The 54075-nt window shown below is 71.6% G+C and carries 58 protein-coding genes (2 of these 58 only partly in view); 26 read left to right on the forward strand and 32 right to left on the reverse strand.

All coding sequences use genetic code 11. The features are described 5' to 3' along the window. Both QCN29_RS18275 and QCN29_RS18280 read right to left on the reverse strand, forming a co-directional pair. Window positions 1-675 carry the 5' portion of a hemolysin family protein gene (locus QCN29_RS18275; protein ID WP_240136376.1) on the reverse strand. 339 nt of this gene lie to the left of the window's left edge, so the window shows 675 of its 1014 coding nt (coding positions 1-675); the start codon lies at window positions 673-675; the stop codon falls past the left edge of the window. Next, window positions 672-2060 (reverse strand): hemolysin family protein, encoded by a 1389-nt coding sequence (locus QCN29_RS18280; RefSeq protein WP_279929321.1) that lies wholly within the window; start codon window positions 2058-2060, stop codon window positions 672-674. Before QCN29_RS18280 ends, QCN29_RS18275 begins: the two co-directional genes overlap by 4 nt. 122 nt (window positions 2061-2182) lie before the next feature. Here QCN29_RS18280 and QCN29_RS18285 point away from each other — a divergent pair, with 122 nt between their 5' ends. Together QCN29_RS18285 and QCN29_RS18290 are read left to right on the forward strand one after the other, a co-directional pair. After that, window positions 2183-2440 (forward strand): toxin-antitoxin system HicB family antitoxin, encoded by a 258-nt coding sequence (locus QCN29_RS18285; protein ID WP_279929324.1) that lies wholly within the window; start codon window positions 2183-2185, stop codon window positions 2438-2440. Then, window positions 2437-2808, forward strand: coding sequence for a fic family toxin-antitoxin system, toxin component (locus QCN29_RS18290; protein WP_240136319.1), 372 nt, complete (start codon window positions 2437-2439; stop codon window positions 2806-2808). Before QCN29_RS18285 ends, QCN29_RS18290 begins: the two co-directional genes overlap by 4 nt. A gap of 161 nt (window positions 2809-2969) precedes the next feature. On the opposite strand, the gene QCN29_RS18295 is transcribed toward QCN29_RS18290, so the two are convergent. The 5 genes from QCN29_RS18295 to bioB all read right to left on the reverse strand — a co-directional run bounded on the left by QCN29_RS18295 (window position 2970) and on the right by bioB (window position 7431). Continuing rightward, window positions 2970-3653 (reverse strand): class I SAM-dependent methyltransferase, encoded by a 684-nt coding sequence (locus tag QCN29_RS18295; RefSeq protein WP_279929325.1) that lies wholly within the window; start codon window positions 3651-3653, stop codon window positions 2970-2972. A gap of 62 nt (window positions 3654-3715) precedes the next feature. Further along, window positions 3716-4072: a VOC family protein gene (locus QCN29_RS18300; RefSeq protein WP_240136321.1), complete on the reverse strand. Its 357-nt coding sequence runs from the start codon at window positions 4070-4072 to the stop codon at window positions 3716-3718. A gap of 4 nt (window positions 4073-4076) precedes the next feature. Continuing rightward, window positions 4077-4796: a dethiobiotin synthase gene (gene bioD, locus QCN29_RS18305; RefSeq protein WP_279929327.1), complete on the reverse strand. Its 720-nt coding sequence runs from the start codon at window positions 4794-4796 to the stop codon at window positions 4077-4079. Between the two features lie 198 nt (window positions 4797-4994). Then, window positions 4995-6287 carry an adenosylmethionine--8-amino-7-oxononanoate transaminase gene (locus QCN29_RS18310; protein WP_279929328.1) on the reverse strand — a complete coding sequence of 431 codons (1293 nt, stop codon included), beginning with the start codon at window positions 6285-6287 and terminating at the stop codon, window positions 4995-4997. Continuing rightward, window positions 6280-7431 carry a biotin synthase BioB gene (gene bioB, locus QCN29_RS18315; protein WP_279929329.1) on the reverse strand — a complete coding sequence of 384 codons (1152 nt, stop codon included), beginning with the start codon at window positions 7429-7431 and terminating at the stop codon, window positions 6280-6282. The genes QCN29_RS18310 and bioB overlap by 8 nt, the downstream gene beginning before the upstream one ends. A gap of 145 nt (window positions 7432-7576) precedes the next feature. Between bioB and QCN29_RS18320 the strand changes: the two genes are divergently transcribed. Then, window positions 7577-8722 (forward strand): 8-amino-7-oxononanoate synthase, encoded by a 1146-nt coding sequence (locus tag QCN29_RS18320; protein ID WP_279929330.1) that lies wholly within the window; start codon window positions 7577-7579, stop codon window positions 8720-8722. On the opposite strand, the gene QCN29_RS18325 is transcribed toward QCN29_RS18320, so the two are convergent. Together QCN29_RS18325 and QCN29_RS18330 are read right to left on the reverse strand one after the other, a co-directional pair. Next, window positions 8715-8930: a DUF397 domain-containing protein gene (locus QCN29_RS18325; protein ID WP_240136326.1), complete on the reverse strand. Its 216-nt coding sequence runs from the start codon at window positions 8928-8930 to the stop codon at window positions 8715-8717. The two genes, QCN29_RS18320 and QCN29_RS18325, sit on opposite strands and share 8 nt — an antisense overlap. Before the next feature lie 103 nt (window positions 8931-9033). Beyond that, a complete protein-coding gene (locus QCN29_RS18330) occupies window positions 9034-9894 on the reverse strand; it encodes a helix-turn-helix domain-containing protein (RefSeq protein WP_279929331.1) in 861 nt (286 codons plus the stop codon). 270 nt (window positions 9895-10164) lie between these two features. On the opposite strand from QCN29_RS18330, the gene QCN29_RS18335 reads away from it, so the two are divergent. Next, window positions 10165-10605, forward strand: coding sequence for an ATP-binding protein (locus tag QCN29_RS18335; RefSeq protein WP_240136328.1), 441 nt, complete (start codon window positions 10165-10167; stop codon window positions 10603-10605). Between the two features lie 159 nt (window positions 10606-10764). Here QCN29_RS18335 and QCN29_RS18340 read toward each other — a convergent pair whose 3' ends face one another. The 3 genes from QCN29_RS18340 to QCN29_RS18350 form a co-directional block, all read right to left on the reverse strand. Continuing rightward, window positions 10765-11244 (reverse strand): C40 family peptidase, encoded by a 480-nt coding sequence (locus QCN29_RS18340; protein WP_398859430.1) that lies wholly within the window; start codon window positions 11242-11244, stop codon window positions 10765-10767. A 559-nt stretch (window positions 11245-11803) separates the two neighbouring features. Next, window positions 11804-12112 carry a hypothetical protein gene (locus QCN29_RS18345; protein WP_279929332.1) on the reverse strand — a complete coding sequence of 103 codons (309 nt, stop codon included), beginning with the start codon at window positions 12110-12112 and terminating at the stop codon, window positions 11804-11806. 7 nt (window positions 12113-12119) lie between these two features. Then, entirely contained in the window at window positions 12120-12752 is a 633-nt protein-coding gene (locus QCN29_RS18350) for a ClpP family protease (protein ID WP_279929333.1), read from the reverse strand. A gap of 82 nt (window positions 12753-12834) precedes the next feature. On the opposite strand from QCN29_RS18350, the gene QCN29_RS18355 reads away from it, so the two are divergent. From QCN29_RS18355 to QCN29_RS18385, 7 genes are all read left to right on the forward strand, one after another. Next, on the forward strand, window positions 12835-13116 hold the full coding sequence (locus QCN29_RS18355; RefSeq protein WP_240136331.1) for a type II toxin-antitoxin system Phd/YefM family antitoxin: 282 nt from the start codon (window positions 12835-12837) through the stop codon (window positions 13114-13116). A gap of 201 nt (window positions 13117-13317) precedes the next feature. After that, the gene (locus QCN29_RS18360) at window positions 13318-13620 is read left to right on the forward strand and encodes an urease subunit gamma (protein WP_240136332.1); all 303 of its coding nucleotides are present in this window, start codon (window positions 13318-13320) and stop codon (window positions 13618-13620) included. Window positions 13621-13632: 12 nt separating this feature from the next. Further along, window positions 13633-13944: an urease subunit beta gene (locus tag QCN29_RS18365; protein WP_279929335.1), complete on the forward strand. Its 312-nt coding sequence runs from the start codon at window positions 13633-13635 to the stop codon at window positions 13942-13944. After that, window positions 13937-15658: an urease subunit alpha gene (locus QCN29_RS18370; RefSeq protein ID WP_279929336.1), complete on the forward strand. Its 1722-nt coding sequence runs from the start codon at window positions 13937-13939 to the stop codon at window positions 15656-15658. The genes QCN29_RS18365 and QCN29_RS18370 overlap by 8 nt, the downstream gene beginning before the upstream one ends. A 13-nt stretch (window positions 15659-15671) precedes the next feature. Next, window positions 15672-16334, forward strand: coding sequence for an urease accessory protein UreF (locus QCN29_RS18375; RefSeq protein ID WP_279929338.1), 663 nt, complete (start codon window positions 15672-15674; stop codon window positions 16332-16334). 31 nt (window positions 16335-16365) lie between these two features. Then, window positions 16366-17043 (forward strand): urease accessory protein UreG, encoded by a 678-nt coding sequence (gene ureG, locus QCN29_RS18380; protein ID WP_279929339.1) that lies wholly within the window; start codon window positions 16366-16368, stop codon window positions 17041-17043. Further along, entirely contained in the window at window positions 17040-17795 is a 756-nt protein-coding gene (locus tag QCN29_RS18385) for an urease accessory protein UreD (protein ID WP_279929340.1), read from the forward strand. Before ureG ends, QCN29_RS18385 begins: the two co-directional genes overlap by 4 nt. A gap of 21 nt (window positions 17796-17816) precedes the next feature. Here QCN29_RS18385 and QCN29_RS18390 read toward each other — a convergent pair whose 3' ends face one another. After that, the gene (locus QCN29_RS18390) at window positions 17817-18524 is read right to left on the reverse strand and encodes a lysophospholipid acyltransferase family protein (protein ID WP_279929342.1); all 708 of its coding nucleotides are present in this window, start codon (window positions 18522-18524) and stop codon (window positions 17817-17819) included. 322 nt (window positions 18525-18846) lie between these two features. Here QCN29_RS18390 and QCN29_RS18395 point away from each other — a divergent pair, with 322 nt between their 5' ends. Both QCN29_RS18395 and QCN29_RS18400 read left to right on the forward strand, forming a co-directional pair. Continuing rightward, entirely contained in the window at window positions 18847-20055 is a 1209-nt protein-coding gene (locus QCN29_RS18395; protein ID WP_279929399.1) for an FUSC family protein, read from the forward strand. A gap of 76 nt (window positions 20056-20131) precedes the next feature. Next, window positions 20132-20512, forward strand: coding sequence for a DUF2795 domain-containing protein (locus QCN29_RS18400; protein ID WP_240136339.1), 381 nt, complete (start codon window positions 20132-20134; stop codon window positions 20510-20512). Between the two features lie 216 nt (window positions 20513-20728). Here QCN29_RS18400 and QCN29_RS18405 read toward each other — a convergent pair whose 3' ends face one another. Then, window positions 20729-21124: a hypothetical protein gene (locus QCN29_RS18405; RefSeq protein ID WP_279929343.1), complete on the reverse strand. Its 396-nt coding sequence runs from the start codon at window positions 21122-21124 to the stop codon at window positions 20729-20731. A gap of 176 nt (window positions 21125-21300) precedes the next feature. Between QCN29_RS18405 and QCN29_RS18410 the strand changes: the two genes are divergently transcribed. The 3 genes from QCN29_RS18410 to QCN29_RS18420 all read left to right on the forward strand — a co-directional run bounded on the left by QCN29_RS18410 (window position 21301) and on the right by QCN29_RS18420 (window position 26081). After that, the gene (locus QCN29_RS18410) at window positions 21301-22650 is read left to right on the forward strand and encodes an NAD(P)/FAD-dependent oxidoreductase (RefSeq protein ID WP_279929345.1); all 1350 of its coding nucleotides are present in this window, start codon (window positions 21301-21303) and stop codon (window positions 22648-22650) included. Between the two features lie 56 nt (window positions 22651-22706). Next, window positions 22707-24587 (forward strand): transketolase, encoded by a 1881-nt coding sequence (locus QCN29_RS18415; protein WP_279929346.1) that lies wholly within the window; start codon window positions 22707-22709, stop codon window positions 24585-24587. Window positions 24588-24680: 93 nt separating this feature from the next. Further along, window positions 24681-26081, forward strand: coding sequence for an NADP-dependent succinic semialdehyde dehydrogenase (locus QCN29_RS18420; RefSeq protein WP_279929348.1), 1401 nt, complete (start codon window positions 24681-24683; stop codon window positions 26079-26081). Between the two features lie 47 nt (window positions 26082-26128). Here QCN29_RS18420 and QCN29_RS18425 read toward each other — a convergent pair whose 3' ends face one another. Together QCN29_RS18425 and QCN29_RS18430 are read right to left on the reverse strand one after the other, a co-directional pair. Beyond that, window positions 26129-27055, reverse strand: a complete 927-nt coding sequence (locus QCN29_RS18425; RefSeq protein ID WP_279929349.1) for a SigB/SigF/SigG family RNA polymerase sigma factor — start codon at window positions 27053-27055, stop codon at window positions 26129-26131. 138 nt (window positions 27056-27193) lie between these two features. After that, window positions 27194-27415: a DUF6381 family protein gene (locus QCN29_RS18430; protein WP_240136345.1), complete on the reverse strand. Its 222-nt coding sequence runs from the start codon at window positions 27413-27415 to the stop codon at window positions 27194-27196. A gap of 211 nt (window positions 27416-27626) precedes the next feature. On the opposite strand from QCN29_RS18430, the gene QCN29_RS18435 reads away from it, so the two are divergent. Then, window positions 27627-27836: a hypothetical protein gene (locus QCN29_RS18435; RefSeq protein WP_279929353.1), complete on the forward strand. Its 210-nt coding sequence runs from the start codon at window positions 27627-27629 to the stop codon at window positions 27834-27836. A 99-nt stretch (window positions 27837-27935) separates the two neighbouring features. Next, window positions 27936-28160 carry a DUF5133 domain-containing protein gene (locus tag QCN29_RS18440; protein ID WP_240136347.1) on the forward strand — a complete coding sequence of 75 codons (225 nt, stop codon included), beginning with the start codon at window positions 27936-27938 and terminating at the stop codon, window positions 28158-28160. Here QCN29_RS18440 and QCN29_RS18445 read toward each other — a convergent pair. After that, window positions 28118-28603, reverse strand: a complete 486-nt coding sequence (locus QCN29_RS18445) for a DUF6479 family protein (RefSeq protein WP_279929354.1) — start codon at window positions 28601-28603, stop codon at window positions 28118-28120. The genes QCN29_RS18440 and QCN29_RS18445 overlap by 43 nt on opposite strands. Window positions 28604-28703: 100 nt before the next feature. On the opposite strand from QCN29_RS18445, the gene QCN29_RS18450 reads away from it, so the two are divergent. Continuing rightward, window positions 28704-29228, forward strand: a complete 525-nt coding sequence (locus QCN29_RS18450) for a DUF6328 family protein (RefSeq protein WP_279929356.1) — start codon at window positions 28704-28706, stop codon at window positions 29226-29228. A gap of 215 nt (window positions 29229-29443) precedes the next feature. Next, window positions 29444-29851 carry a subtilase-type protease inhibitor gene (locus QCN29_RS18455; protein WP_279929357.1) on the forward strand — a complete coding sequence of 136 codons (408 nt, stop codon included), beginning with the start codon at window positions 29444-29446 and terminating at the stop codon, window positions 29849-29851. 3 nt (window positions 29852-29854) lie between these two features. Here the strand turns inward: QCN29_RS18455 and QCN29_RS18460 are convergent, their stop codons facing one another. From QCN29_RS18460 to QCN29_RS18480, 5 genes are all read right to left on the reverse strand, one after another. Next, window positions 29855-30016 carry a hypothetical protein gene (locus tag QCN29_RS18460; protein ID WP_240136351.1) on the reverse strand — a complete coding sequence of 54 codons (162 nt, stop codon included), beginning with the start codon at window positions 30014-30016 and terminating at the stop codon, window positions 29855-29857. Between the two features lie 78 nt (window positions 30017-30094). Next, window positions 30095-31045, reverse strand: a complete 951-nt coding sequence (locus tag QCN29_RS18465) for a cytochrome c oxidase assembly protein (protein WP_279929360.1) — start codon at window positions 31043-31045, stop codon at window positions 30095-30097. A gap of 145 nt (window positions 31046-31190) precedes the next feature. Beyond that, on the reverse strand, window positions 31191-32216 hold the full coding sequence (locus QCN29_RS18470; protein ID WP_279929362.1) for a 6-phosphofructokinase: 1026 nt from the start codon (window positions 32214-32216) through the stop codon (window positions 31191-31193). Window positions 32217-32355: 139 nt separating this feature from the next. Next, window positions 32356-33084, reverse strand: coding sequence for a type 1 glutamine amidotransferase (locus QCN29_RS18475; RefSeq protein WP_279929364.1), 729 nt, complete (start codon window positions 33082-33084; stop codon window positions 32356-32358). A 28-nt stretch (window positions 33085-33112) separates the two neighbouring features. Next, window positions 33113-34351 (reverse strand): Mur ligase family protein, encoded by a 1239-nt coding sequence (locus tag QCN29_RS18480; protein ID WP_240136355.1) that lies wholly within the window; start codon window positions 34349-34351, stop codon window positions 33113-33115. A gap of 106 nt (window positions 34352-34457) precedes the next feature. Here QCN29_RS18480 and def point away from each other — a divergent pair, with 106 nt between their 5' ends. Next, window positions 34458-35009 carry a peptide deformylase gene (gene def / locus QCN29_RS18485; protein ID WP_279929365.1) on the forward strand — a complete coding sequence of 184 codons (552 nt, stop codon included), beginning with the start codon at window positions 34458-34460 and terminating at the stop codon, window positions 35007-35009. Between the two features lie 153 nt (window positions 35010-35162). Then, window positions 35163-36536 (forward strand): ABC transporter substrate-binding protein, encoded by a 1374-nt coding sequence (locus QCN29_RS18490; protein ID WP_279929366.1) that lies wholly within the window; start codon window positions 35163-35165, stop codon window positions 36534-36536. 16 nt (window positions 36537-36552) lie between these two features. Here QCN29_RS18490 and QCN29_RS18495 read toward each other — a convergent pair whose 3' ends face one another. After that, complete coding sequence (locus QCN29_RS18495) at window positions 36553-37224, reverse strand: TetR family transcriptional regulator (RefSeq protein ID WP_240136356.1); 672 nt, start codon at window positions 37222-37224, stop codon at window positions 36553-36555. Window positions 37225-37381: 157 nt separating this feature from the next. Here QCN29_RS18495 and QCN29_RS18500 point away from each other — a divergent pair, with 157 nt between their 5' ends. Beyond that, entirely contained in the window at window positions 37382-38608 is a 1227-nt protein-coding gene (locus QCN29_RS18500) for an acyl-CoA dehydrogenase family protein (protein ID WP_279929367.1), read from the forward strand. A 62-nt stretch (window positions 38609-38670) separates the two neighbouring features. On the opposite strand, the gene QCN29_RS18505 is transcribed toward QCN29_RS18500, so the two are convergent. From QCN29_RS18505 to QCN29_RS18530, 6 genes are all read right to left on the reverse strand, one after another. Continuing rightward, window positions 38671-39156: a glutathione peroxidase gene (locus QCN29_RS18505; protein ID WP_279929400.1), complete on the reverse strand. Its 486-nt coding sequence runs from the start codon at window positions 39154-39156 to the stop codon at window positions 38671-38673. Between the two features lie 55 nt (window positions 39157-39211). Beyond that, window positions 39212-42610: an SAV_2336 N-terminal domain-related protein gene (locus tag QCN29_RS18510; RefSeq protein WP_279929369.1), complete on the reverse strand. Its 3399-nt coding sequence runs from the start codon at window positions 42608-42610 to the stop codon at window positions 39212-39214. A gap of 3 nt (window positions 42611-42613) precedes the next feature. After that, window positions 42614-43579, reverse strand: a complete 966-nt coding sequence (locus QCN29_RS18515) for an AAA family ATPase (RefSeq protein WP_279929371.1) — start codon at window positions 43577-43579, stop codon at window positions 42614-42616. After that, window positions 43576-45726: a VMAP-C domain-containing protein gene (locus QCN29_RS18520; protein WP_279929373.1), complete on the reverse strand. Its 2151-nt coding sequence runs from the start codon at window positions 45724-45726 to the stop codon at window positions 43576-43578. Before QCN29_RS18520 ends, QCN29_RS18515 begins: the two co-directional genes overlap by 4 nt. 4 nt (window positions 45727-45730) lie before the next feature. Next, the gene (locus QCN29_RS18525; RefSeq protein ID WP_279929374.1) at window positions 45731-46156 is read right to left on the reverse strand and encodes a CU044_2847 family protein; all 426 of its coding nucleotides are present in this window, start codon (window positions 46154-46156) and stop codon (window positions 45731-45733) included. A 95-nt stretch (window positions 46157-46251) separates the two neighbouring features. Next, window positions 46252-48834, reverse strand: a complete 2583-nt coding sequence (locus tag QCN29_RS18530; protein ID WP_279929375.1) for a DEAD/DEAH box helicase — start codon at window positions 48832-48834, stop codon at window positions 46252-46254. A 73-nt stretch (window positions 48835-48907) separates the two neighbouring features. On the opposite strand from QCN29_RS18530, the gene QCN29_RS18535 reads away from it, so the two are divergent. Continuing rightward, window positions 48908-49699 carry a metal-dependent hydrolase gene (locus tag QCN29_RS18535; RefSeq protein ID WP_240136364.1) on the forward strand — a complete coding sequence of 264 codons (792 nt, stop codon included), beginning with the start codon at window positions 48908-48910 and terminating at the stop codon, window positions 49697-49699. 450 nt (window positions 49700-50149) lie between these two features. Here the strand turns inward: QCN29_RS18535 and QCN29_RS18540 are convergent, their stop codons facing one another. Further along, a complete protein-coding gene (locus QCN29_RS18540) occupies window positions 50150-50878 on the reverse strand; it encodes an SDR family oxidoreductase (protein ID WP_279929376.1) in 729 nt (242 codons plus the stop codon). Between the two features lie 93 nt (window positions 50879-50971). Between QCN29_RS18540 and QCN29_RS18545 the strand changes: the two genes are divergently transcribed. Together QCN29_RS18545 and QCN29_RS18550 are read left to right on the forward strand one after the other, a co-directional pair. Further along, window positions 50972-51322: a darcynin family protein gene (locus QCN29_RS18545; RefSeq protein WP_279929377.1), complete on the forward strand. Its 351-nt coding sequence runs from the start codon at window positions 50972-50974 to the stop codon at window positions 51320-51322. Beyond that, window positions 51315-51914, forward strand: coding sequence for a TetR/AcrR family transcriptional regulator (locus QCN29_RS18550; RefSeq protein WP_279929378.1), 600 nt, complete (start codon window positions 51315-51317; stop codon window positions 51912-51914). Before QCN29_RS18545 ends, QCN29_RS18550 begins: the two co-directional genes overlap by 8 nt. Before the next feature lie 317 nt (window positions 51915-52231). On the opposite strand, the gene QCN29_RS18555 is transcribed toward QCN29_RS18550, so the two are convergent. Beyond that, complete coding sequence (locus tag QCN29_RS18555; RefSeq protein ID WP_279929401.1) at window positions 52232-53671, reverse strand: Gfo/Idh/MocA family protein; 1440 nt, start codon at window positions 53669-53671, stop codon at window positions 52232-52234. Window positions 53672-53942: 271 nt separating this feature from the next. Further along, window positions 53943-54075, reverse strand: the 3' portion of a protein-coding gene (locus tag QCN29_RS18560; RefSeq protein ID WP_279929379.1) for a MarR family winged helix-turn-helix transcriptional regulator. 317 nt of this gene lie beyond the right edge of the window; 133 of the gene's 450 nt are visible here — the last part of the coding sequence; its start codon lies off the right edge, out of view; it ends in the stop codon at window positions 53943-53945.

Here is a 54075-nt window from a genome sequence, read left to right on the forward strand (position 1 = left end):
CTCCTCCATCGGCGAGGCGACCTCCCGCACCGGCCGCCGGCCCAGCTCCAGGGCGTCCCGCAGCCGTTCGGCCGCACGGTCGTCGAGCAGCCCGGCCTCACCCGCGTCCTGCACCAGCCCGACCAGCTGGTCGTCGGAGAACGCTGCCGCGACCTCGTCCCTGGGCTCCACACGCAACAGCTTCAGCAGCGCGTTGGCGAACGCGTTCACCGTGAAGATCACCGGCCGCAGCGCCCGTGCCAGGGCGACCAGCGGCGGGCCGAGCAGCAGCACCGACCGCTGGGGTTCGGCGAGCGCGATGTTCTTGGGGACCATCTCGCCGAGCAGCATGTGCAGATACGTCGCCACCGTCAGCGCGATGACGAAGGCGATGGGATGGATCAGGCCGTGCGGCACGCCCAGCGCGTCGAACAGCGGCTCCAGCAGATGGGCGATGGCGGGCTCGGCGACGATGCCGAGCACCAGGGTGCTGAGCGTGATGCCGAGCTGGGCGGCCGCCAGCAGTGCGGAGACATGCTCAAGGCCCCACAGCACACTGCGGGCCCTGCGGTCTCCGGCCTCGGCGGCCGGTTCGATCTGACTGCGCCGGACGGAGATCAGTGCGAACTCCGCTCCGACGAAGAAGGCGTTCACCACCAGGGTGAGCAGACCGATGCCGAGCTGAATGACGATCACCATGGTCCGTCCCCCCGGTCCCCGCCCCCACCGTCCCCCCGGTCCCCGCCTTCACCGGCCCCCCGATCGCCGCGGCGGTAGCCCGCCGGCGCATGCAGCAGCACGCCGGCCGCGCGGCGGCCCGAGGCGTCGGCCACCTCGAGCCGCCAGCCGGCGAGCTCGACCGCGTCGCCCTCCTCGGGGATGCGCCCCAGCATCGTGGCGATCAGCCCGGCCACCGTCTCGTACGGCCCTTCCGGCACGGACAGCCCGATCCGCTCCAGCTGGTCCATGCGCGCCGCGCCGTCCGCCGACCACAGCGCCCTGCCGTCCGCGTCCTCGCCCGCCGCCGCCAGGTCCGGCGTCTCGTGCGGATCGTGCTCGTCCCGTACCTCCCCCACGACCTCCTCGACGATGTCCTCCAGGGTCACCACCCCCGCCGTGCCGCCGTACTCGTCGACGACGACTGCGATGGAGGAGCGCCCCGAGAGCCGGTCCAGCAGCCGGTCCACCGACAGCGAGGCGGGCACGAGGACCGCCTCGCGCAGCAGCTCCGAGACCCCGTGCCGGATCCGTTCGGCGGCGGGCACCGCCAGCACATCCCGGATGTGGGCGACCCCCACGACCGTGTCGAGGCTGCCCCGGTAGACCGGGAAGCGGGACAGCCCGGTGGCGCGCGTCGCATTGGCGACGTCCTCCGCCGTGGCCGTCGCCTCAAGTGCCGTGACCTGCACCCGCGGGGTCATCACATTCTCCGCGGTCAGCTCCGGCAGGCTCAGGGTGCGGACGAACAGCTCCGCGGTGTCCGCCTCCAGCGCGCCCTGCCGGGCGGAGTGGCGGGCCAGGGCGATCAGCTCCTGCGGGCTGCGCGCAAAGGCCAGCTCCTCCGTCGGCTCCATGCCGAGTCGCCGCACGATCCGGTTCGCCTCGTTGTTGAGATGGCCGATCAGCGGGCGGAAGGCGGCGGTGAAGACCCGGTGCGGAGGCGCCACCGCCTTGGCGACCGCAAGTGGCGAGGAGATCGCCCAGTTCTTCGGGACCAGCTCGCCGACGACCATCAGGACGACCGTGGACAGCGCCGTGCCGATGACCAGTGCGAGGGAGGAGGCCACGGAGCTCGACGCGCCGAGCGCCTCGATCGGCCCCCGGATCAGCCGGGCGACCGACGGCTCGGCGAGCATGCCGACCACCAGATTGGTGACCGTGATGCCGAGCTGCGCCCCGGATAGCTGGAAGGTGAGACTCCGAACGGCTTTGAGCGCCCCGGCCGCGCCCCGCTCGCCGCGCTCGACCGCCCGCTCCAGATCGCCGCGCTCGACCGTGGTGAGGGAGAACTCCGCCGCGACGAACGCCCCGCACGCCAGCGCGAGCAGCACCGCTGTCAACAGCAGGAGCACTTCGGTCATCGGGTCACCTCCGTCCCATGGTCCGGCAGGGAAGGAGGAAATGCGCGTAGGAGGCCCGGAGCGGTCGAACTGCCATACGCGACCTCTTGCGGGTGCTAGCGTCTGCGCGCTAGCGTGTGACCGTGGCCAAGACACAGCTGAACGTGCGTGTGGACGAGACGACCGCGGCCGCCGCCCGGGAGCGGGCGACGCAGCGCGGCATCAGCGTGAACCGCTATATCGAGGAGCTCGTCCAGCAGGACGCGGGCGAGGCGGGACGTACCTTCGTCGAGGCGGCGGCTGACTTCATGAAGCAGTACGAGTCCGTCTTCGCCGAGGAGTTCGGCGGCACGGCGCGGCACGGCGGCCCCGGCGAGGGCGGCCGGCCCGGCCGGCGGTGAGCCTGCGGATCGACCTCGCCTGGCTGCTGATGATCGCCGAGCACAAGACGCCCGGCGATCCGCAGGTCGTCGACTGGGGCGCCCTTGTCGCGGCGGTCAGCCGGCACGAGGCGGAGATATTCGGCGTGCAGGTCTACGCGGACCCCTATGTGCGGGCCGCGGCCCTGCTGCAGCTCCTGCTGCATGTGCCGGCGCTGGAGCACTCGAACGCGATGTTCGCCTGCGCCGTGGCGTACGGCTATCTCGTGGCCTCCGGCCTGAAGGTCGCCACCTCCCCCGAACAGGTCAGAGACCTGGCCCGGCTGATCAAGGACGACCATGCGGACGTCCGTGCGATCGCGAAGCAGCTGCGCCGATGGACTCTGTGACGCCGCTGGACTCTGTGACGGGGCCTCGGAGCAGGGGGTCCGGGAGCAGGGAATCCGCAGCGCCCGCAGCGTGAGCCGGGAGGCAGAAGCCGGGAGCCGGGAGCCGGGAGGCAGAAGCCGGGAGCCGGGAGCCGGCGGCCAGGAGCCGCGCAGTCCCGATCTCAGTCGTCCGCGTCCGACAGGGGGCGTCGGGCCGTGCCCAGGACGCAGGGGGACGTGGGCAGGCGCGGGCCTGACTCCGGCACCCGGAACCTGCGCCAGCTCCCCAGTTCAAAGCCCGCCGCCTCGATCGCGGCGACCGAGTCCCGCGCCGTGTGACAGCCCCCGAAGAGCAGCGGCCACACCGTACGGTCCAGCGCTCGCTGGCATCCCGCCAGTCCACGCCCCGGGGCCAGGACATGCTCGAAGAACCGCAGTTCGCCGCCGGGGCGCAGCACGCGCCGGAGCTCGCCCAGTGCCCGCGGCGCGTCCCGCACCGTACACAGCACCAGTGACACCACGGCCGCGTCGAACGCCTCGCTCTTCACCGGAATCGCCTCCGCCGCACCCGGCACCACATCCACCGGCACCTCGGAGTGCACGGCCGCCTCGACCGCCAACTTCCGCAGGAAGCGCTCCGGTTCCAGCGCGACGACCTCGCTGACGGCCGCCGGGTAGTACGCGAAGTTCAGGCCGTTGCCCGCGCCGATCTCGATGACCCGGCCTGAAAGACCGGCGAGCAGCTCACGCCGGTAGGCCGCGACCCCGCCCTTCTCGTCGGCCGTCACACTCCACCTGGCGTAGAAGCGGGCGAAGACGGGATGGTGAACCGAGTCCCGGGGCACCTTCGAGCTGCGCGGCAACATCGCGGACCTCCTGGGGACGGCGGCGGGACGTCACCGCCATTCTCCCCCCGGTACGGCCGATGTCAGCCTGCTGCGACGCCGACAAAGCAGAACTCGTTCCCTTCGGGGTCCCGCATGACCTGGAAGCTGCCCTGTTCATCGGTCACGACCGTTCCCACGCGCCGTGCGCCGAGCCGCCCCGCCTCGTCCGCCGCCGTGTCGACGTCGCCCGCGTCCAGATCCAGATGGAGCCGGTTCTTGACGGACTTCGCTTCCGGGACGCGCTGGAAGGCGACGCGGGCGAAGCCGGGAGCGTCGACATACGACCAGTCGGGTCCCCGGTCGACCGGGTCGCCTCCGAGCAGGGCGGCCCAGAAGCGGACCAGACGCGCCGGCTCATGGCAGTCAAAGACGATCTCGTCGATCCGTGCGGTGCGCATCGGATCAGCGTACGGGGCCGGGCCCACCCGCGCCGGGGCCCGCCCAGTCCCCGCCGAGCTGCGGCGCGAGCCAGTGCACGGCCTGGGCGCGGAACTCTTTCGCCGGCAGGGCGCCGGCGCCCTCCGGCACCGCGCCGAGCAGCGGCACGCCGGCCGTCTGGGGCAGATCGGCGAGATTGCACCGCGATGCGAGGTCGGGCTCTGCGGGCCAGCTGCCGATCACCACGCCCAGTGGCTCCAACCGCCGTGTGCGCAGGGCCTCCGCGGTCAGCGCGGTCGCATTGAGCGTGCCGAGACCGGCGCTTGCGACGATCAGCACCGGTGCGTCGAGCAGCCCGGCCACGTCGGCGAGGGTGCCGCCGTCGTCGTCGAACCGCACCAGCAGCCCGCCCGCGCCCTCCACCAGCACCAGGTCGTACCGCTCCGCGAGTTCCGCGGCCGCGGCGGCCGCCCGCTCGGGGCGCACGGGCTCCGCACCGGCACGCCGCGCGGCGGTCGCGGGCGCCAGCGGCTCCGGAAACCGGGCGAGCTCCACGGCCGCCACATCCCCGGCGAGCCGCGCGGCCTCCTGGGCGTCGCCCGGCTCGCCCGGCGCCAGACCGGTCTGCGCGGGCTTCACCACGGCGACGCTGCGCCCCTGGGCCCACGCGAGCGCGGCGAGCCCCGCGGTGACCACGGTCTTCCCGATCTCGGTCCCGGTCCCCGTGACGACGACGATTCCCATACGCGTTTCCCTCACCTCAGTGCCCGTACGCCCCTAGTGTCCCGATTTCGAGGGTGTGTATCGCCAATCGCATGGTCGGCGGGCCGCCGACCAGCCACTCGGCGCTGGACGCACCCCACCCGGTGCGGCGGAAACACCCGCGGGCGGCGCCGCCCGGGCGGGACAACACCCGGGGTGCTCGGGGCCCCGACCCGGATGTCACCCCGCCGCGGCCGCAGCCCCCACCCCCGCCGCGATCCGGGCCACATCCTCATCACCCGTCACATACGGCGGCATCGTGTAGACCAGGTCCCGGAACGGCCGAAGCCACACCCCCTCGCCCACCGCGGCCCGAGTCGCCGCCGCCATGTCGACCTCGTGGTCCAACTGCACGACGCCGATCGCACCCAGCACACGCACATCCCGTACACCCGGAATGTCCCGCGCCGCGGCGAGCTCGTCCCGCAGCGCCGCCTCGATGCGCTTGACCTCCTGACGCCAGTCCTGGGCGAGCAGCAGATCGATCGAGGCGCAGGCGACCGCGGACGCCAGCGGGTTGCCCATGAACGTGGGGCCGTGCGCCAGCACGGGGACCTCGCCGCGCGAGATGCCCTCGGCCACCCTCGGGGTGCACAGCGTCGCCGCCATCGTCAGATAGCCGCCGGTGAGCGCCTTGCCGAGGCACAGCACATCGGGGCTGACGCCGGCGTGCTCCGCGGCGAACAGCTCGCCGGTGCGCCCGAAGCCCGTCGCGATCTCGTCGAACACGAGCAGCACGTCATGCGCGTCGCACGCCTCCCGCAGGACCCGCAGATACGCGGGGGAGCAGAACCGCATCCCGCCCGCGCCCTGCACCACCGGCTCCACGATCACCGCGGCCAGTTCCTCCGCATGGCGGGCGATCAGCGCGCGCAGCGCGTCGGCGTACCCGGGGTCGTACTCCGCCGGCGGCGCGTCCGCGAAGATCTGCTCCGGCAGCACGCCCGACCACAGGCCGTGCATCCCGCCGTCGGGGTCGCAGACCGACATCGGCTGCCAGGTGTCGCCGTGGTAGCCGCCGCGCCAGGTCAGCAACCGCCGCTTCGCCGGCCGCCGCAGCGAACGCCAGTGCTGCAGACACATCTTGACCGCGACCTCGACGGAGACCGACCCCGAGTCGCAGAGGAAGACATGCTCCAGCGGCTCCGGGGTGATCTCGACCAGCCGGGCGGCCAGCCGCACGGCCGGCTCATGGGTGAGCCCGCCGAACATCACATGGCTCATCCGCTCCAGCTGGCCGCGCGCCGCCTCGTTGAGCACCGGGTGGTTGTAGCCGTGGATCGCGGACCACCACGACGACATGCCGTCGATCAGTTCGCTTCGGCCGTGGACGGGTTCTGCCAGCCGCAGCCGGACACCGGACGCCGACTGCACCACCAGCGGGTCCGTACGGCCCGGCATGGGGCCGTACGGGTGCCAGACGTGCGCCCGGTCCAGTGCGAGCAGCTCGCCGGGTGACAGCGGCTCAGGCATTGGGCGCGAGGTCCGTGCCGGCGCCGCGGCGGCGCACGGCCACCAGATCCGTCCGGGCGGCCGACTGCTCCGCGTCCGCCCCCGCGGCGGCGGACGGCTCAGCTGAGCACACCGAGCCGCAGCCGCCGCCCTCCTCGTGCACCCGGTGCCCCGGCAGCGTGGTCGTCCCCGCGCCCTCCACCTCGAAGCCCGCGTCCGCGATCATCTCCAGGTCGGCCTTGCCGGCCTGGCCCTCGCTCGTCAGATAGTCGCCGAGGAAGATCGAGTTGACCAGGTGCAGCGCCAGCGGCTGCATCGAGCGCAGATGCACCTCGCGACCGCCCGCGAGCCGCACCTCCACATCGGGGCAGACGAAGCGGGCCATGGCGAGAATCCGCAGGCACCGCTGCGGAGTGAGGTGCCACTCCTTGGCCAGCGGAGTGCCCTCGAAGGGGATGAGGAAGTTCACCGGCACCGAGTCGGGGTCCAGCTCGCGCAGCGCGAACACCACGTCGACGAGGTCCTCGTCGCTCTCGCCCATGCCCGCGATGAGACCGGAGCACGCCGAAAGACCCGCCTGCTGGGCCTGCTGCACAGTCTCCACCCGGTCGGCGTAGGTATGGGTGGTGGTGATGTCCCCGTATGTCGCCTCAGAGGTGTTCAGGTTGTGGTTGTACGCATCCGCGCCCGCGGCCCGCAGCCGCTCCGCCTGCCCCTCGGAGAGCAGCCCGAGGCAGGCGCACACCTCGACGCCCTCGTTCTGCTCCTTGATCGCCTCGATGGTCTGCGACACCCGGTCGACGTCGCGGTCCGTCGGCCCGCGGCCGCTCGCCACAAGGCAGACCCGCTTGGCGCCGCCGGCCACCCCGGCCGCCGCAGCCTCGGACGCCTCGTCCGGCTTGAGCCAGGTGTACTTGAGGATCTCCGCCTTGGACCCGAGCCGCTGGGAGCAGTAGGAGCAGTCCTCCGGACACAGCCCGGACTTGAGATTGACCAGATAGTTGAGCTTCACCCGCCGCCCGAACCACTTCCGCCGCACCTTTCCGGCCGCGGCCACCACGTCGAGCAGCTCGTCGTCGGAGCTCGCCAGCACGGCGAGCGCCTCGTCACGGGTCGGCAGCTCGCGCCGCAGCCCCTTCTCCACCAGCGTGTTCAGCAGGTCCATGGCGCAGATCCTGACGTACCGCACACGCCGCGGCCAAGGAGGAACCCCACAACGGAGCATCTTAGAGGTGTGTGTATGGCCACATCCGCTCCTCGAGCGACCCCGGTTAGGGTCTGTGCGCTGCCTACAAAAGGACCGGACCACCATGCCGAAGGATCCTTTCGACTGGATCGACGACGCCTCGCGCCGCCGTGAACGGGCCGGGCTGGTGCGCACGCTCCGGCCGCGTGGAGCCGACGGCGGGCCGGTCGATCTCGCGGGCAACGACTATCTGGGGCTGACGCGCCGCCCCGAGGTGACCGAGGCGGCCGCGGCGGCCGCCAGGACCTGGGGCGCGGGCGCCACCGGCTCCAGACTGGTCACCGGCAGCACCGCCCTGCACGCGGAGCTGGAGCGGGAGCTGGCCGCGTTCTGCGGTTTCGAGGCGGCGCTGGTGCTGTCGTCCGGGTACGCCGCCAACCTCGCCGCCGTCACCGCGCTCAGCGGCCGTGAGGCGCTGATCGTCTCCGACGCGGGCAACCACGCCTCGATCGTCGACGGCTGCCGGCTGTCCCGGGCCGAGACCGCGGTGGTCGCGCACGCGGACGTCGACGCCGTACGCAAGACCCTTGAAGCGCACCCGGGACGGCGCGCGGTGACCGTCACCGACTCGGTGTTCTCCGTGGACGGCGACGCGGCCCCGCTGACCGCGCTGGCGGAGGTCTGCGCGGAGGCGGGCGCCGGGCTGCTGGTGGACGACGCCCACGGCCTCGGCGTCCTCGGCGACGGCGGACGGGGCGCCCTGCACTCCGCCGGGCTCGCCGGCCGCTCGGGCGTGGTCGCCACGGTGACGCTCTCCAAGTCCCTGGGCAGCCAGGGCGGTGCGGTACTCGGCCCGGCCCGGGTGATCGACCACCTGGTCAACACCGCCCGCAGCTTTATCTTCGACACCGGGCTCGCCCCGGCAGCGGCGGGTGGGGCGCTGGCCGCGCTGCGCGTGCTGCGCCGGGAACCCGCCCTGCCGGCCAGGACCCGCGCCCTCGCCCGGACGCTGCACCGGCGGCTGACCGGCGAGGGGTTCACCGCAGCCCGGCCGGACGCGGCGGTCGTCTCCGTGCACGCGCCCTCTCCCGAGGCCGCCGTGCGCTGGGCGGCCGACTGCCGCGCGGCCGGGCTTGCGGTGGGATGCTTCCGTCCGCCGTCCGTGCCGGACGGCATTTCACGCATCAGGCTGACGGCCCGCGCCGATCTGACGGATCAGCAGGTGGAGCGGGCCGTCGCCACCATCGTGGGGACGGCTCCGGTCAGCTGACTCCGCCCTCGCCGAGAGCGGCGAGAAACCGCTCCCAGGCGGGGGAGGAGACCCGCAGCGGACGGAGTGAGACGTCCTTGGAGTCCCTGACGGCCAGCGAGGCGTCGGGCAGCCTGGCCGCCTCGACGCAGTTGCCTTTCGCCACGCTGCGGCTGCTGCGCCGCCAGGTCAGGGCGCGTTTCGGAAGACTTTCCGGCATGTCGGGCATCGGGGGTGCCTCCTTGGGGTGAGGGCCTGAACGGCGTCGAGCCGGGGGCGACTCGGCGGCAGTGGTCGTCCATCGGGCTGTACGGATCGTTCTCCGCAGTGGCTCACGGATCGACGATGATCCGTCCGATGAGCTCCAAGGTGTCCTCAGGAGAGAGGGCGCGCGCCTGCATCGCGCTGAAGGCGCCGCTGTACACCTCGAGGTCTTCTTTCCGTTCAAGGCAGAGGCTACTCGTCAAGTGGTCTATTACGACCACATTCAGATCAGAAATGTTCGGAAAGGAGAAGATGACGAAAGGTCCCGCGAGTCCCGCATAGCCGCCGGTCGCAAAGGGCACCACCTGCAGCCGGACGCAGGGCAGTTGGGCCAGCTCCGCCAGCCGCCGCAGCTGTGCGCGCATCACCGCCCGTCCGCCCACCTCCCGGCGCAGCACCGCCTCGTCGAGCACCGCGCTGAGCGCCAGCGGCCGCTCGGTGCACAGCACCGACTGACGGGCGATCCGCACCTCCACCAGGGAGTTCACCGTCGCAGCGGGCAGCCGGTCAAGCGTCGCCCGGGTCACCGCACGGGCATAGTCCGCCGTCTGCATCAGACCCGGCACAACACAGGTCTCCAGTGTGCGGGCCGTACTCGCCTGCGACTCCAGCGAGATGAAGTCCCGGTACTCCGCGGGCAGCAGCCCTCGGTAGGCGTGCCACCAGCCGCTGCCGCCGCCGTCCGCCGCCGCGCCGGCCAGGGTCTTCAGCAGCGTACGCCGCCGGGCGTCGCCGACCCCGTACACATCCAGCAGCAGCGTCACATCGGTCGCCCTGACCCCGCTGGCGCCGGTCTCGATCCTGCTCACCTTCGACTGGTGCCAGCCGGCGAGCCGGGCGGCCTCGCGGCTGGTGAGGCCGGCGGTCTGCCGCAGCCCCCGCAGCTCCTCCCCGAGTTGGCGGCGGCGCACCGCTGGACCCTGTCTCATCAGGCGCTCCTCCTCGCCGCTCAGGGCACTTGGCGCTCATGGCGCTCATGGCTCAAAGAGCCGGTCGCGTCCCTGAGTGTGCGCCCAAATACGGTCTTCCGTCGCAGAGTTCACCGTATCGAGCGACAGATATATGCATATCTTGGTGGATCGTCGCACCTGATGGCATGACAAGTGGCAGTCTGGCCGTATACCGCAATCCGTGGCCGTCCTCGTGTTGATCCGCTACGAGTCGGAGCCCGGCCCCGGTGGGAAAGGGACAGTGTCGCCATGGCAGACCACCAGGAAGCATCCATCACTCTGCCGAGCGATCCGGCTTCGGTCTCCGTCGCCCGGCGGTATGTCACCGACGTCGTCTCCGAATGGGGACTGCCGGAAGAGGCGGAAGCCGTCGACACCGTACGGCTGATCGTCTCGGAACTCGCCACCAACGCCGTGCAGCACACCTTCGGCCAGTCGCCCACCTTCACCGTGGACATCCGGCTGGAGCGCGACGAGAAACTGCGGATCGGCGTCACCGACAGCCATCCGCGCTGGCCGCAGAGGCTGCCCGCGGCCGTACGGCAGGACAACGGCCGAGGAATGGTCATCATCCGCACCCTCACGGCGGAGTACGGCGGCCAGCTCTCGGTCACCCCAACCTCCGAGGGCGGCAAGACGGTCTGGATCGCACTGCCGTGGGCGGGCGTGGCGGCGCCGCTCAGGAGCTGACCGCGGCACGAGCCGGCCGGGCCCCCTGCCGACGCGCGCGACCGCCGCCCCCGTCGACGCCGCGTGAGCCGAGCGGCGCGTGGGCCGGCCGCCGCGGCGAGGGCGCCGTGATGAGGCGCCGCCCATGGGCGTCAGGCGTCAGGTGTCAGGTGTCAGGTGTCAGCGCACCCGGCCGTAGGAGACGCGCTTTGTCCAGATCTTCTGCAGGCTGACCACGGAACCGGACTTGGGGGAGTGCCAGATCCGCCCTCGCCCGGCGTAGATCCCGACGTGGTAGACGCGGCTGCCGGAGTGGAAGAAGACCAGATCGCCCTGCCTGCGCGAGCGGGCCGAGATCCTGCTGGTCCGGTTGTACTGCTGCTGCGCCGTGCGGGGCAGTTTCTTGCCCGCCTTCCTGTACGAGTACAGCGTCAGCCCCGAGCAGTCGAAGCGGTGCGGTCCCGCGGCCCCGTACTGGTAAGGGGAGCCCTTCTTCGAGGCCGCCACATGGAGCGCCTTGGCGGCGTGGGCGGCGGCGTGCGCCTCCGGCGCGGCGCTCGGAGCCAGCAGGGACCCGCCGAACGCGATGAAGGTCAGGGCCGACACCGCGACCACGCGGGTCATCCGGGACGTGCGGGAGAGCCGTGAAGGCCGGGACATGCGTGAGGTGCGGGGGCAGGGAAACGGGATGCGAATCTGCGCGTTCATACGCGACCCCTTCGTCAGCCGCCGGTAAGGATGACCCGTCGGGTGCGGGCGACGCGGCCGCCCGGCCGCCGAAGCGGCCCGACCCCTCGGGCGGCCAGATGGGGCGGCGGCCGTCCCGTGTGCTGCTCGGGTCCTCCACTCCTGCCGATCCATTGCTGTCGACCAGGCATCCGGTGCGGCGGCAGGACTCGGCGTCCGCTCCGGACCGCCCCGTCCCGATGGCGGGGGCTTGTCGTCCATCGGATCTTGGCGTGTGGAATGCCTGATTTGTTGGCAGAAACGGCTGTTTGCGTTTCTGTTTCATGGTTGATCCGTTCGGGGGGCGGGCCTCTGGGCGGGGTTGGTCGCTTGCTGCTTCCCGGCAGCCGTACCAGCGTCGGAGCACGACATTCGGCTAGATGTGCGATCCGCTTCCGGAGGCTCGCTTCGTACATGCGTACGGGATTCGCCTGGGCCGAATGGGGGAGGAATCGTGATACCCGGTCGGCGGTTGACAGCGGCCGGCATACCGTCAACGCGCTGACGGCGGAGGCACGGTGACCCGGCGGGTCCGGCGATCGCCGTCCAGCAGTCGCAGGGCTTCGGCGAGTGTGGCCGTGTGCAGTTCGCTCTCGCCGCGCAGATGCATCAGCGTCAGAGCGTCCTTCAGCGCCGTCGCCCGCCCGGCCAGCGCCTGCGCCGCCCGCAGTGCGCCGTAGGTGTGTGTGCAGCGGGCGGGGTTGCTGCGGCCGACCAGGTCGACCAGGTCGAGGTAGGCGTCGACGACCTGGGCCTCGGCCCGCGTGAGCGCGGGCAGCGGGGGCAGTTCAGGGGGAAGCACGGCCGCCTCACCTGGAGTCGGCGGCGGGCGACGCCTTGCGGCCCGTGATCACATGGTCGACCAGGCCGTACTCCTTCGCTCCGGCGGCATCGAGCACCGTGTCCCGCTCCAGGTCGGCGGCGATCCGCTCCGCGCTCTGCCCGGTGTGCCGCACCAGCATCCCCGCGATCTGTTCGCGCAGCCGCAGCAACTCACGGGTGTGGATCTCCAGATCGGACGGTCGGCCGCGCAACGGCTCCTCGTGGGCGGGCTGCCGCATCAGGACCCGCGCTCCCGGCAGCGCCAACCGCTTCCCGGGCGCGCCGGCGGCCAGCAGCACGGCGGCGGTCGACGCCGCCTGCCCGATGCAGGTCGTCTCCACGTCGCAGGTGATGGTCTGCATCGTGTCGTAGATCGCGGACATGGCGCTCGTGGAGCCGCCGGGCGAGTTGATGTAGAGGGAGACATCCCGGTCGGGAGCCGCGTGCTCCAGGTGAAGCAGCTGGGCGATCACGTCGTTGGCTGCGATGTCGTCGACATCGGTCCCCAGGAGGACGATCCGCTCCTCGAGCAGCTTCGCGTACGGGTCGAGCGTCCGGGTGCCCGGGCTTGTGCGCTCGGTGAACTCCGGGACGACATGGCGGGCGGCGGGGCGGTTCATGACGTGACTCATCTCCTCGACGTGGATCGGCACATCGTTCTGTAAAAAATGTACAGGACGTACAGGCCGTTATGATGGGGCCATGGCCTACGAGATTCCGGTGACGCAAGCCAGGGCGGAGCTCGCCGACCTGATCAACCGTGTTGTCTACGGCGGTGAGCGAGTGGTGGTGACCCGGCACGGCAAGCCGCTGGTCGCCCTGGTCTCGGCCGCTGACCTGGAGCGTCTGGAGCAGTCGGCCGAAGCGGGCGACGAGCCGGCCGTCCCGTCGGTCTCCTCGCTGGGCACGCCCCCGTCCGCTCCCGGCGAACAGCCCCGGTTCGGCCTCACCGCCCGGCGTCGCGACCCGCTCCGCGGAGAGTGACCACGGCAGTCCAGTGCCGCCTCCACCCCCCGGACCTGCTGCAACCCAAGATCAGTTAACGCGCCGGAAAAACTTGCCGCCTAACGTTCAACCGCCGGCCCGCAGTCGCCCGTGTCCAGGCAAAGACCGCTCTCACGTCGGCTAGGGTCCCGCTGCGCCCGGACCTCGTCCGTCCGGGCCCGTGAACAGTGAGGTGGACTGGTGCAACTGACCCCGCACGAACAGGAACGACTGCTGATCCATGTGGCGGCGGACGTCGCGGAGAAGCGCAAGGCCCGCGGAGTCCGCCTGAACCACCCCGAGGCCGTCGCCCTGATCACCTCGCACATCCTCGAAGGGGCCCGGGACGGCCGCACCGTCGCCGAGCTGATGGCCTCCGGGCGGAAGGTGCTCACCCGCGACGACGTCATGGACGGCATCCCGGAGATGATCCACGACGTGCAGGTCGAAGCCACCTTCCCCGACGGCACCAAGCTGGTCACCGTCCATGACCCGATCGTTTGAGGGAGGCCGCTGATGATCCCCGGAGAGATCCTGTACGGCGAAGGGCGCATCGCCGTCAACGAGGGCCGCCCGATCACCCGGCTCACGGTCCTCAACGCCGCCGACCGGCCCATCCAGGTCGGCTCCCACTACCACTTCGCCGAGGCCAACCCCGGCCTCGACTTCGACCGCGCCGCCGCCCGCGGCACCCGGCTGAACATCGCAGCCGGCACCGCCGTCCGCTTTGAGCCGGGCGTCCCCGTCGACGTCGAACTCGTCCCCCTCGCCGGCCGGCGCACCGTCCCCGGACTGCGCGGGGAGACCGGAGGCGGTCTCGATGACTGAGCTCGACCGCGCGGTCTACGCGGATCTCTTCGGACCCACGGCCGGCGACCGCATCCGGCTCGCCGACACCGACCTGCTCGTCGAAATCGAGGAGGACCGCTCCGGCGGCCCCGGACGCGCCGGTGACGAGGCCGTGTTCGGCGGCGGCAAGGTCATCCGCGAGTCCATGGGACAGTCCCGTGCAACACGGGCCGACGGCGCCCCCGACACGGTGATCACCGGTGTGGTCGTCCTCGACCACTGGGGCATCGTCAAGGCGGACGTCGGCATCCGCGACGGCCGCATCGCCGGCATCGGCAAGGCAGGCAACCCGGACACCATGGACGGCGTCAGCCCCGACCTCGTCATCGGCCCCGAGACCGAAGTCATCTCGGGCAACGGCAAGATCCTCACTGCGGGCGCGATCGACGCCCATGTCCACTTCATCTCACCCACACTCGTCGACGAAGCCCTGGCCGGCGGCATCACCACCCTCGTCGGCGGCGGCACCGGACCGGCGGAAGGCACCAAGGCCACCACCGTCACCCCGGGTCCCTGGCACATCGGGCGGATGCTCGGCGCACTGGAGGCGTACCCCGTCAACATCGGACTGCTCGGCAAGGGCAACACGATGTCCCGCGAGGCCCTGCACTCCCAACTGCGCGGCGGCGCACTCGGATTCAAGATCCATGAGGACTGGGGCGCCACCCCGGCCGTCATCGACGCCTGCCTCGGCGTCTGCGAGGAGACCGGCGTCCAGCTCGCCGTCCACACCGACACCCTCAACGAAGCAGGATTCGTCGGCGACACGCTCGCCGCCATCGCCGGCCGCACCATCCACGCGTACCACACCGAAGGCGCGGGCGGCGGACACGCCCCGGACATCATCACCGTGGTCTCCGAGCCGCATGTGCTGCCCAGCTCCACCAACCCCACCCGGCCGCACACCGTCAACACCATCGAGGAACACCTCGACATGCTGATGGTCTGCCACCACCTCAACCCGGCCGTCCCCGAGGACCTCGCCTTCGCCGAGTCCCGCATCCGGCCGTCCACCATCGCCGCGGAGGACGTCCTGCACGACCTCGGGGCGATCTCGATCATCTCCTCCGACTCCCAGGCCATGGGCCGCATCGGCGAAGTGGTGATGCGCACCTGGCAGACCGCGCATGTGATGAAGCGGGCCCGCGGGGCCCTGCCCGGAGACGGCCGCGCCGACAACCGCCGGGCGCGCCGCTATATCGCCAAGTACACGATCAACCCGGCCGTCGCCCAGGGCCTCGACCACCAGATCGGCTCGGTGGAAACCGGCAAGCTCGCCGATCTCGTGCTCTGGGAACCGGCGTTCTTCGGCGTCCGACCGCAGCTCGTCATCAAGGGCGGGCAGATCGCATATGCGCAGATGGGCGACGCCAACGCCTCCATCCCCACCCCGCAGCCGGTGCTGCCCCGCCCCATGTTCGGGGCGCTCGGCAAGGCCGCGACCGCCGGCTCGTGCAACTTCGTCGCCGAAGCGGCGATCGAGGACGGCCTGCCCGAACGCCTCGGCCTGGACAAGGAGTTCGTTCCGATCAAGAACACCCGCGGCGTCACCAAGGCCGACATGCGCGAGAACGACGCCCGGCCGCGCGTCGAGGTCGACCCCGACACCTTCACCGTCACCATCGACTCAGAGGTGGTCGAACCCGCACCAGCGGCGGAACTGCCCATGGCCCAGCGGTACTTCCTGTTCTGATGGGACGGAGCCGATGAGCCGGGCCGCTCTCCTCGTTCTCGCCGACGGACGCTTCCCCGCCGGAGGACACGCGCACTCCGGCGGGGCCGAAGCCGCCGTCAAGGCCGGGCGGATACGGAACGCCGAGGAACTGGAGAGCTTCTGCCGGGGCCGGCTGCACACCGCCGGCCTCACTGCCGCGGCCCTGGCCGCCGCGGCCGCGGCGGGCCTCGACCCGCTCGCGCTCGACGACGCCGCCGACGCCAGAACCGCCTCGCCCGCGCTGCGCACGGCCGCCCGCAGACTCGGCCGGCAGCTGATGCGCGCCGCACGCGCCGTCTGGCCCGGCCCCGGGCTCGACGCGCTCGCCGCGGCCCGCCCCCGCGGCGCGCATCAACCGGTCGTCCTCGGCGTCGCCGCGCGCTCGGCGGGCCTCGGCCCCGAGGACGCAGCGCACTGCGTCGCCTACGAGACGGTCAGCGGCCCCGCGACGGCGGCGGTGCGGCTGCTCGGCCTCGACCCCTTCCAGGCGACCGCCGCCCTCGCCCGGCTCACCCCGGACCTCGACCGGGTGGCGGCCGAAGCGGCACGGGCCGCCGGCCAGGGCATCGACGCACTGCCCGCGGCCTCGGCCCCGCTGCTCGACATCACCGCGGAACAGCACGCTGCCTGGCCGGTCCGTCTCTTCGCCTCCTAGCCCCGCACCACGACCCGACAGGAGCCGCACCATGCACCTCGGTCACGACCACGACGCCCCCGCAGCCGTCAGCGCCGACGCCATACGGGCCGATGGCGCTCGGCGCGCCCTGCGCATCGGCCTCGGCGGGCCCGTCGGCTCGGGGAAGACCGCGACCGTTGCGGCGCTCTGCCGCGCCCTGCGCGACCGGCTCTCCATCGCCGTCGTCACCAACGACATCTACACCCGCGAGGACGCCGAATTCCTGCTCCGCAACGCGGTGCTGCCGCCGGAGCGCATCCAGGCCGTGGAGACCGGCGCCTGCCCGCACACCGCCATCCGCGACGACATCTCCGCCAACCTCGAAGCCGTCGAAGAGCTCGAGGAATCCGTCGGCCCTCTCGACCTCGTCCTGGTCGAGTCGGGCGGCGACAATCTCACCGCGACCTTCTCCAAGGGCCTCGTCGACGCCCAGATCTTCGTCATCGACGTCGCCGGCGGCGACGACATCCCCCGCAAGGGCGGCCCCGGCGTCACCACCGCCGACCTCCTGGTGATCAACAAGACGGACCTGGCCCCCCATGTCGGCTCCGACCTCGGCCGCATGGAGCGCGACGCCAAGGAACAGCGCGGCGCACTTCCGGTGGCCTTCACCTCCCTCCGCGACGAGGACGGCGTCGCGCCCGTTGCCGACTGGGTACGCGCCCGACTCGCCGACTGGACCGCATGAGCGTCGACGCCACAGCCCGCATCGTCGCCGAGCGCGGCGGACTGCCGGTGCTCCGGGGCGAAGGACCGCTCGCGCTGCGCCGCACCCGCGCGAGCGGCCCGTACACCCGCGTCACCGTCGTCGGAGCGATGAGCGCACCGCTCGGCGGCGACCGGCTCGCCATCGAGGCGGAGGTGCGCGACGGAGCGCGGCTCACCGTCGACTCCGCCGCCGCGACCCTCGCGCTGCCCGGCCGGACACCGCTGCCCGCCCGCTACGAGGTGGGCCTGACCGTCGGCGAGGACGCCGAACTGCGGTGGCTGCCGGAGCAGCTCATCTCGGCCGCCGGCAGCGACCTGCGGATGCACACCCGAGTGGAGCTGGCCGCCACCGCCCGGCTGGTGCTGCGCGAAGAGCAGATCCTCGGCAGGTACGGCGAGGAGCCCGGCACCCTCGCCACGCGGCTGGCGGTCCGCCGCGCCGGCCGGCCCCTGCTCGACCAGGAGCTGAGCTACGGCCCCGGCGCGCCCGACGGCTGGGACGGCCCCGCAGTGCTCGGCGGCCTGCGGGCCGCAGGCCAGCTCCTGGTCGTGGACCCCGCGATGGAGGAGAAGCCCGCCGAGCCGCGGCTGCTCGGCGAGTCCGCGGTGCTCACCCCGCTCGCCGGACCGGGCCTGCTGGTCACGGCCGCCGCACCCGACGCACGCGGGCTGCGGCGCGTCCTGGACGAGGTGCTCGCCAAGGTGCTGGACACACTGGACGCGACGCCGTGACCCGGGCTGTCCGCGATGCGGTCAACCCCTGCGTCGGGAAGCCTTCTTCGCCGCCTCCAGCTCCGCCTTGACCTCGGCCGCGTACCGGTCGACGTACTCCTGGCCCGACAGCCGGAGAATCGCGTACATGATCTCGTCGGTGACCGCCCGCAGGGCGGCCTTCTCGTTCTCCATGCCCGCATAGCGGGAGAAGTCCAGCGGCTCCCCGAACCGCACCGTGACCCGCTTGATCCTGGGCAGCACCTGACCCGGCGGCTGGATCTCGAAGGTCCCCACCATGGCGCAGGGGACCACCCTCACCCCCGCCTTGAGCGCCATCACCGCCACGCCGACCTTCCCCTTGTACAACCGGCCGTCGTGGGAGCGGGTCCCCTCCGGGTAGATGCCGAGCAGTTCGTTCCTGCCGAGCACCTTCAGCCCCTCCCGGATGGCCGCCTGCCCCGCCTCCTTGCCGGAGCGGTCCACCGGGATCTGCCCCGCGCTGCGGAAGAACGCCGCCGTCAGCCGGCCCTTGATCCCCGGCCCGGTGAAGTACTCCGCCTTGGCCAGGAAGGTGATGCGCCGTCGGATGATCGCCGGCATCAGGAAGTGATCCGAGAAAGACAGATGATTGCCCGCCACGATCGCCGCGCCCTCGGCGGGCAGATGCTCCAGCCCTTCGATCCTCGGCCGGAACAGCAGCCGCAGCAGCGGGCCGAGAAGCACGTATTTGAGCACGTAGTAGAACACGGCGGCCCCCTGCCGAGCAGACTCCTGACGAGCGGTCAGGCAATTGTGCCTCACGTCTCCAAGGGGCGGAGGGCTTCCAGACGGTGAGCAGTCCCGTGTAGCCCGGGGGGGCGAAGGACCGGTCGGCGAAGACGTTTCAAGATCAGCATCTTGGTGGTGTCCCGGTCATGCGTCCGGGGTGCCCCTTGTCCCCGGTTCGGGGGCTGGTGCGGTTCAAGCAGCAGCCGTCGCCGTCCGAAACGGGAAGGGGGACGAAGTGCGTGTTCTCAGGCGTCAACCGAGGCGGGCTCCGGACCCCGGGCACAGTCCGGTCAGGGAGCGGCTGAGCGCCGCCGTCGCGAGGGCTGCGCGGCTGCGCGGGAACCCGGCCGTCGCGCTGACCGTGCGCTCCACGGCCGCCGCCACCCTGGCCTATGTCGTCGCCCTCTGGCTGAGCAGCCAGCCCGCGCCGCTCACCGCACCCCTGACCGCTCTGCTCGTCGTCCAGGTGACCCTCTACTCCACCCTGACCACCGGCGTGCGGCGGGTGAACTCCGTCGTCGCCGGAGTGCTGATCGCCATCGCGTTCAGCGCCCTCGTCGGGCTCAGCTGGTGGAGCCTGGGGCTGATCATCCTGGCCTCGCTGGTCGTCGGCCGCATGGTGCGCGTCGACGAGTTCGTGCCCGAGGTGGCGATCAGCGCCATGCTGGTGCTCGGAGTCACCCGGGTGGCCGACACCGCCTGGGACCGGGTGCTGGAGACACTCATCGGCGCGGTCGTCGGGCTGCTGTTCAACATCGTTTTCGTACCGCCCGTCTGGGTGGAGACGGCGGGCGAGTCCATCGGCGATCTGGCGCGCCGTATGCGGCGGCTCATGCTGGCCATCGGGGAGGAGCTCAACAGGCCCACGCCCGTGGCGCGCGCCGCCGAGAAGCTGCATGAGGCCCGCCGCCTCGACAACGACATCGCCGATGTCGACGCGGCGCTGCGCCAGGCGGAGGACAGTTTGCGGCTGAACCCGCGCGTCAAGGAGGCGCTGCTGAACCGGGTGGTGCTGCGCACCGGACTCGACACGCTGGAGATCTGCGCCGTGGTGCTGAGGGTGCTGGCGAGAACCATCACCGACCTCGCCAAGCAGCGTCCCGGGGAGGAGCTGTTCCCGCAGGAGGTGGGCCTGGCCCTGCAGGAACTGCTCGGCCATGTCGCGGACGCGCTCGTCAGCTTCTCCGTCCTGGTCACCACCCAGGCCACCGACAGTGCCCGGGCCGCCGAGGCGCGGCTCGCCGCGGAGCTGGCGGCTGCCGGCGCGAGCCGTGAGCGGGCGGCGCACCTGCTGCTGCACGGCGTGCAGCGGCACCCCAAGCAGTGGCAGCTCCAGGGGGCGCTGCTCACCGAGGTCGACCGGATCCTCGACGAGCTGGACCCGGAGCACCGCAGCAGACGGCTGATGGAGGAACTCGACCGCAGCGCGATCCAGCAGCGCGAACGCCATCCCCGGCTGTCCGCGCTCGGCGAGTGGGCCCGGGAGAAGCGTCCCCGCCGGGCCGGATGATGCGCGGTTCGCGTGATACGCGGAGGATTGGGTACATAGAGCGAACCCCACCGTCGAGGAGATCGAGGAGGGTGACATGCAGCGAGGCAGCAACCGGCTCAGCGCCCACAAGGACGACGAGATGAAGCATGAGCTGCAGGGCCTGCTCCGTTCCGGCCACCCCACCCGTGCGGAGGAGTGGCACGATGTGGAGCCCGCCGCCGACGACGACCCCGACATCGCGTCCGGCCCCATCGGGGCGTGGGAGTTCCTGCAGCCCGCGCACACGCTGGAGACCGAGCTGGGACGGCACCTCGGGCGCACGGCGTTCCCGGCGACCCGTGTCGACCTCGTGCGGATGCTCACCGAGAGGCACGCCCCCGACCGGCTGATACGCATGGTGAACGCGCTCCCGGCGCAGGGGTCGTATGCGAGCGCGGCGGAGATCATCAGGACGCTCGCACGACAGTCGCGCTAGCGCGGGCGTTTCCCGGACCCCGGGCTCCGCCCCAGGCCCCGTTTCCGGGGGCTCCGCCCCAGACCCCGCGCCTCAATCGCCGTCGAGGCGTGAAACAAGACTTCGCGCCCGGGCGCCGGCGCCCTCGGCCGCCGGTGAGGCTTGAAACAAGGCTCCGCCCCCGGACTTCCGCGCCTCAGCCGCCGGCGAGGCCGGCGCCAAGCCCAAGGCCGCCCGTCAGCCGACCGGCTGCGCACCCCCCGACTCCAGCCTGAGCTGGACGTCCTTCTCCTGGTCGCCTGCGGCCATGCCCTCGTCGGTCACCCGGAACGCCGAGTCCAGCGCCTCACGCAGCCGGTCCACCGCCCAGTAGCCGCCCTGGACCTCGGCCGTCACCGCCGCGTGCAGCGGCTCCGGGCCCGGGGACGGACCGGGCGAGATGGGCGGCACCACCTCGAAGGTGCCGGTCCAGACCGTCGGATGCCCCTCGACTATGTCCTGCGGGACGTCGTCGTCCGCCCGGTCCGAGGCGAAGTTCCGGCGCAGCACCTCGAAGACGACGCCGGCGTCCTCCTTGGTGCAGCCGCTGAGCGTGACGACGACCTCCGGTGCGAAATCGTGTGTGCTGATCACTGCACTTCCTTCCTTCCGTCTCCAGCCTCGCCCTGTGCCCGCGCCTTGGCGAGCCGAGCAGGGGGCCGTACGGAGCTGTTTGGGCGGCGCGCTCCTGGGCACGCGGACAGCCCGATCCCCCGACGCGTACCAACGCGCACTCATACGGACCCATCCGTCACAGCCGGGAGTCACTGGTGAGCAGAGCGCACACCGCCCGAGCACGCATCGTCATCGTGGGAGCCGGATTCGCCGGCTACCAGGCCGCTCGCACGCTCTCCCGCCGGATGCGGGACCGCGCCGACGTCATCCTGCTCAACCCCACCGACTACTTCCTCTACCTGCCGCTGCTGCCGCAGACGGCGGCGGGAATCCTGGAGCCCCGCCGCATCACCGTGTCCCTGACCGGCACTCTCCCGCGTGTGCGCCTCGTCCTCGGCGAGGCGACCCGCATCGACCTCGACGCACGGCGGGTGCACTACACCGGCCCCGAGGGCGCCCACGGAGAGCTGGCGTACGAGCGTCTCGTGCTCGCCGTCGGCAGCGTCAACAAACTGCTGCCCGTCCCCGGCGTCGCCGCCCGCGCACACGGCTTCCGAGGTCTGCCGGAGGCCCTCTACCTGCGCGACCACCTGACCCGGCAGATGGAGCTCTCCCAGTCGGCGGAGCCGGAGGAGGCCGCGGCACGCCGCACCTTCGTCGTCGCGGGCGCGGGGTACACCGGAACCGAGGTGGCCGCCCAGGGCCGGCTGTTCACCGACGCGCTGGCCCGCACCCCGCGTGACCTGCCCGGCGGCATCCGGCGGCCCCCGCGCTGGCTGCTCCTGGACATCGCCCCGCGGGTGCTCCCGGGGCTCGACCGCAGACTCTCCGACACCGCGGACCGCGTTCTTCGGATGCGGGGTGTCGAGGTGCGCACCGGGACGTCGGTGCAGGAGGCCACACCGGCCGGGGTGCGGCTGGACGACGGCGAGTTTGTGCCGACCCGCACCCTGGTGTGGTGTGTGGGGGTGCGGCCGGACCCGCTGGTCTCCCAGCTGGGGCTGCCCGTCGAACAGGGCCGGCTGCTCGTCGACGCGCGGCTGAATGTGCCGGGTCACCCCGAGGTGTTCGCCTGCGGCGACGCGGCGGCCGTGCCCGACCTGACCAGGCCGGGGGAGTACACGCCGATGACGGCGCAGCACGCCGCCCGGCAGGGCAGGGCCGCGGCCGGGAACGTGGCCGCCTCCCTAGGGCGGGGCACGCCCCGCCCTTACCGCCATCACGACCTCGGCTTCCTCGTCGATCTGGGTGGGGCGCAGGCCGCCGCCAACCCGCTGGGGGTGCCGCTGTCCGGCGTGCTCGCCTCAGCCGTCACGCGCGGCTACCACCTGGCTGCCATGCCGGGCAATCGGGTGCGGGTCGCCGCCGACTGGGCGCTGGACGCTCTGCTGCCCAGGCAGGCCGTGCAGCTCGGCCTCGTACGGTCCTGGGCCGTCCCGCTGGACACCGCTTCCCCCGAGTCGGTGCACACCCCCGGCCCGCCCTGCTCACCCGAGTCCGCGTGAGGCCCCTGGCCCCCAGCCCCCGGACGAAGGCCATCGGACGCAGCTCAAGGAGTGACATGACCGCCACCGACCCGCGCGACCGCGGCGCCGCCGCCCACGCGCTCGATCTGACCGAGCTGGCCCAGCAGCTCCGGGTGGACGCCGTCCGCGTCGCCGACCTGGCCGGCTCGGGCCACCCCACGTCGTCGATGTCCGCGGCGGACCTCGTCGCGGTGCTGCTGGCGCACCATCTGCGCTATGACTTCAACCGCCCCGACCATCCGGGAAACGACCGGCTGATCTTCTCCAAGGGGCATGCCTCACCGCTGCTGTACGCCATGTACCGGGCGGTGGGCGCGGTCGGCGAGGAGGAACTGCGCAGCTACCGCGAGCACGGCAGCAGGCTGGAGGGCCACCCCACGCCCCGGTTGCCGTGGGTGGACGTGGCCACCGGGTCGCTCGGCCAGGGGCTGCCGGTGGCCGTCGGCATGGCGCTCGCCGCCCAGCGCCTGGAGAAGGTCCCCTACCGGGTGTGGGTGCTGTCCGGCGACAGCGAGATGACGGAGGGGTCCGTCTGGGAGGCCGTCGAGTACGCGGGCGCGGAGCATCTGGACGCGCTCACCCTGATCGTCGACGTGAACCGGCTGGGCCAGCGCGGCCCCACCCGCCACCAGCACGACCTGGACGCCTACGCCCGGCGGCTGAGGGCCTTCGGCTGGCACACCGTCGAAGTCGACGGCCACGACGTGACGGCGGTGGACCACGCCTTCGAAGAGGCCCGCGCCACCGGGGGGCGGCCGACCGCGATTCTGGCCGCCACCCGGAAGGGCCGCGGGGTGGCGGCCGTGGAGGACCGCGAGGGCATGCACGGCAAGCCCCTCGAGGACGCCGGCTCCGCCATCGCCGAGCTGGGCGGACGCCGTTCGCTGCGGGTCGAGACCGCCGCGCCCCCGGCCGTGCCCGCCACGGCGCCCACCGCCGCCCGGGAGCCGGAGCTGCCCCGTTTCGAGGTCGGGGACGAGGTCGCCACCCGTGACGCGTACGGCAAGGCGCTCGCCGCCCTCGGCGCCGTACGGCATGACATGGTGGTCCTGGACGGCGAGGTCAGCGACTCCACACGCACCCAGTTCTTCGCCGAGGAGCACCCCGACCGCTTCTTCGAGTGCTATATCGCCGAGCAGCAGCTGGCGGCGGCCGCCGTCGGGCTGCAGGCGCGCGGATTCCTGCCGTACGCCTCCTCGTTCGCGGCCTTCCTCACGCGGGCCCACGACTTCATCCGGATGGCGGCCGTCGGACGGGCCTCGCTCTGTCTGGTGGGCTCTCACGCGGGCGTGGCGATAGGCAAGGACGGGCCCTCCCAGATGGGGCTCGAAGACCTCGCGATGTTCCGGTCCGTGCACGGCAGCACGGTGCTTCAGCCGTGTGACGCCAACCAGACCGCCAGGCTCGTCGCGGCGATGGCGGACCTCGACGGCATCCGCTATCTGCGCACGATGCGCGGCGGGACCCCGGTGCTCTACGGCCCCGACGAGCAGTTCCCCATCGGGGGCAGCAAGGTGCTGCGGCACTCCCGGGCGGACCGGGTGACGCTCGTCGGGGCGGGCGTCACGGTTCACGAGTGCCTCAAGGCCGCCGACCGGCTGGGCGAGGCCGGGATCGCCGTGCGGGTCATCGACCTCTACTCGGTCAAGCCGGCCGACGCGGCCGCCCTGCACGCCGCCGCGTCCGACACGGGCTGCCTGGTGACCGTGGAGGACCACCGGCCCGAAGGCGGCGTCGGCGACGCCGTCGCCGAGGTCTTCTCCGACGGGAGGCCCATGCCGCGGCTGGTGCGGCTCGGCGTACGGCACATGCCCGCCTCGGCCACGCCGGAGGAGCAGCTCAGGGAGGCCGGCATCGACGCGGACGCCGTCGCCGCCGCGGTCGAACTGCTCGTGGAGACGGCCGTGGTGCGCTGAGCACTGCCCCCTTCGTGCGGCCGCGCCGCCGTGTTGCGGGTGCGCCGGCGTCACGCGAGGGTCGCCGTATCGGCACCGAGGAGGCTTGAGGCCATGCCCATCGCAACCGTGAACCCCGCCACCGGGGAAACCCTCAAGACGTTCCGGGAGCATGGACCGGAGGAGATCGAAAGCCGGGTGGCGGCCGCCGCCGCGGCGTTCGAGGGCTACCGCGCCACTCCGATGGAGCAGCGCGCGAGGCTCCTCACCCAGGCGGCCGGTCTGCTGGACGCCGACAGGGAGGGCGTCGCCCGGCTGATGACCGCCGAGATGGGCAAGCCCGTGACGGCTGCCCGCGCCGAGGCGGCCAAGTGCGCGAAGGCGATGCGCTGGTACGCGGGCAGGGCGGCGGATCTGCTGGCCGACGAGTATCCGCACGAGAGCGACGTCAAGGACTCCGGGGCCTCCGGGGCCGTGGTGCGCTACCGGCCGTTGGGCGTGATCCTCGCCGTCATGCCGTGGAACTTCCCGCTGTGGCAGGTCGTGCGGTTCGCCGCGCCGGCCCTCATGGCGGGCAACACCGGACTCCTCAAGCATGCCTCCAACGTGCCGCAGACCGCTCTGTATCTGGAGGAGCTGTTCCGGCGCGCGGGCTTTCCCGAAGGCTGTTTCCAGACGCTGCTGGTGGGCTCCGGCGCCGTGGAGGGCGTCCTGCGCGACGACCGGGTGGCCGCCGCCACCCTCACCGGCAGCGAGCCGGCCGGCCGCTCCGTCGCCGCGATCGCCGGCGACGAGGTGAAGAAGACGGTACTGGAGCTGGGTGGTTCGGACCCCTTCGTGGTGCTGCCGTCCGCGGACCTCGACAAGGCGGCGAGCACGGCGGTGACCGCCCGGGTGCAGAACAACGGTCAGTCCTGCATCGCCGCCAAACGGTTCATCGTGCACACCGACGTGTACGACGCGTTCGCGGAGCGGTTCACCGCCGGGATGCGTGCACTGGAGGTCGGCGACCCCCTCGACGACGCCACCGACGTCGGCCCGCTGGCCACCGAGAAGGGCCGCGCCGATCTGGAGGAGCTGGTGGACGACGCGCTGCGCGGCGGGGCTGCTGCCCTGTGCGGCGCATCGCGGCCCGCGGGCCGCGATGCCGGCTGGTACTACGAGCCGACCGTGCTGTCCGGCATCACCCCGGAGATGCGGATCCACCGCGAGGAGGCCTTCGGCCCGGTGGCCGCCCTCTACCGGGCCGCAGACCTCGACGAGGCGCTCGCCGTCGCCAACGACAGCCCCTTCGGGCTGAGCTCCAACGTCTGGACGCGGGACGAGGACGAGATCCGTCGCTGTGCCCGGGACCTGGAGGCGGGCGGCGTCTTCTTCAACGGCATGACGGCCTCGCACCCGGCGTTCCCCTTCGGCGGGGTGAAGCGCTCGGGGTACGGGCGTGAGCTGTCGGGTCACGGCATTCGCGAGTTCTGCAACATCACCACGGTCTGGTACGCGGCGGCCGGGGACTGATGGTTGAGGGCTGACGGCCGGGGGTGCGCGGCGGGGCGGCCGACCGCTCAGCCGGCCGCCCGGGCCTCGCGCCCCGTCTGCCCGTCCGCGGCGGCGTCGGAGTGCCCGCCGTTCGGCGAGGCGGCGCCCTCCGGGCACGGCGGCTGCGAGGGGCCGTCCTCCAGCAGCCCGGCCCGCAGGGTCGACAGGGTGCGCGCCAGCAGCCGCGACACATGCATCTGCGACAGTCCCAGCCGCGCACCGATCTCCGACTGCGTCAGCTCCTCGCCGAAGCGCATCGACAGGATGGCGCGGTCCCGCGGGGCCAGCCCGGCCACCAGCGGGCGCAGCGACTCCAGGCACTCGATGACGTCAAAGGCGTGGTCCTCCTCACCCAGCCGGCGCTCCAGCGAACCGGGGCAGGAGTCCTCGCTGCCGTCGGGCGCGTCCAGCGAGCGGACGACATACCCGTTGGCCGCCTGCTGGCCCTCCGCGACCGCCTCTTCGCTGATGCCCAGGTGGGCAGCCAACTCCGCGGTCGTCGGCGGCCGTTCCAGACGCTGCTCCAGGGTGTCGTACGCCCTCGCGGTGTCGATGCGCAGCTCCTGCAGCCGTCGCGGTACGCGCACGGTCCAGCTCGCGTCGCGGAAGAACCGCTTGATCTCCCCGACGATGGTGGGCAGCGCGAACGAGGAGAAGGCGACCTCCCGGTCCACGTCGAACCGGTCGATGGCCTTGATCAGCCCAATGGTCCCCACCTGGATGATGTCCTCCAGCGGCTCGCTTCGGTGCCGGAACCGGGAAGCCGCATACCGCACCAGGGTGAGGTTCAGCTCGACGAGCGTGCCGCGCACATACGCATGCTCGGCCGTGCCGGGTTCCAGCGTGCGCAGCCGCTGGAACAGGCATGTGGACAGCGCCCGCGCGTCATCGGCGCTGGACGGGCGTACCGGGTCGGGACTCTCGGGTGGAGCTGCGAGCGCGCGGGTGGCCATGGGGCGCCTCCGGGGGTGAAGGCAGATCAGGCCGGCGCTGCTGGCTGCAGCGGGACCGTCGCCAGAGCTTTCCCACCAGATTATTCCTTTTTGCCCGCCCGCATCGGCCGGGTAAAGAGCGACCGTCGGTCGTGTCGCTTACCAGAGCTGCTCTCCTCGTGTGTCTCCCGGCATGTCTCCGGGCTCCTCCTGTGGGGTCGCGCGGAGCACCGCCTCGCTTCGCTCCCGCAGTTGCTCCGCGCGGTAGCGCAGCCGCTCGGCCTCCTGGGGGTCGATGGACTGGCGCGCCCGCTGGAACAGGCGCTCCGCCTTGTCGCGCTCACGCTCCGCCTGGACGCGGACTTCTCGGGGATCGCTCATGACGCCCTCCTGCGTGCCGCCCTTCTGCGTGCCGCCGGGCTGCGGCACTGAGCGGATGCCCACGACGCAAACTCGACAAACACCCACTGACCTCCTCGAATGCGTAATATCCAAACAACTGGAGGGTATTGCGCAACGTGCCGAATTGCGGACAGAGGGTGACCGGCGCAAGGTGGAGGAGCCAGCCCCCCCCCGTGAAAGGACCACACTGATGAGCAAGGCCCGAGCAAAGGCCAAACGGACCGGGCGCGCCGTGAAGGAGCCGTCCCGCGGCGGGCCGATGGACGGCATGGGCGACGAGATGCACGACCAGACGCGCGCGGGGGCCCAGGACACCTCGGAACGGATGTCGGGCGAGTCCCGGCGCAAGGCCGGTGACAAGGCTCGCGGTCAGACGGGCAAGAGGCCGTCAGCACGGTAGCCCGGCGTAGAGCGGGCCGCGCACCTCACGGGCGCGGCCCGTTCGCCGGTGCCTGGGGGAGGGGGAGCAGCCATTGGGGTCACACGTCGGGAGGCGGCCGTGCTTCTGCCGGACAAGGCGCTGCTCAGCGCCCTGCTCCACCGGTACCGGGCGTGGGAGTGCCTGGCGGACGCCGAGCCGCGGGACCCGCACACGCGCCGCCGGCGGGACGATCTCGCCTACACGCTGTGCGTGCTGATGGGCTGCCGGACGCCCCAGGAGGCGGTCGCCGAGGCGGAGGCCTATCTGGGGGCGGCCCGCCCGCCCTCGTCGAGGTCGTTCTGAGCGGCCCCGGACGCGGCCCCGGGCGCGGCCCCGGACGCAGTCTCGGGCGTCGCTCCCGATGCGTCCCCGGACGTGGCCCCGGAGGCGGCGGGCGGCTTCTCCTCCCGTTCGGGCGGCAGGGCTTCCTCCGCCGGGTATGCCTCGTTGCCCGGCCCCCTCAGCTCGTAAGGGAACAGCCGGCGGTCGGACGGGAAGTCGGTGTGCTCGTGCGGCCCGGACTCCTCGATATGCGTCTGCTGAGGAGGGGGGTGGGGCTGCTGCTCGGGGGTCGGCGAGTCGGACTCCGTCTCCCTGCGTCTGCGATCCCACCACGTGGCGCCGGCCAGCAGAACGATCAGGACCAGCCCCACGGCGAACGGAGCGATCCCGGACAGGAAGCCCTCGGCCGCCTGCTCGACGGCCGCGAGGTCCTCCACGCTGCTCGGTGTGCTCATCGTGCTCATGCCCACCGGGTACCCAACCGCGCCCTCGCCATGTTTTCGCCGAGGATGGGTACCCGGCCGGCCGGCAGCCCCCGAGGAGTCTGAGGAGAGGACCGCTGTGATGCCGCAGGCGAGCACGCCGGGCCCGCTGAGCAGGGGTCGGCACGAGACGCCGGAGGAGCGTGCCGACCGCCTGTGGCTCGAACTCCTGCAGGAGTTGCGCGTCGTCCAGACCGGTGTGCAGATCCTCTTCGGCTTTCTGCTCACCGTCGTGTTCAATCCGCGCTTCGCGGAGCTGAGCCAGGCCGACCGCACGATCTACGTCGTCACCGTGATGCTCGGGGCGGCGACCACCGGCATCCTCGTCGGCCCCGTCGCCTTCCACCGGCTGCTCACGGGCCGCAGGCTGAAGCCGCAGACCGTCGAATGGGCCTCGCGGCTGGCCCTGGCCGGGCTGGTGATGCTCCTGTGCACGATGGCGTCGGCCCTGCTGCTGATCCTGCGGGTGGTGCTGGCCGACTCCCTCGCCGTATGGCTGGTCATGGCCATGGTGGCGTGGTTCGCCCTGTGCTGGTTCGCCCTCCCGGGGCTCGCCCTGCGGCGCGGCACCAGGGAGGCCCGTCCGGGCGAACGCGAGGAGAGGTGATCCGGCGACGCCCATGGACGCGGCAGCCGGCTCGACGCGGCAGCCGCTTCGACGCGGCAGCTGCTTGGACGCGGCTGCCTCGGGCCGCGGCGACGGACGTCCGTACGGGCGATTCCGCCCGCCCCGGGCACGGCGCCCCGGTGCGGCTGCTTGCGCCCACCCCAACACGGGGGTTGCTCTGGACATGTCGATCTAGCCACGAGGAGTGCCGAACGATGCAACGCAGCGTCTCCCTCGCCGCAGCCGTTCTCTTCGCCGTCACCGCGACCGCGGCCGGGTCGGCCGCCGGGCACGCGGCCGACGACCCCCCGGCCGGCCACCGGCCCGGAGTGTGGCTGACCGTGTCCGACCCGGAGCGCACCTGGCTGCGCGGGGTGCTGCTGACCTGCCACCCCGAGCCGGGCGGCCCGCACCCGGACCCGGCCGGCGCCTGCGAGGCGGTCAGCGGGGCCAAAGGCGACTTCGCCCGGCTGCCCGGCGACCCGCACCTCTGCACCAAGGAGTACGACCCGGTGATCGCCCGGGCCGTCGGCATCTGGAACGGGAAGCCCGTGGCCTGGCAGAAGATCTACCCGAACCCCTGTGAACTGGAGGCCGCGACCGGAACGGTGTTCCGGTTCTGACGCTCAGGTGCCGGAGCGCGACGCGATCACCCCGACCGTGACCATCAGCAGCACGATCCAGCCGAACCAGAGCCAGCCGCTGCTCCCGAGCGCCGCCGAATAGGCCGTCACGACCACCAGCGACCCGACGGTCAGCGCTCCCATCGTCTTCGTGGATCCGGACATGTGCGCCCTCCTCCGACGGCCGCGGCCGTTCCCAGCCATGGTCGCTCGGAAGGAGGGGGGTGCGCCACCCACTCCGCGTTACTGGCTGCGGGCCTGCAGCGACGCCAGATACGCGTTGTACGCCTCGAGCTCCTTGTCGCCGTCCCGGTCCGCCGCCCGGTCCTTGCGCACGGCCGCCCGCTGCTCCGAGTGGTACCACTGGTAGATCAGCGCGATCAGCACCAGCACCGAGGGAATCTCGCTGAACGCCCACGCGATGCCACCCGCCGCGTTCTGGTCCGACAGGGCGTCGATCCCCAGCGAGGCCGGAGGATTCGCATACGTCCCGATCATCGGCTCGCTCGCCATCATCAGCGCGATGCCGAAGAAGGCGTGGAAGGGCATGCCCGCGAACAGCTCCAGCATCCGCATCACATAGCCGGGCCGGTGCGGACCCGGGTCCACGCCCATGATCGGCCAGAAGAACATCAGGCCCACCGCCAGGAAGTGCACCATCATCGCGATATGCCCGGTCCTGGACTCCATCAGGAAGTCGAAGAGGGGGGTGAAGTACAGCGCGTACAGGCTCGCGATGAACATCGGAATCGTGAACGCCGGGTGGGTGATCACCCGCAGATACCGGCTGTGCAGCAGTGCGAGCAGCAGTTCGCGCGGCCCCTTGCGGCCCCTCCCGGCGACCGGCAGGGCGCGCAGCGCCAGGGTGACCGGAGCGCCGAGCAGCAGCAGGATCGGCGACAGCATGCTGATGATCATGTGCTGCACCATGTGCACGCTAAACATGACCATGCCGTACTCGTTGAGCCTGGTGCACATCACCACTGCGATGCTCAGCACGCCGACGGCGAAGAACACGGTCCTGCTGACCGGCCACGCGTCACCGCGCCGGCGCAGCCGCACCACACCCCAGCCGTACAGACCGAGAGCGAGCAGGCAGCCGATCAGAAAGAAGGAGTCCGGTGCGAACTGAAGCCCTCGTCCCAGCGTGAACGGCGGCAGATCCATCATCATGCCGTGCCCGCTGTGATCCATCTCTGCACTCCCGCCGGGACGTCTTCCATGGAGCGCGGCCCATCCGCACCCAATTGTCCGGACCAGAGTAGAACCGCCCCCGGTCGCGGCGGCGACCGGGGGCGGTTCGTTCAGCTGTGTACGAATTAATGCGCGCGCACTTGTTTCAGAGCACGCACTCGGCCTCCGCATACCGCTCGTCCGGGACGGTCTTCAGGGTCTCCACGGCCCTGGCGAGCGGCGCCATCACGATGTCGGTGCCGCGCAGCGCCGTCATCATGCCGAACTCTCCCCGGTGCGCGGCCTCCACCGCGTGCCAGCCGAAGCGGGTGGCGAGCACCCTGTCGTACGCGGTGGGGGTGCCGCCGCGCTGCACATGACCGAGGATCACCGGACGGGCCTCCTTGCCGAGCCGCTGCTCCAGTTCCACGGAGAGCTGACGGGCCACGCCCGCGAACCGCTCGTGCCCGTAGATGTCCTTGCCGCCCTCGTCCCAGCGCATCGTGCCCTCGCGGGGCTTCGCGCCCTCCGCGACCACGACGATCGCGAACTTCTTGCCCGCGGAGAACCGCTCGCCGACCCGGGCGGTCAGCTCGTCGATGTCGAACGGCCGCTCCGGGACCACGATGGCGTGCGCACCGGCCGCCATGCCGGAGTGCAGCGCGATCCAGCCGGTGTGCCGCCCCATGACCTCGACGATCAGCACCCGCTGATGGGACTCGGCGGTGGTCTTCAGCCGGTCCAGCGCCTCGGTCGCCACGCCGACCGCCGTGTCGAAGCCGAAGGTCACGTCCGTGACGGCGATGTCGTTGTCGATGGTCTTGGGCACGCCGACGATGGGAAGCCCGGCCTCGGAGAGCAGATGGGCGGCCTTCAGGGTGCCCTCGCCGCCGATCGGGATGATCGCGTCCAGGCCCAGCTCCGCCACATGCCCCCTGGCCCGCTCAACGCCGTCGCGCAGATGCGCGGGCTGCACCCGGGACGAGCCGAGAATCGTGCCGCCGCGGGCCAGGATGCCGCCCACCGCGTCCAGGTCGAGCTTGCGGTAGTCGCACTCCAGCAGGCCCTTCCAGCCGTCGTGGAAGCCGATCACCTCATCGTCGTGATCGGCGACGGCGCGGTGCACGACGGAACGGATGACGGCGTTCAGACCGGGGCAGTCGCCGCCGGAGGTGAGCACACCAATGCGCATAGCCCGAAAACCTTTGCAACGTGGGCCGACACCCGGACCACGTCGTCCGGTTGGATCCCCGCCACCCTACCGGCGGACGGTGACGGGGACGAACCGGGCGTCCGACTGCTGGACGTCGCTCAGGTGAGCAGGTCAGCCGTCATGCGGGCTGTGTCGCCGCCGCGATGCGCTCGGCGCGCAGCGCCTCGTACCACCGGTCGTCCGTCGGCGGCAGCGCGTTGACGTCCAGCGCCAGCTTGAGCAGCAGATCCGCGATCTGCGGATTGCGGGCCAGCACCGGGCCGTGCATGTAGGTGCCGAAGACGGTGTCGTTGTACGCGCCCTCCGTGCCGTCGCCCGTGCCGTTGCCCCGGCCCAGCTTCACCTGGGCGAAGGGGCGGGCGGCAGGGCCGACGTGGGTGACGCCCTGGTGGTTCTCGAAACCGGTCAGCTGCGGCAGGCCGAGCCGCGGGTCGATGTCGGCCAGCACGTCTCCGACGCAGCGCGCGCCCTCGCCACGCGTGGAGACCACGTCCAGCAGGCCGAGGCCCTGCTCCCGCTCGCCGAGGTCGTTGATGAACTCATGGCCCAGGATCTGGTAGCCGGCGCAGACCGAGAAGATGATCGCGCCGTTGGAGGCGGCCCGGCTCAGCCCGCCGTCCCGGCGGAGCCGCTCGGCGGCCAGCCGCTGCGGACGGTCCTCGCCGCCGCCGATGAGGTAGATGTCGCCGGAGGTGGGCACCGGCTGGTCGCTGCGCACGTCCAGGCGCGCCACGTCCAGACCGCGCTGGCGCGCGCGGCGCTCCACGACCAGGGCGTTGCCCTGGTCGCCGTAGGTGCTGAGCAGGTCCGGGTAGACCCAGACCAGACGCAGGCTGTTGTCGCTCATGGGTGAAGTCCTCCTCGCCGTCGTGGCGTCAGTTGCCGACCCGGCGGCGCAGATCCTGGAAGGCCGTGTAGTTGGCGATCACCTCGATGCGTCCGGGCGGCGCGAGCTGCACCGCCTCGTCGGCGCTCTCGCAGACCCGGAAGTCCAGCCCCGCGACCTCCAGCCGGACCGCGAGGTCCAGCTTGCGGTCGCCGATGACGAAGATCGGGTGGCCGGCGAGTCGGGTGTAGTCCACGTCCCAGAGCCAGGAGGTGTCCGTGCCGTCGGCGCCGCGGGCGTTGACGGACAGGACCACCGGGGCCGGGGGCTGGTCGATCAGGGAGAAGGTCTCCAGCCAGCCCGCGGGGTTCTTGGCGAGGAGGAGACGCAGATCACGGTCGAGGAAGGACACCACGTCATAGCGGCCCGCGACGGCCTGGACCTGGTACATGCGCTCCAGTGCGACCTGCGGCGGCACTCCGAAGCACGCGGCGACCGCTGCGGAGGTCGCGGCGTTGGCCTTGTTGGCACGGCCCGGCAGCTGGAGGTGGATGGGCCAGGCGCTGCCGTGCGGGTCCAGTACGTGGTCCCCGCTGAGCACCCAGCTCGGGGCGGGGCGGCGGAAGCCGCACTCGCCGCAGAACCAGTCGTCGCCCGGGCGCTGCATCACACCGCCGCAGGAGGGACAGGACCAGGCGTCGTCCTTCCACTCCTGGCCGGCGGCGACCCACACCACGTTCGGGGAGGAGGACGCGGCCCACACGATCAGCGGGTCGTCGGCGTTGGCGATCACCATGGCCTTGGTGCCTGACAGGCCCTCGCGCCACCTCTCGGCCAGCATGCGGGTCTCGGCGGCGCGGTCGAGCTGGTCGCGGGAGAGATTGAGCAGCGCGATGGCCTTCGGGGTCACATCGCGTGCGACGCCCGCGAGGTACTTCTCGTCGACCTCGATCACGCCGTACTTGGCTTCCGAGCCGCCGGCCAGCGCGGAGGTGATGCCCGCGGGCATGTTCGCGCCCAGCGCGTTGGAGACGACCTCGCCGCTGGCGCGCAGCGCCTCGGCGATCAGCCGGGTCGTGGTGGTCTTGCCGTTGGTCGCCGACACGAGGACGACGTCCAGGTGCTGCGCGAGACGACCCAGCAGATCGGGGTCGAGCTTGAGCGCGACCCGGCCGCCGATCACCGATCCGCTGCCGCGCCCCGCGGCGCGCGACACCGCTGCCGCGGCCCGGCCGGCCGTCACGGCCAGCTTCGCCCGCGGCGTCAGGGGCTCCGAGTTGCCTGACATCGTCCTTGATCCTCCTTGCGTCGGTCCGCGCTCAGCCTATCGAGGTCCGCTCCAGCGCCCGAATCGCGGCTTCGTCGGAAAGTGTGGAGGTCGTACGCTGGCCGCCATGCGAAACCGGCCGATCCCCGGCAGTTCGGGACTCGTCAGAGCCATGAGCCTGTACGGGGCCCCCGCGCTGCACACCCCCTGTGCACCCGTCGATGACTTCGGCCCCGAGCTGTCCCGGCTGGTCGAGGACATGTTCGCGACGATGTACGCGGCGCACGGGGTGGGCCTCGCGGCGAACCAGGTCGGCGTGGGGCTGCGGGTGTTCGTCTACGACTGCCCCGACGACGAGGACGTCCGCCACATCGGGCATATCGTCAACCCCCGCCTCGTGGAGGCGGACGGGGTCCGCGTCCGGGGCCCCGAGGGCTGTCTGTCCCTGCCGGGACTGGAGGCTGCCACTGAGCGTTTCGACCACGCGGTGGTCGAGGGGGTCACGGCGCAGGGTGCGCCGGTACGGGTGGCGGGTACGGGCTTCTTCGCGCGCTGCCTCCAGCACGAGTGCGACCACTTGGGCGGTCTGGTCTACCCCGACCGGCTCACGGGCTGGCGCCGCACCCGCGCCCTGCGCGCCGCCCGCAGGGCGTTTCCCCCGCCCCGGCCCGTCCTGTAGCCACGGCTCTCCGGGCCGGCCGGAAACGGGCGCAGAACGGGCAGCCTTGGTGGCCATCCGGGGGACTTCGCCACACGGCGGCGCAGGTATAAAGCTCGGGGCCGCAAGGAACCGGACGCGTTCCTCCCCGCAGCTGAGTTTGAGGTGCGTTCCATGAGAATCGGGTCTCCCGCAGCGCGGCTGCGCACCAGGACCGCCGCTGTCGCCGTGTGTGTCGCCGCGCTTGTCTCCGGCTGTTCCGAGAAAGCCGAGAGAGGAGAAGCCGGCGGCGCCCGTGACGCGGTCAACGTCCTCATGGTGAACAACCCGCAGATGCTCGACCTTCAAGAGATGACAAAGCGGCACTTCACCCCGCGGACCGGCATCGAGGTCCGTTTCACCGCGCTTCCGGAGAACGATGTACGGGAGAGGGTCAGAAAGGAGTTCGCCGACCAGTCGGGCTTCTACGACGTGGCGTCCATCAGCAACTTCGAAGCGCCCATCTACGGCGAGAAGGGCTGGCTGGCGCCGCTGGACGACGTCATCGCCGCCGATCCCTCCTTCGGCCAGTCCGACATCTTTGTGCCGGTACAGCAGGAACTGACCGGGGACGACGGGAAGCTGTACGCGGAGCCGTTCTACGGCGAGTCGTCCTTTGTGATGTACCGCAAGGACGTGTTCGAATCCGCCGGGCTGACGATGCAGAACCCCCCGACGTGGGAGGAGATCGCGCGGCTCGCGGCGCAGGTGGACGGCGCCAGGCCCGGAATGCGGGGCATCTGCCTGCGCGGGTTGCCTGGCTGGGGCGAACTCTTCGCACCGCTGACCACCGTCGTCAACACATATGGGGGCACATGGTTCACCAAGGACTGGAAGGCGCAGGTGAACGGCCCGGGATTCTCCAAAGCGGTGTCGATGTACGTGGACTTGATACGCAAGCACGGTGAGCCCGGAGCGGCCCGGAAGGGGTTCACCGAATGCCTTGAGAGTTTCCGGCAAGGCAGAACGGCCATCTGGTACGACGCCACCTCCGCGGCCGGGCTGCTGGAAGCCGATGACTCGCCGGTGGCCGGGAAGGTGGGCTACGCCATGGCGCCGGTGCATCTGACGACGTCGTCGGGCTGGCTGTACTCCTGGGCATGGTGCATCCAGCGGGCGAGCGAACACCGGAGCGCGGCGGCCAAGTTCATCGCGTGGGCCTCGAGCAGGGAGTACGAGGAGCTTGTCGGGGCCGAACTGGGCTGGGCGAGGGTGCCGGCCGGCAAGCGCGGCTCGACGTATGACAACCCCGAGTACCGTCAGGCGGCAGCCGCCTTCTACGAGGCTGCCGAGGCGGCCATCGTCAGTGCGGACCCCCGCGATCCCGGCGTTCAGCTCAGGCCTGCCGCGGGCATCCAGTTTGTGAGCATCCCGGAGTTCCCCGATCTGGCGGACAAGGTCTCCCAAGGGATCTCCGAGGCCATCGCGGGGCGCACGTCGGTGGCCGCCGCCCTGGACGAGGGTCAGCAGCTCGCAGAGAAAGTCGCCGCCAAGCACCGGAAGCGGTGACCGGTTCCGCGCGGCTTCAGAACACCGCCCCGCCCTCACGGTCTCCCGCCTCCGCCAGCCGCCCCCACAGCAAATCGGCCAGGCTCCGTACCAGCTCGTCCCGCGGACAAGGGCGTTCGCCCAGCCACCAGTCGCCCGCCGCGTGCATCATTCCGACGATGCCGTGTCCCCATGCGCGGGCGAGCCGCTGGCTCTCCGGGCCGAGGTCCACCCGGTCCTCGATCACCTTGGCGAGCTCCTCGCCGAGGCGGCGCAGCAGGGGGGCGGAGTGGCGGCCCACGTCAAAGCTCTGCTCGGCCTGCTCCGAGACGGGCGGTTCCTCCGCGGGGTGCATCAGGAAGCGGTAGACCTGGGGCCGCGCCTCGATCGCCGCGAGATAGGTGTCGAGCGTGGCCTCGACCCGCTGCCTGCGTTCCGCGGGGGCGTCCAGCGCCGCCCGCAGCGCGTCGAGCAGCGCGTCGGTGTGGCGCTTGGCCAGTGCCCTGTACAGCCCTCCCTTGTCGCCGAAGTGCCGGTAGAGGATGGGTTTGGTGATGCCCGCCTCCGCGGCGATCGCGTTCATCGAGGCCTTGGGCCCGTCCCGGAGCACGACCCTGTCCGCCGCCTCCAGCAGCTCCCGCCGCCGCCGGTCCGCCGCGGACCGTTGCTGGGGCTGGACCTGTGCCGCCGTCTGCCGTGTGGTCTCCATGAGCCGTGTCTCCCCGCCCGTGCGATTGCGTGACGCCCGCGCAAGGTAACACTCCGGCCGAAGGCGGTGGCCGGTTGACAGTGGCTACCTGTCGGTAACAGACTGCGGGTTACCGCAAGTAACACATCGGCGGCCGCCGGGCAGAGCAGGAGGGGACATGAGCGAGTTCACGCTCGAACTCAACGACGACCAGCGGCAGGTACGCGACTGGCTGCACGGATTCGCCGCGGACGTGATCCGCCCGGCCGCCGCGGAGTGGGACGAGCGTGAGGAGACCCCCTGGCCGGTGATCCAGGAGGCGGCCAAAATCGGCATCTACTCACTGGACTTCTACGCCCAGCAGTTCTTCGACCCCACCGGCCTGGGCATCCCCATGGTCATGGAGGAACTCTTCTGGGGCGACGCGGGCATCGCCCTGTCCATCGTCGGCACCGGCCTCGCCGCCGTCGGCGTCATCGCCAACGGCACCGAGGAGCAGATCGGCACCTGGATCCCCCAGATGTACGGCGACGCCGACGACGTCAAGGTCGCCGCCTTCTGCTCCTCCGAACCCGACGCGGGCTCCGACGTCGCCTCCATGCGCACCCGTGCCGTGTACGACGAGGCCAAGGACGAGTGGGTGCTCAACGGCACCAAGACCTGGGCCACCAACGGCGGCATCGCCAATGTGCACGTGGTGGTCGCCGCGGTCGACCCGGAGCTCGGTTCCAAGGGCCATGCGTCCTTCATCGTGCCCCCGGACACCCCCGGCCTCACACAGGGGCAGAAGTTCAAGAAGCACGGCATCCGCGCCTCCCACACCGCCGAGGTGGTGCTGGAGGACGTCCGGGTCCCCGGCCACTGCCTCCTCGGCGGCAAGGAGAAACTCGACGAACGCCTCGCCCGCGCCCGCGACCAGGCCAGGACGGACGGCGAAAGAGTGAAGAACGCCGCCATGGCCACCTTCGAGGCCTCCCGCCCCGCCGTCGGCGCGATGGCGGTGGGCACCGCCCGCGCCGCGTACGAGGTCGCGCTGGACTATGCGAAGACCCGCACCCAGTTCGGCCGGCCGATCATCGACAACCAGGGCGTCGCCTTCCAACTCGCCGACATGCGGACCCGGATCGACGCGGCCCGCCTCCTGGTATGGCGAGCCTCCTGGATGGCCACCGCCGGCAAGCCCTTCACCGCCGCCGAGGGTTCGATGTCCAAGCTCTACGCCAGCGAGACCGCCAAGAAGGTCACCGCACAGGCCATACAGATCCTCGGCGGCAACGGCTACACCCGCGAGTACCCGGTCGAGCGCATGCACCGGGACGCCGCGATCTACACCATCTTCGAGGGCACCAGCGAGATCCAGCGCCTGGTGATCGCCCGCACCCTGTCCGGCATGCCGATCCGCTGATACGACGCGCGCACGAGAAGGCCGGGGGCGCCCCGCGCGCCCCCGGCCCGTCGCCATCGCCGTCAGGCGTCCAGCAGCGCCTCGATCGCCGCCACCACCTCCGGCGCCTCCGGCTCCGTACGCGGCCGGAAGCGTGTGACCTCGCCCCGCGGTGAGATCAGGAACTTCTCGAAGTTCCACTGCACATCGCCCGCTTCGCCGTCCGCGTCCGCCACCCGGGTCAGCTCCGCGTACAGCGCATGCCGGTCCGCGCCGTTCACATCGGTCTTCTCCAGCAGCGGAAACGTCACTCCGTACGTCGCCGAGCAGAACGTACGGATCTCCTCGGCGCTCCCCGGCTCCTGCCCCGCGAACTGGTTGCACGGCACGCCCAGCACCGTGAAGCCCTGCTCGCCGTACTGCTCCTGAAGCCGCTCCAGACCCGAGTACTGCGGGGTCAGGCCGCACTTCGACGCCACATTCACCACCAGCACCACGCGGTCCCTGTACGCGGCCAGCGAGGTGTCCCGGCCGTCGAGCGTGCGCAGCGGAATGTCGTACAGGCTCAGGCTCATCTGTGTCTCCGTCTCCTCATCGGAAGGGACTGCCCTCGGGCAGCCGTGTTCAGTCCGGCCCCGCCAGGCGGGCCGCGAGATCCAGAAAAGCATCGGCGGTGCGCCAGCGCAGCCTGGTGAGATCCAGCTCACGGCTGCTGGACAGATGAGTGTCGAACGGCACCAGCACCGCACCGCCGACGTGTCCGTGGAACCGCTCGGCGACGACGCCGTCCCGCAACTCACCGGTGTGGCCTCCGATCCTGGACACCGCGATCACCGCCTGGTCGGCAAGCCGCCGTCGACCGCTCTCCCGCACCGTCGCAAGGATGTCCTTGGCGACGGCGACGGAACTCGTGGTGGCCGTACAGCAGAGCACCATCCGGTCCGCCAGATCCAGCACGAGGTCCGCGGACTCGTCCACGCGGGCCGCGCCCCAGTCGGAGAGGATCACCGGATAGTGCCGGCTTGCCATGGCGACGATACGGCGGTACTCGTCGCGATACGCCGGGCTCGGAGCGGAGTGCGTCGCACTGTGCGCCAGCACCTCGAGGCCCGAAGGGGTCCGGGTGGTGAAGCGCCGCATGTCCTCGTATGCGCAGTCGGGAGGCAGAGTGATCAGGTCGCGCGGAGTGGCGGGGTTCCGGCGCACCAGCCGGTCGTAGAGATCCCCGGCGGCCGGAGCGGCGTCCAGGGCCAGCACCGGCGCTTCGCGCACCGCGGCGAACACCGCCCCCAGCGCGAAGGTGGTCGTCACCCGCCCGCAGCCGGGATACGCCCCGACCAGCACCACATGGCGGCTGTGGCTGAGGGGCCGGGCGATGCGCGCCAGGCGGCCATGCTCGGCCACGCGGCCGAAGCCCAGCCGCGCGGACCAACGCCCGGGGCGCGGCGGCCGGGGCGCGGAGGTCCAGGCGGGCCGGGGCACGAGGGGAGGCCTGGACAGCGGCAGAGCGCCGCTTCGATGCCCGCCGCCGTCCTCCCCCGACCCAAGAGGAGCCGTCTGCCGCATCGCGGACGCCATGGACACATAGCGCGCGAGCACGCCTGCGACCTCGCCGGCCGTCGGACGCTCCTCCGGGTCGGCGGCCAGACACCGCAGGACCAGCTCGCGCAGCGGCTGCCAGGTGTCGCCTTCCCACAGCAGCATCTCGACTGCGTACCGGTCGCTCGTCCGCCGGCGCTTGCCGCTGATCTGCTTCAGCAGCAGCCCCAACTCCCGCACATTGTCCGCGGGCGTCGGAGCCCGGCCCGTCCCCGAGTACGTGCCGTCGACCACGCAGTCCGACAGCCCCGCCATCAGCACGGAACGTCCCTGCAGCACGATGGAGTCGGCGGAGAGGACAGCCGGCACCAGCCCCTTGAGGTGGCACAGGCTCACCGCCCCCGCCAGGTGCCAGCCGAGGGTGAGACTGGTCAGGATGTCCAGCGGGGCAGCAGGGGGTTCCCCGCCGGCACCCGCTCCCAGCCGATCGCTGAGGCGCTGGGTTTTGACCGGCTGCATGGCGAGCCAGGCAGGCTGCTCGTCCAGGCCCGTGGCAAGCAGGGCCGGCGCATAGCGGCCCTCCATACGCCGCAGTGCCTCGGCCTCGGTGCGGAGCAGCTGCACCTGCGACGGCGGGAGTTCCGGGCGGACCACGCGAATCGCCGCCTCCTCGCCCTGTCGACCGCGGCCGAGATAGACAACGGTCCGCTTTCCCGGGCGGCGCCCGTACAGCCGGTAGGGTCCCAGGCGTACGGGGTCCCGGGGGGTCAGCCTGCGCCAGCCGGCGGACGGGTGCACCGGCCGGTGCTCCCGCTGTTCCGGCGTCGGCGGTTCCATGCGCACCCCGAAGCGCAGCATCAGCCGGCGCTCCACAGCCGTGAACGAACGGAACGCGGGCGGGAGTTCCTCCGTGCCGTCCGGGTGCACCAGCCATGCGGGGAAGTCCGGGGACCGTCCGGCCAGTTGCTCGAGACGCTGACCGATGCGCCTGCTCGTCCGCAGCAGTTCGGCGCTGGGCACGGCGTCGAGCAGCGCGCTCTTGGCCTCTTCCGTGAAGTCGAAGATCTGGTGCCGTGTCGGCAGGGGCCCGGGCACGGGTGCGGGCAGGGGATGGACGAGGCCGCCGAGGAAGACCTCCGCGAGGTGCGCGGTCCTGGCCTCCCACGGTACGGCGGACTGCACCAGCCGCATCACCGGCACCGAGGCCGGTGAGACGGCCGCGATGTGGGCGGCCAGACGGTACGCCTCGGGAGAGGCCGCGTCCTTGAAATGCTGCAGGCTGTGCATTTCGTGGGACGGGACGACGGGAGCGAGACCGCGGGGCCGGGACAGCAGCGGCAGCTCGACCGTGGTGCCCGGAGAGGTGATCAGCCGCGCCCAGTCGCCCATGGGCCCGGACGAGGGTTCGAGCACCGGAATCGGCACACCCGCGTAGTCCACAAGGCCGGCCGGCAGCAACCGGTCGGTGATCTCCCATGCGGTGCTTGCGCCGCCGCGATGCCGTGTGGTCGCCAGCCAGCGCTCTGCCTGGATCCCTGAGCTGTCCCACAGCTGGGTCGGCAGGGCGTGCACCACCGCGGCGGGCCCCACAGCCGCCCAGCCGAGCAGCACATCGTGCATGGCGCCGTGGCGCCATGCGGGCCCCATGCCGTCGCTCACAGCCAGGACCAGCGTCTGACCCGAGGGATCCACCGCCAGGGCGGGCGGCAACCGGGCGCTGTCCGGATCGAAGGGACGTCCCCTGAGCTGCGGGGCCCCGACCGTGCGGGTGTCCAGACCGTAGACCTGGATCGAACGGAACGCCCCCAGCCGCTGCATCATGGTGCGCAGTTCGGCGGCCAGCCGACGCCAGAGGAGCATCGACAGGCCGTCATCCACGGCGACCACCAGATTGAGCCAGCGCTCCCGTGCCGGCCGCATCACCACATCCGGCACCCCGGTCTCCGCCAGCGTCGCCGCGGTGGCCGGCTCGTCCAGCTCCTGCCGCCGCCTGCTCGGGCGCTTCTGCTTCAGCGGGCGCAAAGCCCGGCCGATCGGCAGCTGGTCCGGCAGGGCCTTGTCCTCGGGGACGCGCAGCGGCAGCGCCGTACGCTCCGGCGGCACGCTCCGGTCCGACGGAGACGGCCGCGGGGCCGCCGCGCCGTCCTTGTGGGGCCGTCGGCTGCCGCCGTCCGGCGAAGCCATGGGCCCGCCGGCCGTGAGCCGGGCCCTGTCGCCCTCATACGCGGCGCGGTCGGCCTGCTCCGACGCCTGTGAAGCGGCATTGGAATCGTCGCCGGTCGTCCGGGGCTCCGGGAGCGTCGCGCCGGCGGGCGGCCCGGTCCCGTGCACACGGGCCAGCGGCAGCTCGTCCGCTGCGGGCATCCTCCGGGACAGCCACAGCACATCGAGGACCTCCGGGAGGTCGAGGTCGCAGCCGGCGTCGCCCAGCGCGCGCAGGGCCGATGTCAGCCGGTCCGCCCTCCTCGAAGGTCCCGGAGCCATGGGTCAGACGGCCCCGGTCAGCTGGTGCAGGACCGCGTCCAGCAGCCCTTCCGCGTCAAGGTCCACACCGCAGGCGCGAAGGAAGACCGCGTTGAGCAACTGATCGGTGGCCAGCTCCCCCGGGGCCCTGCGCCGCAGGAACGCGTGGAGGAGGTCGTCCACCTCGTCCAGCGCTCCCTCGCCCAGGTGCGCCGAGACGATCGCCCGCAGCTGCTCTTCGTCCGGCACGGGCAGCGCGAGACGTACGCAGCGGCGCAGAAACGCCGGCGGAAAGTCGCGTTCACCATTGCTGGTGATGATGACGACCGGGAACTCGGCGCACTGGACACGGCCGCGTTCGACGGTCACGGACGCACCGCCGTCGGCCGTCAGCACATCGATGCGGGACGACTCCTCGGGCAGCCGCACCAGCTCCGGGATCTCGAACACCCCCTCCTCGAAGACCGTCAGCAGATCGTTGGGCAGATCAACGTCTCCCTTGTCCATTTCGTCGACGAGCAGCACCCGGGGCGCGGACCCCGGGACCAGCGCGGTGCCGAGCGCGCCCAGCCTGATGAAGCTGCCGATGGACGGCTCCGGCTCGCCGCGGTCCCGGCTCAGCGTCGTCTCGCGCAGCCTGCCGATGGCGTCGTACTGGTACAGCGCTTCCTGCACGCTGGAGCGGCTGTTGACCGACCAGCGCAGCAGGGGCACAAGCGCCAGTTCATGGGCGATGGCCCGGGCCAGCGACGACTTTCCCGTGCCTGCGGGGCCCGTCACCAGCAGCGGCCTGCGCAGATGCAGTGCCGCGTTGACGACGTCGGCGTGCAGGTGAGAGATCAGGTAGGGCAGAGGCGTCGACTCCCGCCAGTCCTGCCCCGCCGGGGGCCTGAACCGGCGCCAGGGCGGAGCCGGCGGCATGGTGACCGGGCGGCGGACCCCGTCACCGCGGAAGATCCGCCAGTCGCCGGCAGACGGTGCACTGCTCATACACTCTCCTGTGGTTCGGACAGATGCAGTTGGGGGACGGAGCGGTCGGCGTCCGCCCAGGCCAGCACCGGACGGCCCGGATACTCCGCGGGCCGGTGCACGGTTCTCGCGCGGTAGGAGCGCACCTCCTCCGGCAACTGCCGCGGAGCCACCGAGGTCATCCGCTCCACCGCGTCGGACGGCGGGCCCGACTCGCGGTCCCACACCACCACCGGAACCCCCATGACGAGACACACCTGCACGATCTCGTCGCGCACCCGCGGCGGAACGTCGACGGTGACGCGGACCGTGTCCATGCGGTCGATCAACGCGCCGTAGATCTCGCGCGCACTCGCGGAAGCGTCGGTGAAGCGCAGCGACGCCCCTGTGTCGAGCTGGCTCCACCGCCGCCGCCAGTCGGGGAGGAAACGTTCGTTGCGGCGCAGGAGTTCCGGGCAGTGCACCACGATCGGATACTCCGCGCCCAGGACTCCCGGAACCAGGTCGTCGGGGCCAAAGCTCTCCCACTCGTCTATCGGCAGATTCAGCCCGGAACGGTCCACCAGCGCCTCGATCAGCGGGCGGCGGTCGTCCGGAGCGGACCGGCACAGCGACTCCAGCAGCCTCAGCAGCTCCCTGGCCGCCTCCCTGCCGCTGTAGGTGGTGTCGCCGGCTGCCGACACCTGACGGGGGCCCGCCCCCTCGTCGCACCACACCCGCATGCGGAACCGCTCCGGCGACGCCCGCATCACATGAACCAGCGCCCGCGGCGGCGCATGGCGACCTGAGCGCGCGCGGGCCCATTCGTCGGCGTCCGAGCGCCGTTCCGCAAGGGCGGCGCGGGGGATGCCGAGCCGCTCGGCGACTCCATCGCACCACAGGCGCAGCCGGGCACGCTGTGCCGAGTCGCAGAGCACGGCGAGGTACTCGATGACCCGCAGCAGCCCCGGCACGCGCGGCCCGCCTCCGGCGCGGCTGTCGCCCGGCAGACACTCCAACCGGTCCAGCAGCACTTCGGTCGCGGCGTCGGCGGGCAGCGCGGCGACCAGGGGCAGGGCCGCCCGTACCGCCTCGGGCAGCCGGGCCGGAACGGCCCGGGGCACGGCGTCCAACAGGGTGCGCAACTTGCGGTGTTCGCGCGGCGAAAGCAGCCGCGGCACCTGCGAGAGCCTTCCCGCGGACAGCAACTGGGCCGTTGCGTCCGGGTCCTGGCGGCGCAGCGCCTCGGACAGCGCGGCCAATGCCCGTGCCTCGGTCACCAGCAGCGAAGCGAACTCCTCGGCGCTCGGGGCCGTACCGTCGTCGGTACAGCTCAGACCGCAGCGGTCCGCCACCGTCCGGCCGATGTCGGCCCTGAGCATGGGCGACGGAAACAGCGACTCGATCAGATCCGTGAGGACCGGCAGCGCCGGGTCGTCCGGGTCGCCCTCCGCGGCGTCGAACAGCGCCCCCGCCCCCGCGGCCCGCAGCTCCCGCTCCACGCGCTGCCAGGGGATGCTCCAGCTGCGCCGTGCGACGTCCTGTGTGCTGTACGGCAGGGGGCGTCCGGTGGCCGGGTCGGCGGGCGGCATCAGATGCGAGGCGACCACCCCGACCACGGCGTCGTACGTGCCCGACCACAGAGGCCCGCCGCTGTAGGCGCGGCCGATCGGCATGCCGGTCGGCTCGCCGTCCACATAGCCGAACGTGCCGTCGCAGGAGGTGACCTGGACTCGCGCGTAGGAGCGACGAAGCGACGAGCCGTGCCAGGCGCGCAGCGTCTGCCCCTCTGCCATCGGATGCCATTGCGGCGGCGTCGACTCACCGGACGCACCTTCGAGGCGCAGCACCGCGAGATCGCCGAGCCACTCGGCGTCGGCTCCCAGGCGCACCTCCGGCGACCCGTCGAGGCGGCGCGGAGGAATCCAGCAGACAGTGCGCGCTCGGTAGCGGCGGGCGCCGCTGGGCTCGTTGACGGAGACCGCGATCGTTTCCGCGCCGGGGCGACGGGGGTCGAACTGTTCCCTGCCCAGGGCGTCGTTCACGACATGCGCACAGGTCAGCAGTGCGTCCGTGGTGAGCAGCACGCCCGCCCCCGCCGCTCTGCCGTCACTGCGGGAGAGGACGGAGACGACGCAGAAGCGCGGGTCCGGCGGAGTGGACCGGTCCGCCGCATGGAACCATCCCATGGGTTCAGCCCGCGGATCTGCCGGGGGCGGGCGCGGGCTGCCAGGTCGCCGAGACGGTGATGTGGGCCTGTCCGCTGCCCCCGACGATGCCCAGCTTGAGATCGTGGCCCACCTGGACGCCGAAGGTGACGTTCACCTCCTGGGGAGGCGCGTCCGATGCCACGACCGCGTCGTGAACCTCCTGAAGCAGCGGGCCCAGCGGCCGCAGGGCCGTGCGCAGAGTGTCCACCGCGAACGCCGCCGCCCCGCGGCCGCGGGAGACCGGGACGCTCCGTCCCATTCCGTCGGGCAGATCCTCGTCCGCCGGATCGGCGGCGCCGGCCGGATGGGTGTCCCCGGCCGGATGGGCGGGCGTTCCCGGTGTGACGGCGGTTGCCTCGAAGCGTACGGACGTCCCGTCGGCGAGTTCCAGCTCAGTGAAGGTCGGCACTCTCCCATTGTGCCGATCACCGGCCAACGCCGTTGCGGTAACGGTGAATTCAGGAGTCGGCGGACGTCCCGCGGCTCCCAGCCCGCCGGATCGGGTCAGAGCTGGCCGACGTCGGTGACCCGGACCACGGCCCGGCCCTCCTCGTCGGAGGCCGCCAGATCGACCTCCGCGCTGATGCCCCAGTCGTGATCGCCGTTCGGGTCGGCGAAGGTCTGCCGGACGCGCCACAGGCCGCGGGCCGCGTTCTCACCGTCTTCCTCGATGGACAGCAGCTTCGGTCCGCGGGCGTCGGGGCCGGTGCCCAGATCGTCGTACTCCTCCCAGTACGCGTCCATGGCCTCGCCCCACGCCTCCTCGTCCCATCCGGACTCGGCGTCCATCCGGCCCAGCTCCGCGACCTGGTCAAGCGCCGCCAGCTCCACCCGGCGGAACATGGCGTTGCGCACCAGCACCCGGAAGGCGCGCGCGTTGGAGGTGACCGGCCTGACCTGGTCGGCCTTCTCCTGGGCCTCCTCGGCGGTCTCCACCTCCGGGTTGGCGAGCTGCTCCCACTCGTCCAGCAGGCTGGAGTCGACCTGGCGGACCATCTCGCCCAGCCAGGCGATCAGGTCTTCCAGGTCCTCGGTCTTCAGATCGTCCGGAATCGTGTGGTCCAGGGCCTTGTAGGCGGAGGCGAGGTAGCGCAGCACGATGCCCTCGGTGCGGGCCAGTTCGTAGAACGAGGTGAACTCGGTGAAGGACAGCGCGCGTTCGTACATGTCCCGGATGACCGACTTGGGGGAGACCGGGTGGTCGCCGACCCACGGATGCGACTTCCGGTAGAGGTTGTAGGCGTGCCACAGCAGCTCTTCCAGCGGCTTGGGGTACGAGACGTCCTGGAGCCGGTCCATCCGCTCCTCGTAGTCCACCCCGTCGGCCTTCATCGCGGCGACCGCCTCGCCGCGCGCCTTGTTCTGCTGGGCGGCCAGGATCTGCCGCGGGTCGTCCAGCGTCGACTCCACGACCGACACCATGTCCAGCGCGTACGACGGCGAGTCGGCGTCCAGCAGCTCGAAGGCGGCGAGGGCGAAGGTGGACAGCGCCTGGTTGAGGGCGAAGTCCTCCTGGAAGTCGACCGTCAGACGGACGATCCGGCCCTGCGCGTCGGGGGCGTCGAGCCGCTCCACGATCCCGCCGTCCAGCAGCGAGCGGTAGATGGCGATCGCCCGGCGGATATGGCGCAGCTGCTGCTTGCGCGGCTCGTGGTTGTCCTCCAGCAGTGTGCGCATCGCCTCGAAGGCGTTGCCCGGTCGGGCGATCACCGACAGCAGCATGGCGTGGGTGACCTTGAAGCGCGAGGTCAGCGGTTCCGGATCGGATGCGATCAGCTTCTCGAAGGTGTTCTGCGACCAGGCGACAAAGCCCTCAGGGGCCTTCTTGCGGACCACTTTCCGCTTCTTCTTGGGATCGTCGCCCGCCTTCGCCAGCGCCTTCTCGTTCTCGATGACGTGCTCGGGCGCCTGGGCGACGACAAAGCCCGACGTGTCGAATCCGGCTCGGCCCGCACGGCCCGCGATCTGGTGGAACTCACGGGAGCGGAGGGTGCGGACGCGACTGCCGTCGTACTTGGTCAGCGCCGTGAACAGCACCGTGCGGATGGGGACGTTCACGCCGACGCCGAGGGTGTCGGTGCCGCAGATCACCTTGAGCAGGCCCGCCTGGGCGAGCTTCTCTACGAGGCGACGGTACTTGGGCAGCATGCCCGCGTGGTGCACCCCGATCCCATGGCGTACGTACCGGGAGAGGTTCCGGCCGAACTTGGTGGTGAAGCGGAAGTTGCCGATCAGCTCGGCGATCCGGTCCTTCTCCTCGCGGGTGCACATGTTGATGCTCATCAGCGACTGCGCCCGCTCGACCGCCTGGGCCTGGGTGAAGTGCACGATGTACACCGGCGCCTGCCTGGTGTCCAGCAGCTCGGTGAGCGTCTCGGTGATCGGCGTCGTGCGGTACTCGTACGAGAGCGGCACCGGGCGGGTCGCCGAGCGCACCACCGCCGTCTCCCGCCCGGTGCGGCGCGTCAGATCCTTCTCGAACATCGAGACGTCGCCGAGCGTCGCCGACATCAGCACGAACTGCGCCTGGGGGAGTTCCAGCAGCGGGATCTGCCAGGCCCAGCCGCGGTCCGGCTCCGCGTAGAAGTGGAACTCGTCCATCACCACCTGGCCGATGTCCGCGTCCTTGCCGTCGCGCAGCGCGATCGAGGCCAGCACCTCGGCGGTGCAGCAGATCACCGGGGCGTCCGCGTTGACGGACGCGTCGCCGGTCAGCATGCCGACGTTCTCCGTGCCGAAGAGCTTGCACAGGTCGAAGAACTTCTCCGACACCAGCGCCTTGATCGGGGCGGTGTAGAAGGTCACCTCGTCACGAGCCAGCGCCGCGAAGTGCGCCCCTGCCGCCACCAGGCTCTTTCCGGAACCGGTGGGGGTGGAGAGGATCACGTTGGCCCCGGAGACCACCTCGATCAGCGCCTCCTCCTGAGCCGGGTAGAGAGAGATGCCCCGGCCTGAAGCCCATGAGGTGAAGGCCTCGAAGAGGGCATCGGGGTCGGCGTCTGGCGGCAGCTGATCGATAAGGGTCACGCCCCCATCTTGCCTGTCCCACCCCGGGATGCGGGAACCGGTCGACGGCCAGAAGATCACGCACGGTACGCTCCCGTGTCGACCGGCCCGTCAACTGGGCGGGACCACAACAACACTGGGGCGGGAACAGCACATGATGGGACCGGCGCACTCTCTGTCCGGGGCGGCCGCCTGGCTGGGGGTCGGCGCGGCCGTCGCGGCGGCGGGGCATCCGATGCCGTGGCCGGTGCTCGTCGTCGGCGCGCTGATCTGCGCGGGCGCGGCGCTCGCGCCGGACCTCGACCACAAGGCGGCGACGATCTCCCGGGCCTTCGGGCCCGTCTCCCGCCGGCTGTGCGAGGTCGTCGACAAGCTCTCGTACGCCGTCTACAAGGCCACGAGGAAACCCGGCGACCCGCGCAGGACCGGCGGACACCGCACTCTGACGCACACCTGGCTGTGGGCCGTGCTGATCGGCGCGGGCGCCTCGGCGGTCGCGGTCACCGGAGGCCGCTGGGCGGTCCTCGCGATCCTCTTCGTCCATCTGGTGCTGGCCGTGGAGGGCCTGCTGTGGCGCGCCGCACGGGTCTCCAGCGACGTCCTGGTGTGGCTGCTGGGCGCGACCAGCGCATGGATCCTGGCCGGCGTTCTGGACAAGCCGGGCAACGGCGCGGACTGGCTGTTCACCGCGCCCGGCCAGGAGTACCTCTGGCTCGGCCTCCCGATCATCCTCGGCGCCCTGGTCCATGACATCGGCGACGCCCTCACCGTCTCCGGCTGCCCCGTCCTGTGGCCGATCCCCGTCGGCAACAAGCGCTGGTACCCGGTCGGCCCGCCGAAGGCGATGCGCTTCCGGGCGGGCAGCTGGGTCGAGCTCAAGGTCCTCATGCCGGTGTTTATGCTCCTGGGCGGAGTGGGCGGGGCGGCGGCGCTGAACTTCATCTAGAGCGTCCCTCCCGGCAGGCTTTGCCTCGTCGCACCGCCCTGCACGCTCCCCCACGGCCTCCGGCGTGGGCGGGACCCCCACCCCCTTAGGCCCTGCGGGCCCGGGAGGCGTCCCACAGCGCGTTGGCCGGAAGCCCGAGCAGCTCCGCTGCGAGGACTTCCGGCCGTCTTGGGATCTCCCCCGCAGCCCGTCGGCTCGGGGCGCCCGGCACCGGACGGCGCTCCTTGACCGGCAATGTCCGCCGGGAGGGGTGCTGGGGCCGGCGGGCCTTCATGCCATTCCTGCAGGGTTCACGGACTCGCGCGCAAGGGGAAGGCTGTGACCTGCAGTCGCAGATGGCGGCGCGCATCGTGAGGCGTGGAGGCTGTCGGTGGACGGTGCGCAATCGACGGCCGTGCACCCGTTTGGATATCACGCCGCGCATTGGGGGCACAGCGCCGGAAGGGCGGTTCAGCTGTCCCGGAGCAGGCGTGCCGCGAGTGCGGGGGACAGGCGGTGAAGGGTTACCAGGGCGCGGATCTTGCCTACGTGGACGACGGGGCGGTCGCGATCGAGGCCGTCCAGCAGTTCCTTGACGGCCTGTTCCGGGCTGATTTTGCCCTTGCCCCGGCCGGCTGTCATGGCCGTGTCCACGAGGGGCAGCATGGCCTCCGTCACCCGGATGCCGCGCTCGTCGTCGGCGAGCTGGTAGCGCAGGGCGGTGGTGTAGCTGCGTAGCGCTGCCTTGGTGGCGCAGTACAGGGGGGCACTGCGCTTGGGGGTCAGGGCCAGGGCCGAGGTGATGTTGACGATGGTGCTCCCGGGCAGCATCAGCGGCAGGGTGAGCGCGGTGAGTTTGACCGGGCCGGTCAGATTCGTGCCGATCTCCGTGTCGATGTCGCGCAGCACGGTGTCGTGGTCGTGCTTGGTGACCCGGTAACCGAACTGCACGGCCGCGTTGTTGACCAACAGGCGGATGCCTCCTCGCGCGCGCAGCTCTGCCGCCAGGGAGGCGATGTCGCTCTCCACTGCGAGGTCGCAGCGTATGGCGTCGATGCCCGGTATGGCGTCGGCGTCGGCCACGCGGGTCCGGTCCCGTCCGCAGACGACGACCCGCTCGCCGCGCTGGGCGAGTCGGCGCGCCAGGGCCAGGCCCACACCTGCTGTGCCGCCGGTGATCACAGTCTGTCCTGCTGGCATGGCTGAACCCCCTTCGTCGATTTTAATTACAGACCAGTACTGTAAACTAACTCCTCTCGGTTCGGTGAGATTCCGTGGAGAAGAAGGAGCGCCGTGACGTACGTGGTGATGAACATGCTGCGGTTCCAGCCCGCCTGGCTCAGGCTGGAGCGCGCGGAACGCGCCGCCGTCTGGGAGACGGTCAAGGCGCTGGCGGGCCGTGCCGAAGGGGTCAGGCTGCGCTGGTTCGACGCGGAGGCATTCTGCGCCGAGTACAGCGACATCCTGTTCGTGGAGACCGAGGACCTCTCCGCCTACTACCTGTTCTGGGAAGCGGTCCGCGACACCGACCTGTTCTCCGTGCCGTATGTGGAGGTGACGCAGGTCGCGATGGGGATCGAGGACGGGTTCGCCGCGTACGACAGGACGCTCGCCCCCGGAGGGCAGGTGGTGGCCGGTGAGTGAGCGGACGTCCGCGCCGGGCCGCCCGCGCAGCAGCGAAGCCTCAGGGCGCATCCTGCGAGCGACTGTCGAACTGCTGGCGGAGGGCGGGGCGGCCGGGGTGTCGGTCGACGCGGTGGCCGCCCGCGCGGGCGTCTCCCGGCCCACGGTCTACCGACGGTGGAAGGACCGTACGGAGCTGATCGCAGCCGCGGTCCGGGATGCCTTCGCCCAGGCCAACCCAGAAGCCCCCGACACCGCCGATCCGCTGGCGGACCTCGTCACCGTCCTGTCCAACACCATCCGGCTCCTCACCGGCACCTCCCTGGGGCGCGTCATCGCCGGACTGGTCAGCGAACTGCCCAGATCACCGGAGCTCGCCGCCGCTCTGCACGAGGTGGAGCGGGAGCGGCGCGAGATCCTGCGCCAGGTGCTGCAACGCGCCGCAGAACAGGGACGGCTGCGCCTAACGGATATGGACCTGGCCATCGAAGTCCTGCTCGGCCCGGTCTACCTCAGACTGCTCGTCACCGGTGACCCCGTCCCATCCGATCTCGCCGCGGAACTCGCCGCGCTCGCGGTCGCTCCCGCCGACTCCGGTCCGCTGCCCGGGTAGGCCGCGGTCCGGCCCTGAACACGGCACCGCACGGGCGGGTGCCCGCGCGACGGCAGCGCGGCGATGCCCAGCTGGTGCACCAGCCCCCAGCCCAGGGCCCTGAGCTGGCCGCCGAGCTGCCCCCGCCCGAGCCAGAGCAGAAAGCGGGGCCCGGACCGTACGTCGGGATCGCCCGGATCGGGATACGGAAGATCGGCGAGATGCATGACGTCCCAGGGCTGCTCGACGGTGCCGGAAAGCGGTTCAAACCGTGCAAGGTTCGCTCTCCGGCACCCCGCCGGGCAATCGGTTTTCGTGCGTGGCGGCCGTGCCCCGGGTCAGACCGCCGCCCCGGCCGGCCTGGGGGAGTCCACCCCGGCCCGGGCCTTGCGCCACTCGCCCCGGGTGAAGTCCGGGATCTGCTGTGGCGCGCCGTCGGCCTTGATCGAGGCGTGGCTCAGCGGGACGGGGGCCGTCCAGGTGGCCCCGTCGTACACGTCGAAGTCGGGCGTCAGCCCCAGCCGCATGCACTGCATCAGCCGGTAGACCATGATGTAGTCCATTCCGCCGTGGCCCCCGGGCGGGTTGGAGTGCTCCTTCCAGAGCCAGTGGTCCCAGTCGGCATACGCTGCGAAATCACCCCACTGGTGGCCGGTGTGGTCGGGCTCCAGATAGATGCGGGCCGGATAGTCCTCGAAGACGCCCTTGGTGCCGCCCAGGCTGTTGATCCGGCTGTAGGGGTGCGGCGTGGACACATCGTGCTCCAGTCGGATGACCCTGCCCTTCGCCGTCCGGACCAGGCTGACGGTCCGGTCGCTACCGATGTACGTCTCCTTCCAGCTCGGGTCGCCCGGCGGCATATGGGCCCCGCGGTACTCGGCGAGTCCCAGCGCCGGCGTGCCAAAGCTCGCGATGCTCACCGCACGGTCGCCGCGGTTGACGTCCATGTAGTTGGCGACCGGCCCGAAGCCGTGGTTGGGGTAGAGGTCGCCGCGCAGCCGGGTGTGCCACAGCCGCCGCCACGGCCCCTCGTAGTAGTCCGGGGAGAACATCAGGTCCCGCAGATCGTGGTTGTACGCGCCCGCCCCGTGCAGCAGCTCGCCGAACCTGCCGGCGTGCGCCATCCGCAGCACCCGCATCTCGTTTCTGCCGTAGCAGCAGTTCTCGAGCTGCATGCAGTGCCGCCGCGTCCGCTCGGAGAGGTCCACGAGCCGCCACAGGTCGTCCAGGCGCATGGCGAGGGGGCACTCGACGCCCACGTGCTTGCCGTTCAGCATCGCGCACGCGGCCATCGCGGCGTGGCTGTCCCAGGGGGTGGCCACATAGACGAAGTCGAGGTCGCCGCGGCCGCACAGGTTCTCGTAGTCGTCCTCCCCCCTGGTGTAAAGAGCGGGCGCGGGCTGGCCGGCGTTCACCACTCTGGCTGCGGCGCGTTCGGCCTTCTCCCGGACCGGGTCGCACAAGGCGACCACACGGACCCACGGGAGGGCGAGAAAGAGCCCGATCATACCGTCGCCCCGGTTGCCCAGGCCGATGATGCCCATCCGTACCGTGCTCCGCCGCTCGAAGGGGACGCCGGCCATGGTCCGGCCGCGGCGGGGCGGTACGGCGGCCTCGTCGGCGGAGTCCTCGGCGGCGCCGTCGCCGGCCGCGGAACCGGCGGCGGGAGCGGCGGCCGGAACGGGCGGCGCCGGGGCGGCCGAGGCCGACGGGACTCCGAGGGCGCCGAGCCCGAGGCCCGCTCCGGCCGTCGTGCGCAGGACCGAGCGGCGGCTCATGGAGGCGGCGTCGCCGGCCTCCGTACGGTCGTTCTCACCGGGGTTCCGAGGTGCTGCGTCGTTCATCGAGCCTCCAAGGGGACTGACGTTGCGCGGCCGGGCCATAAAGCATCATGAACCTCGGTAGGGACCCTGGATGCCTGAACTGCTCCGTGCAAGAGCGCTGTTCGGACTACCTGGGCGATCTCATGGACCCTCGCGGGTCCCGCCGTGCCCGCCCCGCCCTGCCCGGGTCACGGGCGCACCGCCGCTGAGGTGCCGTCAGCCTCCGTCAGCAGCGGCCCGGATGCGGCCCGTCGACCAGGGTGGAGAGCAGCCCGCCGAGGGTCGCGCGCTCCTCGGCGGTCAGCGGGGCCAGGATGTCCTCCGCCGCCGCGCGGCGCGCGCTGCGCAGTGCCCGCAGC

The sequence above is a fragment of the Streptomyces chengmaiensis genome (genome assembly GCF_029846775.1).
GTDB lineage: Bacteria > Actinomycetota > Actinomycetes > Streptomycetales > Streptomycetaceae > Streptomyces > Streptomyces chengmaiensis.

What these genes read in the sequence shown, in the direction of transcription:
- QCN29_RS18280 (WP_279929321.1), bottom strand. Translation starts at nt 2,060, where the DNA reads ATGACCGAAGTGCTCCTGCTGTTGACAGCGGTGCTGCTCGCGCTGGCG.
- QCN29_RS18295 (WP_279929325.1), bottom strand. Translation starts at nt 3,653, where the DNA reads ATGTTGCCGCGCAGCTCGAAGGTGCCCCGGGACTCGGTTCACCATCCC.
- QCN29_RS18300 (WP_240136321.1), bottom strand. Translation starts at nt 4,072, where the DNA reads ATGCGCACCGCACGGATCGACGAGATCGTCTTTGACTGCCATGAGCCG.
- bioD (WP_279929327.1), bottom strand. Translation starts at nt 4,796, where the DNA reads ATGGGAATCGTCGTCGTCACGGGGACCGGGACCGAGATCGGGAAGACC.
- QCN29_RS18310 (WP_279929328.1), bottom strand. Translation starts at nt 6,287, where the DNA reads ATGCCTGAGCCGCTGTCACCCGGCGAGCTGCTCGCACTGGACCGGGCG.
- bioB (WP_279929329.1), bottom strand. Translation starts at nt 7,431, where the DNA reads ATGGACCTGCTGAACACGCTGGTGGAGAAGGGGCTGCGGCGCGAGCTG.
- QCN29_RS18320 (WP_279929330.1), top strand. Translation starts at nt 7,577, where the DNA reads ATGCCGAAGGATCCTTTCGACTGGATCGACGACGCCTCGCGCCGCCGT.
- QCN29_RS18325 (WP_240136326.1), bottom strand. Translation starts at nt 8,930, where the DNA reads ATGCCCGACATGCCGGAAAGTCTTCCGAAACGCGCCCTGACCTGGCGG.
- QCN29_RS18330 (WP_279929331.1), bottom strand. Translation starts at nt 9,894, where the DNA reads ATGAGACAGGGTCCAGCGGTGCGCCGCCGCCAACTCGGGGAGGAGCTG.
- QCN29_RS18335 (WP_240136328.1), top strand. Translation starts at nt 10,165, where the DNA reads ATGGCAGACCACCAGGAAGCATCCATCACTCTGCCGAGCGATCCGGCT.
- QCN29_RS18340 (WP_398859430.1), bottom strand. Translation starts at nt 11,244, where the DNA reads ATGTCCCGGCCTTCACGGCTCTCCCGCACGTCCCGGATGACCCGCGTG.
- QCN29_RS18350 (WP_279929333.1), bottom strand. Translation starts at nt 12,752, where the DNA reads ATGAACCGCCCCGCCGCCCGCCATGTCGTCCCGGAGTTCACCGAGCGC.
- QCN29_RS18355 (WP_240136331.1), top strand. Translation starts at nt 12,835, where the DNA reads ATGGCCTACGAGATTCCGGTGACGCAAGCCAGGGCGGAGCTCGCCGAC.
- QCN29_RS18365 (WP_279929335.1), top strand. Translation starts at nt 13,633, where the DNA reads ATGATCCCCGGAGAGATCCTGTACGGCGAAGGGCGCATCGCCGTCAAC.
- QCN29_RS18370 (WP_279929336.1), top strand. Translation starts at nt 13,937, where the DNA reads ATGACTGAGCTCGACCGCGCGGTCTACGCGGATCTCTTCGGACCCACG.
- QCN29_RS18375 (WP_279929338.1), top strand. Translation starts at nt 15,672, where the DNA reads ATGAGCCGGGCCGCTCTCCTCGTTCTCGCCGACGGACGCTTCCCCGCC.
- ureG (WP_279929339.1), top strand. Translation starts at nt 16,366, where the DNA reads ATGCACCTCGGTCACGACCACGACGCCCCCGCAGCCGTCAGCGCCGAC.
- QCN29_RS18385 (WP_279929340.1), top strand. Translation starts at nt 17,040, where the DNA reads ATGAGCGTCGACGCCACAGCCCGCATCGTCGCCGAGCGCGGCGGACTG.
- QCN29_RS18400 (WP_240136339.1), top strand. Translation starts at nt 20,132, where the DNA reads ATGCAGCGAGGCAGCAACCGGCTCAGCGCCCACAAGGACGACGAGATG.
- QCN29_RS18415 (WP_279929346.1), top strand. Translation starts at nt 22,707, where the DNA reads ATGACCGCCACCGACCCGCGCGACCGCGGCGCCGCCGCCCACGCGCTC.
- QCN29_RS18420 (WP_279929348.1), top strand. Translation starts at nt 24,681, where the DNA reads ATGCCCATCGCAACCGTGAACCCCGCCACCGGGGAAACCCTCAAGACG.
- QCN29_RS18425 (WP_279929349.1), bottom strand. Translation starts at nt 27,055, where the DNA reads ATGGCCACCCGCGCGCTCGCAGCTCCACCCGAGAGTCCCGACCCGGTA.
- QCN29_RS18430 (WP_240136345.1), bottom strand. Translation starts at nt 27,415, where the DNA reads ATGAGCGATCCCCGAGAAGTCCGCGTCCAGGCGGAGCGTGAGCGCGAC.
- QCN29_RS18435 (WP_279929353.1), top strand. Translation starts at nt 27,627, where the DNA reads ATGAGCAAGGCCCGAGCAAAGGCCAAACGGACCGGGCGCGCCGTGAAG.
- QCN29_RS18445 (WP_279929354.1), bottom strand. Translation starts at nt 28,603, where the DNA reads ATGAGCACGATGAGCACACCGAGCAGCGTGGAGGACCTCGCGGCCGTC.
- QCN29_RS18450 (WP_279929356.1), top strand. Translation starts at nt 28,704, where the DNA reads ATGCCGCAGGCGAGCACGCCGGGCCCGCTGAGCAGGGGTCGGCACGAG.
- QCN29_RS18455 (WP_279929357.1), top strand. Translation starts at nt 29,444, where the DNA reads ATGCAACGCAGCGTCTCCCTCGCCGCAGCCGTTCTCTTCGCCGTCACC.
- QCN29_RS18460 (WP_240136351.1), bottom strand. Translation starts at nt 30,016, where the DNA reads ATGTCCGGATCCACGAAGACGATGGGAGCGCTGACCGTCGGGTCGCTG.
- QCN29_RS18465 (WP_279929360.1), bottom strand. Translation starts at nt 31,045, where the DNA reads ATGGATCACAGCGGGCACGGCATGATGATGGATCTGCCGCCGTTCACG.
- QCN29_RS18470 (WP_279929362.1), bottom strand. Translation starts at nt 32,216, where the DNA reads ATGCGCATTGGTGTGCTCACCTCCGGCGGCGACTGCCCCGGTCTGAAC.
- QCN29_RS18475 (WP_279929364.1), bottom strand. Translation starts at nt 33,084, where the DNA reads ATGAGCGACAACAGCCTGCGTCTGGTCTGGGTCTACCCGGACCTGCTC.
- QCN29_RS18480 (WP_240136355.1), bottom strand. Translation starts at nt 34,351, where the DNA reads ATGTCAGGCAACTCGGAGCCCCTGACGCCGCGGGCGAAGCTGGCCGTG.
- def (WP_279929365.1), top strand. Translation starts at nt 34,458, where the DNA reads ATGCGAAACCGGCCGATCCCCGGCAGTTCGGGACTCGTCAGAGCCATG.
- QCN29_RS18490 (WP_279929366.1), top strand. Translation starts at nt 35,163, where the DNA reads ATGAGAATCGGGTCTCCCGCAGCGCGGCTGCGCACCAGGACCGCCGCT.
- QCN29_RS18495 (WP_240136356.1), bottom strand. Translation starts at nt 37,224, where the DNA reads ATGGAGACCACACGGCAGACGGCGGCACAGGTCCAGCCCCAGCAACGG.
- QCN29_RS18500 (WP_279929367.1), top strand. Translation starts at nt 37,382, where the DNA reads ATGAGCGAGTTCACGCTCGAACTCAACGACGACCAGCGGCAGGTACGC.
- QCN29_RS18510 (WP_279929369.1), bottom strand. Translation starts at nt 42,610, where the DNA reads ATGGCTCCGGGACCTTCGAGGAGGGCGGACCGGCTGACATCGGCCCTG.
- QCN29_RS18515 (WP_279929371.1), bottom strand. Translation starts at nt 43,579, where the DNA reads ATGAGCAGTGCACCGTCTGCCGGCGACTGGCGGATCTTCCGCGGTGAC.
- QCN29_RS18520 (WP_279929373.1), bottom strand. Translation starts at nt 45,726, where the DNA reads ATGGGATGGTTCCATGCGGCGGACCGGTCCACTCCGCCGGACCCGCGC.
- QCN29_RS18535 (WP_240136364.1), top strand. Translation starts at nt 48,908, where the DNA reads ATGATGGGACCGGCGCACTCTCTGTCCGGGGCGGCCGCCTGGCTGGGG.
- QCN29_RS18540 (WP_279929376.1), bottom strand. Translation starts at nt 50,878, where the DNA reads ATGCCAGCAGGACAGACTGTGATCACCGGCGGCACAGCAGGTGTGGGC.
- QCN29_RS18555 (WP_279929401.1), bottom strand. Translation starts at nt 53,671, where the DNA reads ATGAGCCGCCGCTCGGTCCTGCGCACGACGGCCGGAGCGGGCCTCGGG.